At 47.1% G+C, this 56,518-nt stretch carries 55 protein-coding genes and 3 pseudogenes (2 of these 58 only partly in view); 26 read left to right on the forward strand and 32 right to left on the reverse strand.

The window, feature by feature from the left end; all coding sequences use genetic code 11:
- The 3 genes from IQE94_RS02080 to IQE94_RS02090 form a co-directional block, all read left to right on the forward strand.
- Positions 1 to 3,087, forward strand: partial view of a tetratricopeptide repeat protein gene (locus IQE94_RS02080; protein WP_223342617.1) — the 3' portion only. Its footprint begins 117 nt before the window's first position; the window shows 3,087 of its 3,204 coding nt (coding positions 118-3,204); the start codon falls outside the window, past its left edge; its stop codon occupies positions 3,085 to 3,087.
- Positions 3,088 to 3,151: 64 nt separating this feature from the next.
- On the forward strand, positions 3,152 to 3,445 hold the full coding sequence (locus tag IQE94_RS02085) for a DUF433 domain-containing protein (protein WP_212715835.1): 294 nt from the start codon (positions 3,152 to 3,154) through the stop codon (positions 3,443 to 3,445).
- 48 nt (positions 3,446 to 3,493) lie between these two features.
- Complete coding sequence (locus IQE94_RS02090; RefSeq protein WP_212715838.1) at positions 3,494 to 3,859, forward strand: DUF5615 family PIN-like protein; 366 nt, start codon at positions 3,494 to 3,496, stop codon at positions 3,857 to 3,859.
- 339 nt (positions 3,860 to 4,198) lie between these two features.
- Here IQE94_RS02090 and IQE94_RS02095 read toward each other — a convergent pair whose 3' ends face one another.
- The 3 genes from IQE94_RS02095 to IQE94_RS02105 form a co-directional block, all read right to left on the reverse strand.
- Complete coding sequence (locus IQE94_RS02095) at positions 4,199 to 4,648, reverse strand: hypothetical protein (protein WP_212715840.1); 450 nt, start codon at positions 4,646 to 4,648, stop codon at positions 4,199 to 4,201.
- Between the two features lie 113 nt (positions 4,649 to 4,761).
- Positions 4,762 to 5,433, reverse strand: coding sequence for a hypothetical protein (locus tag IQE94_RS02100; RefSeq protein WP_212715842.1), 672 nt, complete (start codon positions 5,431 to 5,433; stop codon positions 4,762 to 4,764).
- Positions 5,434 to 5,494: 61 nt separating this feature from the next.
- Positions 5,495 to 5,845, reverse strand: a complete 351-nt coding sequence (locus IQE94_RS02105; RefSeq protein ID WP_212715844.1) for a hypothetical protein — start codon at positions 5,843 to 5,845, stop codon at positions 5,495 to 5,497.
- A 276-nt stretch (positions 5,846 to 6,121) separates the two neighbouring features.
- On the opposite strand from IQE94_RS02105, the gene IQE94_RS02110 reads away from it, so the two are divergent.
- Positions 6,122 to 7,048, forward strand: a complete 927-nt coding sequence (locus IQE94_RS02110; RefSeq protein WP_223342618.1) for a shikimate dehydrogenase — start codon at positions 6,122 to 6,124, stop codon at positions 7,046 to 7,048.
- A gap of 33 nt (positions 7,049 to 7,081) precedes the next feature.
- Here IQE94_RS02110 and IQE94_RS02115 read toward each other — a convergent pair whose 3' ends face one another.
- From IQE94_RS02115 to IQE94_RS18555, 4 genes are read right to left on the reverse strand one after another with little or no spacing between them, the layout of a single operon-like run.
- On the reverse strand, positions 7,082 to 7,459 hold the full coding sequence (locus IQE94_RS02115) for a hypothetical protein (protein ID WP_212715846.1): 378 nt from the start codon (positions 7,457 to 7,459) through the stop codon (positions 7,082 to 7,084).
- A complete protein-coding gene (locus IQE94_RS02120) occupies positions 7,456 to 7,671 on the reverse strand; it encodes a hypothetical protein (RefSeq protein WP_212715848.1) in 216 nt (71 codons plus the stop codon). Before IQE94_RS02120 ends, IQE94_RS02115 begins: the two co-directional genes overlap by 4 nt.
- 9 nt (positions 7,672 to 7,680) lie before the next feature.
- Positions 7,681 to 8,379 (reverse strand): hypothetical protein, encoded by a 699-nt coding sequence (locus IQE94_RS02125; protein ID WP_223342619.1) that lies wholly within the window; start codon positions 8,377 to 8,379, stop codon positions 7,681 to 7,683.
- A gap of 57 nt (positions 8,380 to 8,436) precedes the next feature.
- A complete protein-coding gene (locus tag IQE94_RS18555) occupies positions 8,437 to 8,562 on the reverse strand; it encodes a hypothetical protein (protein WP_255611343.1) in 126 nt (41 codons plus the stop codon).
- Between the two features lie 27 nt (positions 8,563 to 8,589).
- Here IQE94_RS18555 and IQE94_RS02130 point away from each other — a divergent pair, with 27 nt between their 5' ends.
- Entirely contained in the window at positions 8,590 to 8,922 is a 333-nt protein-coding gene (locus IQE94_RS02130) for a hypothetical protein (protein WP_223342620.1), read from the forward strand.
- A gap of 83 nt (positions 8,923 to 9,005) precedes the next feature.
- Here IQE94_RS02130 and IQE94_RS02135 read toward each other — a convergent pair whose 3' ends face one another.
- From IQE94_RS02135 to ldpA, 3 genes are all read right to left on the reverse strand, one after another.
- Positions 9,006 to 9,782: a D-alanyl-D-alanine carboxypeptidase family protein gene (locus IQE94_RS02135; RefSeq protein ID WP_223342621.1), complete on the reverse strand. Its 777-nt coding sequence runs from the start codon at positions 9,780 to 9,782 to the stop codon at positions 9,006 to 9,008.
- A 94-nt stretch (positions 9,783 to 9,876) separates the two neighbouring features.
- The gene (crtH, locus tag IQE94_RS02140) at positions 9,877 to 11,382 is read right to left on the reverse strand and encodes a carotenoid isomerase (RefSeq protein WP_223342622.1); all 1,506 of its coding nucleotides are present in this window, start codon (positions 11,380 to 11,382) and stop codon (positions 9,877 to 9,879) included.
- Between the two features lie 204 nt (positions 11,383 to 11,586).
- Positions 11,587 to 12,747, reverse strand: a complete 1,161-nt coding sequence (gene ldpA / locus IQE94_RS02145) for a circadian clock protein LdpA (RefSeq protein WP_223342623.1) — start codon at positions 12,745 to 12,747, stop codon at positions 11,587 to 11,589.
- Between the two features lie 458 nt (positions 12,748 to 13,205).
- On the opposite strand from ldpA, the gene ebsA reads away from it, so the two are divergent.
- Positions 13,206 to 13,604: a type IV pilus biogenesis protein EbsA gene (gene ebsA / locus IQE94_RS02150; protein ID WP_194016755.1), complete on the forward strand. Its 399-nt coding sequence runs from the start codon at positions 13,206 to 13,208 to the stop codon at positions 13,602 to 13,604.
- Between the two features lie 187 nt (positions 13,605 to 13,791).
- Complete coding sequence (locus IQE94_RS02155) at positions 13,792 to 14,865, forward strand: phosphotransacetylase family protein (protein WP_212715855.1); 1,074 nt, start codon at positions 13,792 to 13,794, stop codon at positions 14,863 to 14,865.
- Between the two features lie 6 nt (positions 14,866 to 14,871).
- Here the strand turns inward: IQE94_RS02155 and cmpR are convergent, their stop codons facing one another.
- Entirely contained in the window at positions 14,872 to 15,786 is a 915-nt protein-coding gene (gene cmpR / locus IQE94_RS02160; RefSeq protein WP_212715856.1) for an HTH-type transcriptional activator CmpR, read from the reverse strand.
- A gap of 252 nt (positions 15,787 to 16,038) precedes the next feature.
- Here cmpR and IQE94_RS02165 point away from each other — a divergent pair, with 252 nt between their 5' ends.
- The 5 genes from IQE94_RS02165 to IQE94_RS02185 all read left to right on the forward strand — a co-directional run bounded on the left by IQE94_RS02165 (position 16,039) and on the right by IQE94_RS02185 (position 23,123).
- Positions 16,039 to 17,397 (forward strand): CmpA/NrtA family ABC transporter substrate-binding protein, encoded by a 1,359-nt coding sequence (locus IQE94_RS02165; protein ID WP_223342624.1) that lies wholly within the window; start codon positions 16,039 to 16,041, stop codon positions 17,395 to 17,397.
- A 62-nt stretch (positions 17,398 to 17,459) separates the two neighbouring features.
- Positions 17,460 to 18,302, forward strand: a complete 843-nt coding sequence (gene ntrB, locus IQE94_RS02170; RefSeq protein ID WP_190599566.1) for a nitrate ABC transporter permease — start codon at positions 17,460 to 17,462, stop codon at positions 18,300 to 18,302.
- Positions 18,303 to 18,414: 112 nt separating this feature from the next.
- Positions 18,415 to 20,166 carry an iron uptake porin gene (locus tag IQE94_RS02175; RefSeq protein ID WP_223342625.1) on the forward strand — a complete coding sequence of 584 codons (1,752 nt, stop codon included), beginning with the start codon at positions 18,415 to 18,417 and terminating at the stop codon, positions 20,164 to 20,166.
- Positions 20,167 to 20,215: 49 nt separating this feature from the next.
- On the forward strand, positions 20,216 to 22,219 hold the full coding sequence (locus IQE94_RS02180; protein WP_223342626.1) for a nitrate ABC transporter ATP-binding protein: 2,004 nt from the start codon (positions 20,216 to 20,218) through the stop codon (positions 22,217 to 22,219).
- Positions 22,220 to 22,274: 55 nt separating this feature from the next.
- The gene (locus IQE94_RS02185) at positions 22,275 to 23,123 is read left to right on the forward strand and encodes a nitrate ABC transporter ATP-binding protein (protein WP_223342627.1); all 849 of its coding nucleotides are present in this window, start codon (positions 22,275 to 22,277) and stop codon (positions 23,121 to 23,123) included.
- Positions 23,124 to 23,228: 105 nt separating this feature from the next.
- Here the strand turns inward: IQE94_RS02185 and IQE94_RS02190 are convergent, their stop codons facing one another.
- Complete coding sequence (locus IQE94_RS02190) at positions 23,229 to 25,097, reverse strand: amino acid transporter (protein WP_223342628.1); 1,869 nt, start codon at positions 25,095 to 25,097, stop codon at positions 23,229 to 23,231.
- 404 nt (positions 25,098 to 25,501) lie between these two features.
- On the opposite strand from IQE94_RS02190, the gene IQE94_RS02195 reads away from it, so the two are divergent.
- A complete protein-coding gene (locus IQE94_RS02195) occupies positions 25,502 to 26,077 on the forward strand; it encodes a Uma2 family endonuclease (RefSeq protein ID WP_212715867.1) in 576 nt (191 codons plus the stop codon).
- A gap of 8 nt (positions 26,078 to 26,085) precedes the next feature.
- Here the strand turns inward: IQE94_RS02195 and IQE94_RS02200 are convergent, their stop codons facing one another.
- The 5 genes and pseudogenes from IQE94_RS02200 to IQE94_RS18795 form a co-directional block, all read right to left on the reverse strand.
- Positions 26,086 to 27,738, reverse strand: coding sequence for an acetolactate synthase large subunit (locus tag IQE94_RS02200; protein WP_212715869.1), 1,653 nt, complete (start codon positions 27,736 to 27,738; stop codon positions 26,086 to 26,088).
- A 173-nt stretch (positions 27,739 to 27,911) separates the two neighbouring features.
- On the reverse strand, positions 27,912 to 28,379 hold the full coding sequence (locus tag IQE94_RS02205) for an OsmC family protein (protein WP_223342629.1): 468 nt from the start codon (positions 28,377 to 28,379) through the stop codon (positions 27,912 to 27,914).
- A gap of 85 nt (positions 28,380 to 28,464) precedes the next feature.
- Positions 28,465 to 28,992 (reverse strand): hypothetical protein, encoded by a 528-nt coding sequence (locus IQE94_RS02210; protein ID WP_190597890.1) that lies wholly within the window; start codon positions 28,990 to 28,992, stop codon positions 28,465 to 28,467.
- 307 nt (positions 28,993 to 29,299) lie between these two features.
- Positions 29,300 to 29,461 (reverse strand): annotated as a pseudogene (fumC, locus tag IQE94_RS02215) (class II fumarate hydratase); the annotation flags it as partial.
- Between the two features lie 232 nt (positions 29,462 to 29,693).
- Positions 29,694 to 29,831, reverse strand: a pseudogene (locus IQE94_RS18795) (flagellar assembly protein H); the annotation flags it as partial.
- A gap of 60 nt (positions 29,832 to 29,891) precedes the next feature.
- Between IQE94_RS18795 and IQE94_RS02220 the strand changes: the two are divergent.
- Positions 29,892 to 31,202, forward strand: coding sequence for an IS701 family transposase (locus tag IQE94_RS02220; RefSeq protein ID WP_223342630.1), 1,311 nt, complete (start codon positions 29,892 to 29,894; stop codon positions 31,200 to 31,202).
- A 10-nt stretch (positions 31,203 to 31,212) separates the two neighbouring features.
- Here the strand turns inward: IQE94_RS02220 and IQE94_RS02225 are convergent.
- Positions 31,213 to 31,626, reverse strand: a pseudogene (locus IQE94_RS02225) (Rpn family recombination-promoting nuclease/putative transposase); the annotation flags it as partial.
- A gap of 7 nt (positions 31,627 to 31,633) precedes the next feature.
- A complete protein-coding gene (locus IQE94_RS02230) occupies positions 31,634 to 32,419 on the reverse strand; it encodes an ABC transporter permease (protein WP_223342632.1) in 786 nt (261 codons plus the stop codon).
- Between the two features lie 138 nt (positions 32,420 to 32,557).
- On the opposite strand from IQE94_RS02230, the gene IQE94_RS02235 reads away from it, so the two are divergent.
- Both IQE94_RS02235 and hypF read left to right on the forward strand, forming a co-directional pair.
- On the forward strand, positions 32,558 to 34,060 hold the full coding sequence (locus IQE94_RS02235; RefSeq protein WP_223342633.1) for an FAD-dependent oxidoreductase: 1,503 nt from the start codon (positions 32,558 to 32,560) through the stop codon (positions 34,058 to 34,060).
- A 45-nt stretch (positions 34,061 to 34,105) separates the two neighbouring features.
- Positions 34,106 to 36,424: a carbamoyltransferase HypF gene (gene hypF / locus IQE94_RS02240; protein ID WP_223342634.1), complete on the forward strand. Its 2,319-nt coding sequence runs from the start codon at positions 34,106 to 34,108 to the stop codon at positions 36,422 to 36,424.
- Positions 36,425 to 36,429: 5 nt separating this feature from the next.
- Here hypF and rnc read toward each other — a convergent pair whose 3' ends face one another.
- From rnc to petB, 6 genes are all read right to left on the reverse strand, one after another.
- A complete protein-coding gene (gene rnc, locus IQE94_RS02245; protein WP_212715879.1) occupies positions 36,430 to 37,164 on the reverse strand; it encodes a ribonuclease III in 735 nt (244 codons plus the stop codon).
- Between the two features lie 6 nt (positions 37,165 to 37,170).
- The gene (locus IQE94_RS02250) at positions 37,171 to 37,332 is read right to left on the reverse strand and encodes a DUF5989 family protein (RefSeq protein WP_020862183.1); all 162 of its coding nucleotides are present in this window, start codon (positions 37,330 to 37,332) and stop codon (positions 37,171 to 37,173) included.
- Between the two features lie 34 nt (positions 37,333 to 37,366).
- The gene (locus IQE94_RS02255) at positions 37,367 to 37,774 is read right to left on the reverse strand and encodes an SxtJ family membrane protein (protein WP_212715881.1); all 408 of its coding nucleotides are present in this window, start codon (positions 37,772 to 37,774) and stop codon (positions 37,367 to 37,369) included.
- 143 nt (positions 37,775 to 37,917) lie between these two features.
- A complete protein-coding gene (locus tag IQE94_RS02260; RefSeq protein ID WP_212715883.1) occupies positions 37,918 to 39,387 on the reverse strand; it encodes a glycosyltransferase family 1 protein in 1,470 nt (489 codons plus the stop codon).
- 282 nt (positions 39,388 to 39,669) lie between these two features.
- The gene (gene petD, locus IQE94_RS02265) at positions 39,670 to 40,152 is read right to left on the reverse strand and encodes a cytochrome b6-f complex subunit IV (RefSeq protein ID WP_190599474.1); all 483 of its coding nucleotides are present in this window, start codon (positions 40,150 to 40,152) and stop codon (positions 39,670 to 39,672) included.
- Between the two features lie 129 nt (positions 40,153 to 40,281).
- Entirely contained in the window at positions 40,282 to 40,950 is a 669-nt protein-coding gene (petB, locus tag IQE94_RS02270; RefSeq protein WP_010873378.1) for a cytochrome b6, read from the reverse strand.
- Positions 40,951 to 41,173: 223 nt separating this feature from the next.
- Here petB and IQE94_RS02275 point away from each other — a divergent pair, with 223 nt between their 5' ends.
- Entirely contained in the window at positions 41,174 to 42,664 is a 1,491-nt protein-coding gene (locus IQE94_RS02275; protein WP_223342635.1) for an Ig-like domain-containing protein, read from the forward strand.
- Here the strand turns inward: IQE94_RS02275 and IQE94_RS02280 are convergent.
- The 3 genes from IQE94_RS02280 to tpiA are packed head-to-tail and all read right to left on the reverse strand — an operon-like array spanning position 42,618 to position 45,349.
- Complete coding sequence (locus tag IQE94_RS02280; protein ID WP_223342636.1) at positions 42,618 to 43,583, reverse strand: amino acid ABC transporter substrate-binding protein; 966 nt, start codon at positions 43,581 to 43,583, stop codon at positions 42,618 to 42,620. The two genes, IQE94_RS02275 and IQE94_RS02280, sit on opposite strands and share 47 nt — an antisense overlap.
- The gene (locus IQE94_RS02285) at positions 43,580 to 44,599 is read right to left on the reverse strand and encodes an AI-2E family transporter (RefSeq protein ID WP_223342637.1); all 1,020 of its coding nucleotides are present in this window, start codon (positions 44,597 to 44,599) and stop codon (positions 43,580 to 43,582) included. The genes IQE94_RS02280 and IQE94_RS02285 overlap by 4 nt, the downstream gene beginning before the upstream one ends.
- 21 nt (positions 44,600 to 44,620) lie before the next feature.
- A complete protein-coding gene (gene tpiA / locus IQE94_RS02290; RefSeq protein ID WP_212715892.1) occupies positions 44,621 to 45,349 on the reverse strand; it encodes a triose-phosphate isomerase in 729 nt (242 codons plus the stop codon).
- A 200-nt stretch (positions 45,350 to 45,549) separates the two neighbouring features.
- Between tpiA and IQE94_RS02295 the strand changes: the two genes are divergently transcribed.
- Entirely contained in the window at positions 45,550 to 46,137 is a 588-nt protein-coding gene (locus IQE94_RS02295; RefSeq protein ID WP_223342638.1) for a GerMN domain-containing protein, read from the forward strand.
- Positions 46,138 to 46,282: 145 nt separating this feature from the next.
- Complete coding sequence (locus IQE94_RS02300) at positions 46,283 to 47,434, forward strand: histidine kinase (RefSeq protein WP_212715896.1); 1,152 nt, start codon at positions 46,283 to 46,285, stop codon at positions 47,432 to 47,434.
- A gap of 21 nt (positions 47,435 to 47,455) precedes the next feature.
- Here IQE94_RS02300 and IQE94_RS02305 read toward each other — a convergent pair whose 3' ends face one another.
- Positions 47,456 to 48,820, reverse strand: coding sequence for an L-amino acid dehydrogenase (locus IQE94_RS02305; RefSeq protein WP_212715898.1), 1,365 nt, complete (start codon positions 48,818 to 48,820; stop codon positions 47,456 to 47,458).
- Between the two features lie 176 nt (positions 48,821 to 48,996).
- Here IQE94_RS02305 and IQE94_RS02310 point away from each other — a divergent pair, with 176 nt between their 5' ends.
- The 6 genes from IQE94_RS02310 to IQE94_RS02335 all read left to right on the forward strand — a co-directional run bounded on the left by IQE94_RS02310 (position 48,997) and on the right by IQE94_RS02335 (position 53,479).
- Positions 48,997 to 50,355, forward strand: a complete 1,359-nt coding sequence (locus tag IQE94_RS02310) for an MlaD family protein (RefSeq protein WP_223342639.1) — start codon at positions 48,997 to 48,999, stop codon at positions 50,353 to 50,355.
- 85 nt (positions 50,356 to 50,440) lie between these two features.
- Entirely contained in the window at positions 50,441 to 51,325 is an 885-nt protein-coding gene (folD, locus tag IQE94_RS02315) for a bifunctional methylenetetrahydrofolate dehydrogenase/methenyltetrahydrofolate cyclohydrolase FolD (protein WP_212715902.1), read from the forward strand.
- Between the two features lie 84 nt (positions 51,326 to 51,409).
- Positions 51,410 to 51,610 (forward strand): DUF751 family protein, encoded by a 201-nt coding sequence (locus tag IQE94_RS02320; RefSeq protein WP_212715904.1) that lies wholly within the window; start codon positions 51,410 to 51,412, stop codon positions 51,608 to 51,610.
- 58 nt (positions 51,611 to 51,668) lie between these two features.
- A complete protein-coding gene (gene rbfA / locus IQE94_RS02325; protein ID WP_212715906.1) occupies positions 51,669 to 52,070 on the forward strand; it encodes a 30S ribosome-binding factor RbfA in 402 nt (133 codons plus the stop codon).
- 116 nt (positions 52,071 to 52,186) lie between these two features.
- Positions 52,187 to 52,789 (forward strand): peroxiredoxin, encoded by a 603-nt coding sequence (locus tag IQE94_RS02330; protein WP_212715908.1) that lies wholly within the window; start codon positions 52,187 to 52,189, stop codon positions 52,787 to 52,789.
- Positions 52,790 to 52,987: 198 nt separating this feature from the next.
- Positions 52,988 to 53,479, forward strand: coding sequence for a hypothetical protein (locus tag IQE94_RS02335; RefSeq protein ID WP_223342640.1), 492 nt, complete (start codon positions 52,988 to 52,990; stop codon positions 53,477 to 53,479).
- Between the two features lie 65 nt (positions 53,480 to 53,544).
- Here IQE94_RS02335 and nrdR read toward each other — a convergent pair whose 3' ends face one another.
- Both nrdR and IQE94_RS02345 read right to left on the reverse strand, forming a co-directional pair.
- Positions 53,545 to 54,030: a transcriptional regulator NrdR gene (nrdR, locus tag IQE94_RS02340; protein ID WP_212715909.1), complete on the reverse strand. Its 486-nt coding sequence runs from the start codon at positions 54,028 to 54,030 to the stop codon at positions 53,545 to 53,547.
- Positions 54,031 to 54,182: 152 nt separating this feature from the next.
- Positions 54,183 to 54,278, reverse strand: a complete 96-nt coding sequence (locus tag IQE94_RS02345; RefSeq protein ID WP_010873362.1) for a photosystem II reaction center protein T — start codon at positions 54,276 to 54,278, stop codon at positions 54,183 to 54,185.
- Between the two features lie 270 nt (positions 54,279 to 54,548).
- Between IQE94_RS02345 and purF the strand changes: the two genes are divergently transcribed.
- Positions 54,549 to 56,036, forward strand: coding sequence for an amidophosphoribosyltransferase (gene purF, locus IQE94_RS02350; RefSeq protein WP_212715910.1), 1,488 nt, complete (start codon positions 54,549 to 54,551; stop codon positions 56,034 to 56,036).
- A 33-nt stretch (positions 56,037 to 56,069) separates the two neighbouring features.
- Here the strand turns inward: purF and IQE94_RS02355 are convergent, their stop codons facing one another.
- Positions 56,070 to 56,518, reverse strand: partial view of a DUF4126 domain-containing protein gene (locus IQE94_RS02355; protein WP_212715911.1) — the 3' portion only. 160 nt of this gene lie beyond the right edge of the window; only the last 449 of its 609 coding nucleotides appear in the window; its start codon lies beyond the right edge, outside the window; the stop codon is at positions 56,070 to 56,072.

Raw genomic sequence — 56,518 nt, forward strand, 5'->3', positions numbered from 1 at the left:
TCTCCTTTATTTATTTTGGTAGAAAGTAGTGATTATGATGGTTTTTTTATGTTATTTGATCCTGATGCTGGTAACCAGGTTGCAAAAAATAACAATTTTAAGGATACTAATGCTCAAATTTTGCTAGATGAATTGAAGCCTGGTAAGTATCAAATTGGGCTAGCAAATTATAATCCTGAAGAAGCTGGACGGTATAGACTTATTGTTAAGACACCTAATCCTTCTGAATTGATTAGACTAAAAGCTGATCTTTTATTCAATCAGGCAATGTATTTTAAAGAGGAAGGTTCTGCAGAATTTTTTTTAAAAGCAATAGAAAATTTTGAAAACTCTCTCATTTTATATCGTCAATTAGATGATGTACTAAATATTGCGACATCTCTCAATTATATTGGCGTAATATATTTTGATTTAGGGGATAAACAGAAAGCTCTTGATTACTACAACCAAGCTCTTACTATTCGCAAACAAGCAAGAGATATATCTGGTGAAGCTCAAAGTCTCAATAATATTGGCGTGATATATTTTGATTTAGGGAACAAATACAAAGCTCTTGATTATTACAATCAGGCACTTGCAATTAGTAGTCAAATAGAAGATTTAGCTTTGGAAGGTACAATCCTAACTAATATTGGCCGTGTATATTCTCGTTTAGGAGATAAACAGAAAGCTCTTGATTATTACAACCAGGCACTTGCAATTAGTAGCCAGATAGAAGATTTAGCTTTAGAAGGTACAACCCTAACTAATATTGGCCGTGTATATTCTCGTTTAGGAGATAAACAGAAAGCTCTTGATTACCTGAACCAAGTACTTGTTATTGATAAACAAGTAGAAGATTTATCAGGGCAAGGTGCCACTCTCAACAATATTGGTCAAACATATTCCGATTTGGGAGATAAACAAAAAGCTCTTGATTACTACAACCAAGCACTTGTTATTGCTAAACAAGTTGGAAGTTTAGTTGGTGAAGCTATAATCATCAATAATATTGGCAGTTTATACTCTGATTTAGGAGATAAACAAAAAGCTCTTGATTACTATAATCAGGCACTTGTTATTCGTAAAAAAATTGAAGATTTACCTGGTGAAGCTACAACTCTCAATAATATTGGTAGTTTATACTCTGATTTAGGAGATAATCAAAAAGCTCTTGATTATCTTAACCAAGCACTGGTTATTAATAGACAGGTAGAAGATTTAGTTGAAGAAGGTACATTTCTTAATAATATTGGATTAATATATTCTGATTTAGGAGACAAACAGAAAGCTCTTGGTTACTACAAACAAGCACTAGTTATTCGTAAACAGGTAGGAGATTTGCCTGGTGAAGCTACAACTCTTAGTAATATTGGTACTTTATATTCTGATTTAGGAAATAAGCAGAAAGCTCTTGATTATCTTAACCAAGCACTGATTATTAATAGACAAGTAAAAGATTTATCCGGAGAGGCTATAACCCTTAGCAATTTGGGATATTTAGAATTTGAAAATAAGCAATATGAAAGTGTAACTAAATACATAAATCAGTCTCTTGATCTGCTGGAATCAGTAGATATTAAAGAATTAAATGATGAGCTTCAAGTCTCCTATTTTGATACATACAACAATAATTATCAACTTCTGCAAAAAGCGTTAGTTGCCCAAAATCAACCAACAGAAGCTATAGCTGTCGCTGAAAGAGGACGGGCCAGAATATTAGTTGAACTGCTCAATCAACGTTTCTCTAATATTGAAAATGCTTCTTCTTTGCGTCAGCCCACCCTCAGTGAATTGCAAGCTGTAGCCAAAAATAGTAATAGCTCTTTAGTCACTTACTCGTTGATTGAAAATCTACCAGGTACTAGCGGAGAGAAGGAAAATGAACTTTACATTTATGTTATTTCCTCCGATGGCAAGCTGGAATTTCGTTCTGTTAACCTGAGCAACAAAGATATAAACCTTTCCAAACTCGTTGAAACTGCTCGCCAAACCATTGCCCAAGCTCCCCCAGATCGTCCCCAGCAAAATCGGGGTAACAATAGTGGTGCCATCAACAGCCTGGAAAACCTCGCCGTTGGGGATTACGTCAAATTGCAAGGGGAATTTCCCAGCGATGAACCCTGGCAGATTGTTTCTATAGACCGGGATAAACAGACCGTTAACCTCGACCAAACCAGGCGGGAAGAACCCCTCGAAAATGTCAGCATTAGCCGCATTGCTAGTAAAACTGATACCTCCCTCCAGCAATTACATCAAATTCTCATAGAGCCGATCGCCGACCTGTTACCCCAAGACTCAGCAGAGAAAGTAATCTTTATGCCCCAGGGAGCTTTATTTGGCGTTCCCTTTGCGGCTCTCCAGGATGCCCAAGGTCAATACTTGATTGAAAAACATACCATTCTTACGTCTCCCTCCATCCAAGTGTTGGCCCAAACTGCCGCCCAAAATCAACGATTGGCTAAACGGGGACAAAGTAAGAGTAAAGCCCTAGTGGTGGGCAATCCCTATCCCTACCCCGATAACCTCAAATCCCTGGAGAATGCGGGGGCAGAAGCCGAACAAATCGCTAGCCTGTTGGGAGTGCAACCCCTTTTGGGCAAAAAAGCCACTGAAGCGGAAGTGCTGGCCCAAATGCCCCAGGCAGATATCATCCACTTTGCCACCCATGCTAGTTTCAATGACCAACGGGGTCTGAGCAGTGCCATTTACCTCACTGCCGAACCAGGAGCCCCCGATGATGGACTGTTCCAAACCCCCGGCAGAATTACCGCCGAAGATATCTTTAACCAATTTGAGGATAATCCCCTCAACGCCCGCCTAGTGGTGCTCAGTGCCTGCGACACCGGGCAAGGAGAGATTACTGGGGATGGGGTCATTGGTCTGTCCCGTTCCCTCATTGCTGGCGGCGTACCGAGCGTATTGGTATCGCTCTGGAGTGTGGACGATGCTTCCACCAAAACCCTGATGACCGAGTTCTATCGCCAATGGCAACAACAAGGGGTCGATAAAGCCACAGCCTTAAGGAATGCCATGTTGGAAACCAAAACAGAATACCCAGATCCCTACTATTGGAGTGGTTTCACCCTCATTGGGGAGGCAGATTAGAGCCAAACCATTAAGAGCTGAGGGAGGCATTATGATGGGGAAAAGCGTTTTTAGGATTGAAGCCATGGCCACCCTATCGGTTGATATTGGTACCTTAATCACTCGTACACCGGGATTACATGGTGGCGTTCCCCATATTGCAGGCAAGGGAGTTACGGTCAGAAGAATTGTGTTTTGGTCTAAGGAACGGGGCCTAACACCGGAAGAGATTGCCGATGAGGTTGGACATATTTCCCTTGCCGAAGTTCATGCGGCCTTGACCTATTACTATGTGAACCAAGCTGAAATCGATCATGATATCGAGCAACAAGCTCTGGAAGCGGTAACACTCGAACGTCAATATAGTCAGGCTCGGTGATTTTTGAAAGGGCAAGGGATATTAGTTTGACCCTCGAAAAAGCAACCCATGAGTAAAATCCGCTTGTACTTAGACGAAGATGCCATGTCCAACAGCCTACTAAAGGCTTTACGGTCAAAAGAAATTGACGTTATTAGTGTTCAGGAAGCAGGAACAGAAGGTTTTCCAGATAATCAGCAATTGGATTGGGCTACTTCCCAAGAGCGGGTAATCTATAGCCACAATATCAGTGATTTTTGCCGACTACATTCCCAGTATTTGGAGACAGGACGCAATCATGCTGGCATTGCCTTGATTTCGCAGGATACAGCCATTGGCGATCAAGTACGGGCCGTTATTGCGTTTGTCAGTCAAACAACATCGGAAAATATGAAGAACGAGTGTATTTTCTTGAGACAATTTTTGTCAGTCTGATTGTAGCGATAGTTATCAAAAAGTGTATTGGTTTCCGTCTGGAGTGGAGCATAGATGATACCTCCACCAGAACTTTTATAACCGGTTTCTATCGCTAGTAGCAACAACAGGGAAACGAAAAACTAACTACCCTGTCCCCCAAGCTGGAAAAGTTGAAATTTTGGGTGATATTATTAGTCCCATTGTGGATGAGGAAGATTGGGAATGTCTGAGATAATTGTCCTTGATACCCATATCTGGCTATGGTTAATTCAATGTGACGCTGGAACAATTTAGCCTTCAACTATCCACCCCATTAACGGAATAGATAGTTGATTCAAATTGAAAGCAATGGAATAGCTACATCCCCGCTTGGTAGTAAGGAGAATGAGCCTTAGCGGAATCCATCACCTCAAGGTAGAGATATTCCGGCAGCATCTTTTTGGCGGCGACCATGAAATAATGCTCAATGGGTTTGGAAGATGGACGATCTCGTTTCCGTAATGCCCGCTCCACATTGATCTTGCAACGATATGCTGCGTAGATAGATTTAGCGTGACGCATTCGTTCCATTTTCCTGATGGTGTATTGATCAAAGTTGCCAATCTGTTCCATCAAATGAAGGTTGGCGTTAATAGCAGAGGCACTATACTGCGCTAAGCAATCATGGAGGGTCAATTCATCGTCGGTTAATTTAGAAAGGTTGAGTTCAAAGTCACAGTAGAACTTGTCACTAAACTCATCATCATCAATGGCCAGGGGAACAGCGGCGGCTTTGCCCCTGGGGTTCGGTCTGTTTAATGTAAGCATAGAAGGTAACATCCTTGAAACTAGGTTGTAAACGTAACTATTTATCTATCGAGGCGATCGCCAAACTTTATGCAGATTGTCCTAACTAATTAGCTTTTTTAATTAGCATTGACTTAAGCAAAAGCCAGTGAGCTTTCATTACTGAACAAGCTTTTTACCCCAGTCCAACTCCAGTTGAAGAAACTGAGTAAACAATCCTTCACTGCGGTTATTGTTTTACCCACCACGTTGACCGTTCCCTGCCAACCTTGACTGGCCATCGTTTCCACAAACTTCCATAATTGCATTAGAATTTTCTGGATGCGTTGCAGACATTGCTGGATGCCTCCCACCAACCAATGGAATAATTTTGCTAGGCGTTGATGGCGAGCCGCTAAATAAACCACAAATTTTTGGACGTAGGGCAAAGCTAACTTAGTGATGGCTACCAAACCCCGGGCTAAAAGTACGCTGGATAATTCCGGCACAAAGGTTACTGCTAAACCGACCATTAAGCTTATTCCGACCATATTCATGCCATGGCGTTTAAACATTGGCATCAGATAATTGTCCATCAAACGTTTACGGAAAATGGGGGAACTACACAACTGATGGCGGAATTTTAATAGGTAACGCAGAAAGGCTGTAATGCGTTCAATAGCAGTTTTTAACTCGTTTTTATCGAGGGAGATATTTTGATTTTTAGCCATATCCTCCAGAGTGAATTTAATTGTGTCTGCTAGTTCTTGATAATTACTGCCTAAAGCATCATCAACAGTGGCATTGGGGGTGTAATTATTAATCATTTGTTCATACGAAGAGGATGTTCGATAGTTAGCAGAAGGGCTAGTGGAGTAAATCATGGTATTAACCTGCCATCATGGCTAAAATGTGGGCATATTCCGCATCAATATTGGCAACAGACAAGGAATTGAAGGATTGTGTTGGTGACGTAACTTGGGGAGTAGAAATAATTTCAAACCAAAGGATAGATTTTTGGAGAGAACCATAGCGGTTAGTCAAAGGCTTCCAGCCAATCCGGAGTTTGGTACCTGGTGCTAAGTTCAGTAATGTTGCCCCCTTGCCGTTAAAAGCAATATACGTTTCGCCAGTATCAGTGAAAATGTCGTAGCGACAACGGTAGGGGTCTCCGGTAGTCCTGCCAGCGGTGTTGCTGGTTCTAGCAATGGTAATGTCGTCAAAAGTGAGGGATGTCATGGGGCTTACCGAAAATTCAACTGTTATTTACTTATCGGCCTCTCCCGTGGAAGTTATGCAAAATCGTGAAAATATTCTTTCTAGCTGAGTTTTTAGCTCCTGAATTAGAAGGATGTTAATATCCCAATCCCTAATAGGGTAAAGGCTACAGCCTATCAAACTAAACTTTTTTGTCCCCGGCCAGCCAAGAGTCATTCTTTAACGATCCATCTACTGACAACACAGTTGATACCATTTTGTAATATCGCTAAAAAGAAAAAGCCGGTACCTCAATAAATGAATAAAAAACAGGAACGGATTTCGCTTGGCATCCAGCTCGGGCATGATCAACCTGAGACGTCAGCGCAGGCCATGATGATCCCGCCTCAAAAACAGATGACTGGCATGCTCGGTCATCCCGTGGCCGAAAACCCGATCGACCGCATGTTCGATGCAGTCTATGCCCATTACGACCTGCCCTGGCAGTTCTGGAAGAGCGATATCGCTTCCGAAGCAGATCTCGCCCATGCGGTCAGGGCTCTGGTGCCCCTCGGCTACCGGGGCGTCGGCATCACCGTACCCTACAAGGTGGCGGTCATCCCTATGCTGGATGCGATCGACGATGACGTGAAGGCGATCGGTGCGGCCAACTACGTCACGGTAGAGCAGGGTCGCTTGATTGGGCACAACAACGATGGCAAGGGGGTGGTGAAGGCGATTAAGAAGGTAGCCCCCCTCAGAGGCCAGCGTGTGGTGATGCTTGGCGCTGGTGGCGCCGGGAGGGCGATGGCGGCGGAACTGGCCTGGGCCGGTGCCGAGCAGCTCACCCTGATCACCCGGCGGCAGGAGCAAGGTGAGGAAGTGGCTGAGATGGTGACTCGCGTGTCCGGTGTTCCAGCGGTCTGGCAGCCCTGGCAAGGAGAGGTGGTGCTGCCTGAAGACACGACCTTGCTGATGAATGCCACCCATCTCGGTTCCGCCCCTGAACTTGAGCCGGTGCCCTTGAACTGGAACAGCCTCGCTCCAGGAACTGTGGTAGTGGATGTAATCACCAATCCACGGATCACGCCCTTCTTGGCGACGGCCCATGAACGGGGCTGCCTGATCGTGGATGGGGTGGAGATGCTTGTGCAACTAGCGATCCAGATCTTCGAGCAGTGGACAGGTATTACCCCTGATGAGGCGGTGTTTCAGAGGGCCGTGGCGGAAGCACTGGGCGAATAACGCGAACTAACTTCAGGCAAAATCTTGCTAGGTCTAGTAAAAAGCCTCCCATTGATCCAAAATGCCATTGTCATTAAAATCCATGTCCCAGGCATCACTGGCATTGTCTAGCTGGGCATTGAAGATTTCATCGGGACTGGCAATGTCTGCCCCCCGGGACAAGTTAGCCGACGGATCTTCGAGAAAAACGTTATCGAGATTGTCGGCCAGATGGGGATAACTGCTCTGGGGGTAAATATGGGAAATATGCTTGTTCCGCATAAACTCTTCGACAAAATCCGCCCCTTGGAGTTTCACATCGATGGGAATCAGATGGTTATAGGCTAATTCTGGATCCAGCCCATAGTTGTCAAAGCGGGAAGCCAAATATTGTTGTTGTTCTTGGGGTAAATCACCATAATTAAAGCTCATTTTTTTAGGTGCCTCCCATATTTAAGGGCTAACCAAAGAGCAGTTTCCACTGCCAGAAAAATCCACACCGTTTGTAGAAGGTAACCGAGGGCTACCCCTCCTGTAGTGACTCCGATCGCCACTAAACGACGCTTACGGGCATCCGCTTGGAACTGTTGCCAACGGTCGTCTTCAATGGTGTTTAACCGTTGCTGTTTGTAAAGGTTGTCCATGGTTGCTCCTTAGTAGATAAATTGGTGGGGGGTATTGTAGGGAATGGCTACCAAATGTTGATTTTGACCACTCCAAATCTCCACCGGTAAACTATTGCCTAAATCCGTAGGAATAAAGCCCAAATTCTGCTTTTGGCCAACCCAATCAAGGTCAAAGCCATAACCTGCCATGGTAAACATCAACTGATTGGCAATGTCGGCGATCGCCAAACAAGCCACATAGCCATCGGGAAACTGCACAGCAAAAGTAGTGCTAGGAGCAGAGTTTTGGGGATGGGGCATGATCAATAACAGGCGACGGACAGCCTCCCCCCGGTGACGTTTGCGGTGATAGATATAGGAATCAGGACTGTTTACCCATTCCAAATTGAGTTCCCGCAGGGTGGCTTCATCTGCCCTTTGCAGTTCGTTACTGATACCGCCGCCAAGACCAGAACCGACAGCAGCTCCAATTAAATCTCCAACTTGGAAACCATCCCCTAGTCCTAGGCACAGACCCAATAACCCACCACCAATACGCCAGAGGGAATTTTCCTGTGCCTTTTTGGCTTGATGCTCCTGAATAATCCGTTGAATTACTAAATCTTCATTGAGGGTGGGAAAGTTGATGAGGGCGCTGACAATACCTTGGCTGGGGCTAAACACCCCTGGGGTTTCGTAAATAGTCCGCTGGGCAAGAACGGTGGTTACGGGCTGGAGATCACTCATGGCTTTTCATTGGGGTTGTAAGGGTAACTGCTTATCTAGCGCCCCCGCCGCCAAACTTTATGCAAATCTTCCTGAAAAATCTCCACAAAAATAAATTTGCTCTATTTGCATAACTTTCCTGGCCAGTACCGATAACTGACTTGAAGGTGCATTCAATCCCCCACCGGAGGCGATCGCCGTCATCACCAATCCTAATTTTGAGGAAATTGTATGAAAACTATTCTTTTAACTGCGGTACTGGTTCTTGTTGCTGGAACTGCCGCCCAAGCTCAGTATTACAACGGCTATAGCTACGGCAACGATAACTACCGCCAAAACTATGGCACCTACCAGGGTCGTAATGGTTATCGTAGCAACGTCAACTACAACGAATACGGCAATAACGGTTATGGCACTGTACGAGATAACCGTGGTAACCGCATGAATTATGACACCCAACAGATTGGGAATACTACCTACGAAAATTATCGTTTCAATGATGGTACTCGGGTTCGATGTACGACCTCGACCTATGGCAATACAGTTAACCGTAACTGTCGGTAGGGGTTGACCCTCGATAATTTACTTGGGGCAACCTGGAACCATGAGTTCTCCATCCTGAGCCGAATGTTTGATTTTGTTTAGCGTCAAGGATTACTCTGGACTTTCTGCGGCAAATTTCTTGCTTTGTAGAACAGTTCTAAACTTGGGCGATCGCCGACGTAACGCCAATGCCAGGGTTCGTAGGCAATGCCCTGGGGATTATCCGGGGGAAAAGATAATTCAAAGCTGTATTTGGCCGCATTATTTTCTAACCAATCAAAGGCTTTCGTTTGGGCAAAGGTTTCACTTAAATGGGTAGCCTGGGCACTGCCATCACCAATGTCCACCGCATAGCCGGTGTGGTGTTCGCTGTAACCGGGGGGCGCACTGACTTCGGCCCGCTGTCGGGCTTCCTGATTACGCTGTTGTTTGATAGCAAAAAAAAGTTGTTCCTGCTCAGTCACAGTGCGGAAGGCAGAAATGGGCACCAGGGAAATTCCTTGGGTCTTCGCATCCCGCTGCATACGCAAAAACTGGTCAGCGGCAGCCTGGCGTAACTTTAAGCGGCCGTCGGGGGTGATATTTTTTAGTTCTCCCAGGGGAGCTTCTTCGTAGGGCAAATGCCCCAAAAGGTTATCAATGGGGCTCGGGGTGGGGCTGGGGCTGGGTTCTGTCACCACTTCTGGTGCGGGCTGGGGTCGGGGCCACAGGGCCAACAATGCCAGTAAGGCCAAAATGATGATCCCAAAACTAGCAGCGATTAGTTTTAGCGGTATGGAGGACGAGGCTTGGGACTGGGGCGGCCCCACAGGATTGTCCCGAATTACTTCCGGGATGTCATCCTGGTTGACGTTAAAGGAAGATTTTGGTTTGTTACCCATGCAGTTGGCGATCGTTGCGGCTCAATGCTTGGCCCCATTGTGCCAGACAATGTCTGGGTTCTTCCATAGCCCCGTCATTAGTTTTTCTGCTCGACTACTTGGCCCCCAAATCCACTGCTAGGCGATGGGCACAGGCAAAACCAGAAAAGGCAACAGCGTTCAAACCCTGCCCTGGAAAGGTGCTGTCTCCGACGCAGTATAACCCCGGTATGGCAGTGCGGTTAAAGGGCATGGGCAATAAACCCGGTAAGCGACGGCGGGGAATGGGGCCGTAAGTGCCATTTTGTCGGCCCAAAAAGCGGCGGTGACTGCGGGGGGTACCAATTTCCATGTAATCCAAAGCTTTATCTAACCCAGGAAAAATAGCCTCTAGGCGGTCAATTAATTTACCAGCATCAGCTTCTTTTTTTGCTGCATATTCCTGCGGGGAAAGATTTTGCCAAGGTTCGAGCCAACTGGGGGTGAAGGTGTGGATGATGTGATAACCTTCCGGAGCCAAGCTGGGGTCCAGGAGGGTGGGAATGGACACAAAAATGGTTCCTTGTTCCTTTTCTAAATCGTCCCAATTCTCCAACAAAATGTGGTGACATTCTGTGGCGGTGGGTAATAAATCCGCTGCGACTCCCAGGTGCAAACTTAGGAAACTAGGAGACTGTTGGTAATTTTTGCGCCACCTTTTTTCTTTCCCAGGTAGGGGCTGCTCTGCCATCAATGACCCGAACGTGTCCCAGCGGGTAGCATTGGAGACAATGCGGCGGCCATAAATTTTTTCGCCGTTGGCCAGTTCCACCCCGATCGCCTGGTTATTTTCTTGGATGATTTTGGTTACCCTAGCGCCGTAGCGAATTTTGCCACCGAATTTTTCCAGTCCGGTCACTAAACTTTCAGCAATTTTTCCCACGCCCCCCTTGGGATAGTTAATGCCTCCATAATGGCGATCGGAAAAGACCATGCCAGCATTGATCATGGGAGTTAAATCCGCCGGTACCACCGACCAGCAGTAACATTCCATATCAATAAATTTCAGCAAATCCGGGTCTTGGATATGGCGACGGGCAATGTCTCCCACATTTTTAGGTAAATATTTCACTAGACCCAAGCAGGCCCCTGGATGCTGAAAAAATACCCGCATTAGGTAACGGGGTTCCTCCAGGGAAAGTAATTCCATGGCGTTGAGGCAGTTAAATACTTGCCAACATTCATCGTAAAAGTTGCGGATACCCTGGGCTTCCTGGGGAAATTTAGCAATTAACTCCTGTAAAAAAGCTTCGTACTCCCGATGAACTTTGAGGTCTAGTTCCCCTGGCAGATGGTAATGGATTTGCACTGGGTCGGGGAGGGTTTCCAGGGCTTGCCCAACGGCAGCTAAAGCCCTAGTGAGCAAATTGGTGGTGCCCCGATCGCCAAAGCCAAAAATCATCGAGGCCCCCACATCGAAGCGGTAACCCTCCCTCTCAAAGTAGCCCGCACTGCCGCCGGGGATGAGGTAACGTTCCAATACCAACACCTGTAAACCCTTCGATGCCAACTGGGTGGCGGTGACCAATCCCCCAATGCCGGAGCCAATTACTATTGCGTCGTAGGAAGGGGAAACAGTCATAGTTTCTTGGTCGGGTTAGGTTAGGGCAAAAGGTTGAGGATGCACCAACGGAGCAATCCAACTAATCAGTTTAAGGTTTTGCCGCCAAAAAAACAGGGAGCACCCGATCGCCGAGCCACCCCCTACTGAATCCTTGAGAAGAGAACACTGTGAAATCACTATACAGATTAATGAAAATAATTGTCAATACTGTTAAGAAAATTTTTAGTCCACCATGGTTGGCCTTGTTTTCCAGGGTTGCACCAAAGACCGGGCCAAGGCGATCGCCCGCTGGAGTAAATCAGGATAATCTTCCAAGTGAATGGGGGCAAGGGGATCCTTTTGCCTAGCCTCCGCCTCCTGTAATACCGGGGCAATGAGGACGCGGGCTCCACCGCCAAAGGCAACACCGTTAATGAGTCTTTTTTCCCTACCCTGGGCCTGAGGGGAATTTTGGCCCCTGAGCTTGGTGATGGTGTGGCCATTGGTGCCACCGGCCAACTGCACAAACCCCGGCAAATCAGATTTTAAAACCTGGTCAGCATAGTGGAGGCAAAGATGGGTAGTGCCCCGGCCAATGTCCCCGCTCATGGGGCGTCCATCGGTTTGCCAAATCAAGGGGATCGTTAATTGCCCCAGCCCAACCGCAATACTCTGCAGATACTGCACCGCCTGGCCATGGTACGGACAACTAATGGCGATCGCCTGAAGTTGGGGCAGAACCGGTTGCAAATTCCGCCAAAGCTGTTGAAATTGCTCGCCGTGGCCCACCTGGGTATGGATTTCCAAGGCGGCGATTTGTCCCGATTCCAACCAAGGGAGTAGGCTAGTCACCGTCGCTTGATGAGAAAAAGTAGTAATAATTCCCTGGGGACAGATGGGTAAACAGCGACCGCAACCGTAACATTTTTCCGCCCACACCCCCGTTGGAGCAACATCCTCACTATGGTTGGCAATCGCCGAGGCGGGGCAAACTAGGGCACAGGGCCGGAGGCAATCCGGGGGGCATTTTTCGGGGTCAAACTGAGCTTTGCGGAAATGGGGATCCTCCCCATCGTTTAAGCTCACCATTAACCAGGGAGCTTGGGACAAGTGTTCGAATCGCTCAACTTGATGGCCGGGGGAATGGAGCAACGACAAAGCCACCCCAATGCCTTCCTGAGCCACCCGCACCACCGCCGGATCCGCCGCTAAATCAATGCAATCCACCCCCGCCAACGTGTAGACCAGGGCTAAATTTCGGATAGCAGTTAAATCCTGATAACTAGCCCCACAAATCAGTTTTACCCAGCGTCCTTGCTCCAGGGATTGCCTAGGGCCTGGGTGTTGCTGAGCCGGAAAATTGTGTATTTTCCCAGGGATAATTGAAATTTTGCTACTTGTCACAGAACCAAAGCACTCCCTGGTACGTCAACAATGCCTAGAGCAATTCACGGAAACGTTTAGGGTAAACTATATCCTACAACTGAGTTCGAGAACCTTCTGCTGTCGGGCGGATAGTGGAAGCAAAAGCAAAATGCCTGTGGATTCGGTCTGACCTAGGTTTGATCTGTCAGTGATTTAAACCCGGTTAAGAGAAGTAGAAACAGGAATCTCCTTCCCTACCGATGGGTTGGGGTGGGAGAACGTCCACAGTCCCAGGGGCGGCACAGGTAGTTTTCTTGTTCCGACATTGGGTAAAATTGCTTGCGGGAAATCTTTTCCACGCCTCAAATTTGAGTAAGTTTAATTTGATTTGGCCATTGCTGTAATAGCCGGAACCGCCCTAGGAAACTGGGTTATACCCCGGTTTTCCCGTGGGGGCACAGAGAATCCACCCTATCCTTAGTTTTGCCATTTTGCCCATGTCTAGCACTGCCATTAGCCAGCTCCAACCCGCCGATAAAAGGGACGTAATTGTTTACCAACCCTACTACCCAGACAAAAATAAACAGAAGTTATTGCCATTGGCCCTTGCCCTTTATCAATTGGGGCAGGTGGAAGGGGCCCGACGCATTGAGGGGGGGGAAAATCTTTCCTTTGTGGCCACTTGGTTTGTGTCCCGCTTACCGTCGGAATTGACTCGGTGTCGTATGCAATTCGATGGCCAAGCAGATTTGAGTTATGAAATGACTGTGCTCAATTCTGAGTTTATGGATTATTTGATCGATCTAATTGCAGGATACGAGGAGAGTAAAAACATCGACTTTCCGCAAAATTTCTACCGTAAGCTTTTGCGCTTGGATGATGCCTCCGCCCTTTAGATGGTACAGCGACTGGCTATTGCCATTAGTGCTGGGTCATTGGGCTTAAGTTCTTCAGGAGCCATACTGAAACCATTGCCATTGAGTATCGGTCAAGCCAGTTTTTAAACAATGCCGTCGCTAAATTAGTCAAGATAGTCCAGCAAGCAAATTTTTTTACCTAGTCCATCTAGTCAGGAGCGTTCCCGTGGTCAATTCACCCCAATGTTTATTAGTCGGGTCTTTGGAGCCCTACAGCGGTAAATCGGGGATTATTCTCGGTTTAGCTCGACTTTTGCAACAACAGGGAATGGCGATCGCCTACGGCAAACCCATTGGCACGGCCATGACTAAGGCGGCAGTGGCCCTAGAGGAAGCGGACATTGAATTTATTAGCCAGAGTTTGGAATTGGCACCAGCCCAGGTGCGTAAACCCCTAGTATTTTTAGACGAAGAGACCATTACCCGACGCCTCCAGGGGCAAGACCAAACTAACTATGCTGAAGCTCTGCAAGCTTCTATTCAGAATCTAACAGCGGATTTGGTTTTGTTGGAAGGCCCAGGCAATCTTTGGGAGGGTAGTTTATTCGGGCTTTCCTTTTCCGAATTGGCCGCCAAAATTAACGCGGCGGTGCTGTTGGTGGGTCGCTACCACTCCCCCTTAGTGGTGGATGGACTGCTCAAGGCTCGACAAACCTTGGGAGATAGTCTCAAAGGGGTGGTAATAAATGATATTCCCGTAGAAGCCCTGCCAGAGACGAAGGACTTGGTCAAGCCTTTCCTGGAAAGCCATGGCATTGCTGTGCTCGGCCTATTGGCGGAAGACCGTTTACTCAGAAGCGTCAGTGTGCGGGAACTGGCCCATCAACTTAATGCCAAAGTGCTTTGTAGTGAAGAGCATCTGGATTTGATGGTAGAGAGCCTCACCATTGGGGCTATGAACGTCAACTCCGCCCTGGAATATTTCCGTCAAGGGGAAAATAAGGCTGTGGTTACCGGTGGCGATCGTACCGATTTACAATTGGCCGCCCTGGAAACCTCCACCAGTTGCCTAATTTTGACTGGCCACGCCGGGCCCCAACCCCTGATTATCAGCCGGGCCCAGGATTTAGAAATTCCCATTCTCTCTGTGGACCAAGACACCCTGACCACCGTGGAAATTGTGGACCAAGCCTTTGGCAATGTGCGCCTCCAAGAACCGGTTAAGGTGCAATGTATCCAACAATTGATGGCCACCCATTTTGATCTCCAAGCCTTCCAAGAAATCATGGCCAAGGATTAACCTAAATTACAAAATTTGGGCAATGGAAACCGCTTCGTCGTGGGTAAATAAATAATCTAAAAAAGTCTGAGCAACAATGGATAATTGCTTCGATTTTTGATAAACAATATACCAATGTTTTTGTAGGGGAAATCCTTCTACATCTAGCACGGCTAGGGGACCGTTAATTCCCTCCAATGCCAGGGAATACAACGATAAAATAGAGATTCCGAGTCCCCCATAAACCGCTTGCTTTATGGCTTCATTGCTACTAATTTCCATCTCTACATTCATCTGTAGGCGATTTTCGTTGAAAAATTCCTCCACCGCCATCCTAGTTCCTGAACCGGACTCCCGCATGATCAGAGGTTCCTGGATTATTCTTTCCAAAGAAATTCTCTTTTCATCGACTAAAGGATGCTGACGGGAGGCAATGACCACCAGGGGATTTTCTAAAAAGTGACGGATATTAATATCAAGACTAGAAGGCGGTTTTCCCAAAAAGTATAAGTCGTCTAAATTATTCGCCAAACGCTCTAAAATTTGCTGACGATTGCCAATTTGTAGAGAAATGGAAATACCGGGATATTCTTGACGGAATTCTCCTAAAAGTCGTGGGACAAAATATTTGCCAGTGGTAATGGTGGCTAGGCGCAGGTTACCTTTTTTTAATCCCTGGAGATCGGCAATCACTTCCTGCAACTGATCAAGACAAAGGCCAATGTTTTCACTGGCTTGTAAAACCGCCTGCCCCGCTTCGGTCAAATAAATTTTTCGGCCAATTTGTTCATACAGCGGTACCCCGATCGCCTTGGTGAGTTGCTTCATCTGCTGGGAAACGGTGGGCTGGGTCAGAAATAACTCCTCCGCCGCCTTGGTGAAACTGCCTGTTCTGGCGATCGCCGCAAAAACCTCAAATTGGTGGAGGGTGGCATTTTTCATAGTGGCTCACATTTATAGACTACTTCTATAGATTACATAAAAAAATAGGTATTTATCTATTTTCAGGATTCCTTAATAATCTAAACATTCAAGTCCCCTTGGATTAGTCATTGTCCTCGGGCAGGCAGTCTAAAGCGTCCCCTGGTTTACCCAGCCTAGGAGTCCCAGTACTCTTCCGTAAACCGGGGATATCCATGGCGCTTATTCCATTTTTCTGTCTGCCTTTTTTCATAGAAAATATCAATCAAAGTTATGAGATCATTCAATCGACGTAAATTTTTGCTCACCTCAGCGGCCTCTGCCACAGGGGCTTTATTTCTGAAGGGTTGCACGGGCAATCCCCCCGATCCCAACGCCGCCGGCACTGGTACTAGCCCTTCCCCCCAAGCAGCCGGGGATATCAGCCCGGAAATGATGCCCGAAACCCCCAATATTAAACTGGGCTACATTCCCATTGTGGAATCCGCTCCGTTGATCATTGCCCAGGAAAAGGGTTTCTTTGCCAAATATGGCATGACCGGGGTGGAAGTTTCTAAACAAGCGAACTGGGCCTCCGCTAGGGACAACGTCACCATTGGTTCCCAGGGGGGCGGTATTGATGGCGGCCAATGGCAAATGCCCATGCCTCACCTGATTACGGAAGGGATCATCACCAACGGCAACAAGGTGCCCATGTATGTCCTGGCGCAATTGATTACCCAGGGAAATGGTATTGCTGTGGCACCAATGCATGAGGGCAAAGGAGTAAACCTTGATATCTCCAAAGCGGCAGACTATATCAAAGGTTTCAACAAAACCAATGGCCGCAAATTTAAGGCCGCCCACACCTTCCCCAACGTTAACCAAGATTTTTGGATTCGTTACTGGTTTGCAGCCGGGGGTGTTGATCCCGACACTGACATTGACCTTCTGGCTGTGCCTCCCGCGGAAACAGTTCAGGGTATGCGCAACGGCACCATGGACGCTTTTAGTACCGGAGATCCCTGGCCCTATCGCATTGTGACAGAAAATATTGGCTACATGGCGGCTTTAACTGCCCAAATTTGGCCCTATCACCCAGAAGAGTACCTCGCCATTCGAGCGGATTGGGTAGATAAAAATCCCAAGGCAACCAAAGCATTGCTGAAAGGAATTATGGAAGCCCAACAGTGGATTGATGATCCCCAAAATCGTCCTGAAGTTGTCCAGATTGTATCCGGCAGAAACTATTTCAATGTTCCCCCCACCATTTTAGAGTCTCCCTTCAAAGGTCAATACACCATGGGAGATGGTCAGCCGGCCATTGATGATTTCCAAAAAGGTCCCCTCTACTGGAAGGACGGCATTGGCAATGTTTCTTATCCCTATAAGAGCCATGATTTATGGTTCCTAACGGAGAGTATGCGCTGGGGTTTCCACAAAGATGCCATTCCTGATTTCGATACAGCTCAAAAGATTATTGACAAGGTCAACCGGGAAGATATATGGCGAGAAGCGGCAACGGAAGCAGGGTTTACAGCCGACATTCCTAGCAGTACTTCCCGAGGCGTAGAAACCTTCTTTGATGGCATTACCTTTGACCCGACTAATCCATCGGCTTATCTGCAAAGTTTGACAATCAAAAAAGTCTAACTAGCTATCAATTAAGCCATTTCACTGTTGATGATTAATCCATTACTATCAAGGAGACAATAATGACCACTACCATTCCCCAAAGGAAAAATCGGGCTACGGGGACCAATCCCTTACAAAAGTTTTGGCGCAAGCGTCGGGGCGATATTTTGCCCCCCATAGTCGGAATTTTAGGCTTTTTGTTGTTGTGGCAATTAATTTCCACGGCGGGTCTAATTAAACTTCCTCCCCCTAGTAGTTTGTGGACAGATCCCCGTACCCGTACCCTGTTGATGTATCCCTTTTACGACCGAGGGGGGTTGGATAAGGGGTTGTTTTGGCAAACCCTAGCAAGTTTGGGGCGGGTAGCCCAGGGCTATTCCCTAGCAGCCATTGTCGGCATCAGCATGGGAATTTTGGTGGGGACTCAACCCTTGGTAGATAAGGCCCTTGATCCGATTTTTCAATTTCTGCGCATGGTCGCTCCGTTGGCTTGGGTTCCCATTGCCTTGGTAGCTCTGCAGCAGAATCAACCGGCGGCAATTTTTGTTATTTTTATCACTTCAGTGTGGCCGATTTTAATTAATACGACGGAAGGGGTAAAACAGATTCCGCAGGATTATATTAATGTGCGCAAAGTATTGCGTTTGTCTCCCCAAAAGTTTTTCTTTAAAATTCTTATTCCCTCAGCACTACCTTATATTTTTACTGGCTTACGTATTGCCATTGGCTTAGCTTGGTTGGCAATTATTGCAGCGGAAATTGTGATGTCGGGCATTGTCGGTATCGGCTTTTTTATCTGGGATGCCTATCAACAGAATTACATCAGCGAAATCATCTTGGCAGTGTTTTATATCGGTGCGGTGGGTTTACTCCTAGACCGGGGCATTGCCTATCTCCAAAAGTTAATTGCCCCAGGACAGTAACAAACTCGCTGACCCCAGGAGGTTAACAATTTGCCTTGGAGAAAAAAAGAGACCATGAGCTTTTTTATTCACCACTAACCATACACGATCAAAATTATAGGATTTTATTGCAATGACACAGGATCGAATCACTTGGCTAGCAGGATTAGCCGCTGTTGCTGGTCTAACCACATTTCCTGGTTCCGCTGGGGCTCAGATGCTGTACGAGGATGCCGATTCCATGGCAATTACCCCAGTGCAGGAGCTGACTCCCCTTATGGACGAACCCATGGGTCAAGTGACATCGGTGTCAGAATTGCGGGATGTCCAGCCGGCGGATTGGGCCTATGAAGCCTTAAAGAGTTTAGTAGAACGTTACGGTTGCATTGTGGGTTATCCCGATCGCACTTTCCGGGGTGATGCCGAAGGCACACTGCGTGCCCGAGCCCTAAGTCGTTGGGAATTTGCCGCTGGGCTAAATGCCTGTATGAATACCATGGAGCGGTTAATTCAAGAAAATGTAGCCGTTATCAGGGCGGACATTGACAAGCTCCAACGGTTAGCCCAAGAGTTTCGGGCGGAACTGAGTGCTTTGGGGGCTAGGGTGGATAACCTGGAAACCCGCACAGCCTACCTGGAAGACCATCAATTTTCCACCACCACTAAACTGAATGGGGAAGTGATTTTCTCCATCAGTGGTGCCACCGGAGGAGAACCGGACGCCGACTCTGCCCAGATAGTTTTTAACGATCGGGTGCGCCTAAACCTAACCACCAGCTTTACCGGCAAAGATGCCCTGATTACGGGGCTACAGGCCTACAACTTTACCGCTGGCAATCCTATTACCGGGACAGGGAGTGTGGCGGAAACCCTCTTTCCCAATGATGCCTCCATCTTGGGTGAAGGCATGACCAGTTTCAACTATGAACCTCAGTTTGCTGGTTTTAACCCCCAAAATCTCCAACCCAGCTGTGACAACAACAGTGTCTGTCTGTACAAATTGCTCTACATCACCCCGGTAACAGATAATTTCACCGTCTTTGTTGGGCCCAAAGCAGAAGTCACCGATGCATTTCCCACCATTGTCCCCTTTGCCAGTGAAGGGCAGGGCACTCTTTCCCGGGCTTTCGCCATCAACCCCGTACTAAGGGTCTCAGGGGGAACCACAGAAACGGGCTTAGCCTCGGCCGCCGGCTTCATCTACAAACCCAATGATGTGGTAGATTGGCGGGCACTTTATGGCTCTGTCAACGCTGCTATTCCCCAAAATGAAGGTTTTCCCGGTACGCCCCTCGGTGCGGGTCTATTCAACGGCAGTTTTGTGGCGGCAACGCAATTAACCCTTTATCCCACCGAAAATCTGGATCTTGGTTTGAACTATGCCTACAGCTACCACCAGATCAATATTTTAGGTACGGGACTGACAGGGGCGGCGGCAGGAACCCTCGGGGGTTTACCGTTGACAACCCCGGTTAACGTTAATTCCGTAGGTGCGACCCTAACTTGGCGCATTAACCCCAGCATTTACTTCACCACCTATGGTGCTTACTTTATGGTGGATCAAGCTAACAGCGGTTCTGCCTTTACTAATCTTGCTAGTTGGATGGCTGGGCTTTATTTCCCCGATGCCTTTGCGGAGGGCAACACGGCTGGTTTGATGTTTGGTCAACCTCTCACCAGGGTTGGGGCCGGTAATGGAGCAACGTTAACACCTGACAATATCAGCAACCGGGCGATTCCCTACCAAATTGAAGCCTTCTATAACTACAAGATCAACAACAATCTCAGCATTACTCCCGGTGCGTTTGTCATTTTCAATCCCGAAGGCGACTCCAGTAATAGTACAACCGGGGTCTTTGCCCTACGAACGACGTTTACGTTTTAACCGCTGTCGCCCCAGTATTTTGTCCCTTTAATCAATTGTTTGAGTCGCTATGAGCCTTTTTGTTGCTGTTGACAATATCGATAAGGTTTTTTCCCTCACAGATGGGGAGCAATACGTTGCCCTCAAGGGAATTAATTTGGAAATTAAAAAGGGGGAATTTGTCTCCCTGATTGGTCACTCTGGCTGTGGTAAATCAACTCTGCTAAATATGATTGCCGGGTTAGATTTACCCAGTGAAGGGATTGTCACCCTGGAAGGTAAGCGGATCAATCAACCAGGGCCGGACAAGATGGTGATTTTTCAAAACTATTCTTTACTGCCTTGGTTGACGGTTAAACAAAATATTGCCCTCGCTGTCGATGAGGTAATGAAGGGGGCACCGGCGGCGGAACGCAAGGCCATTATTGAGGAACACATTGATTTGGTGGGCCTAAGCCATGCGGTGGATAAACGACCCAGTGAATTGTCCGGGGGCATGAAACAACGGGTGGCGATCGCCAGGGCCTTGGCCATTCGACCAAAATTATTGCTATTGGATGAACCCTTTGGGGCGTTGGATGCCTTGACCAGGGGCAATTTGCAAGAACAATTAATGCGCATTTGTGAACGATATCAAGTCACGGCGGTCATGGTTACCCATGATGTGGATGAAGCGGTGTTGTTATCAGACCGGATTGTGATGTTAACCAATGGCCCTGGATCTAACATTGGCGGCATTTTAGAAGTGGATATTCCCCGGCCCCGCAAACGGATGGAAGTGGTGGAACATCCCAGTTATTACAGTCTCCGCAGTGAAATTATTTACTTCCTCAACCAACAAAAACGGATCAAAAAATTACGGGCTAAAAAAACAACGGCGATCGCCAGACATGGGCTAGAGAAAGTCAATTTGGAATTGGGTTATGTGCCCCTCGTGGCCTGTGCTCCCCTGGTGGTGGCCCAGGAAAAGGGCTTTTTTACCAAACATGGCTTAGATGAAGTTAGCTTAGTACGGGAAACCAGTTGGCGGGGCATTGTGGACGGCATCGCCGGAGGTTACCTAGACGGGGCCCAAATGCCGGCCGGTATGCCCACTTGGCTCACAGCGGGGGGTTATCGGGAACAGTCCATTCCCGTGGTCAGTGCTTTGACCATGACCCGCAACGGCAACGCCATCACCCTCAGTAAAAAACTTTACGACCAAGGCATTTACACCGCTGAGGATTTTCGCCGGTTGTTATTGGCCTCCGACGGCGAACCCCACACCCTGGGCATGGTCCATCCTTCTTCCATGCATAACCTGCTGTTGCGTTATTGGTTGGCGGCCCACAATATCAACCCCGACCGAGATGTGCATCTCAAAACCATTCCCCCGGCCCAGATGGTGGCAGATCTGAAAGCAGGCACCATTGACGGCTATTGCGTTAGTGAACCCTGGAATCTGCGGGCTTCCATGGAAGGGGCAGGGTTTAGCATCGCCACCGATTTGGAAATTTGGCAAAATCACCCCGGTAAAGTTTTGGGAGTGCGGGAAGATTGGGCGATCGCCCATCCCAATACCCACGTTGCCCTGGTGAAAGCCATGTTGGAAGCCTGTGTCTACTGTGCTGACCCCAACCACGAAACAGAAATTCGGGAACTGTTGGCCACCCGTCAATACCTCAGCACCAATATTGACTACATCCACCTAGGTGACCCCGAAGGCCGCACTTGCAGTCTGGGTAACCCTGTGGACTATTCCCACCATCTTTTCTTTGGCGATCAAGTCAATCGTCCTATCCGCACCGAACATCTTTGGATGATGACCCAAATGGCCCGCTGGGGAGAAATTCCCTTTCCCCGCAACTGGGTAGAAATTTTAGAGCGGGTTTGTCGAGTGGGGGTATTTAGCACTGCCGCCCGGGAATTAGGTTACGACGTGAACTATCAAAGGCAACCCGTCACCCTCTTTGATGGGGAAGTGTTCAACGCCGATGACCCCATTGCCTACCTCAATCAAACCGTCATTCATCGCAACTTCACCATCGCCGAAGTGCACCTCGATAACCCAACCTCGGCCCCGGTTTTTGCCTAGGTTCTGTCCCCAGAGCCATGCCCATGACCACTGAATTATTCCCTAACAGTTAACTATGAAAACCTTAAATCCCAACCGACCCATGTCCACTCCTACCCCACTGGATCGTCAAACTGCCCCATTTTTGACCATTGAAAACGTTTCTAAGGTGTATCCCACCCCCAAAGGTCCCTATACAGTTTTAGAAAATGTCAACCTCACCGTTGATGAAGGGGAATTTATTTGCGTTATTGGCCACTCCGGTTGCGGTAAATCCACCCTGCTCAATATGGTGTCCGGCTTTGTCAATCCCACAGAGGGCTCTGTGCAAGTGGGGGGGAAAATCATTACTGAACCCGGCCCTGATCGGATGGTAGTCTTCCAAAACTATGCCCTACTACCTTGGTTAACTGCGTTAGAAAATGTTTACATTGCGGTGGATGCTGTCCATCCTCAAAAAACAGAGGCTGAAAAACGGGCGATCGCCAAGGATCATCTGGCCATGGTGGGGTTAACGGAAGCCATGGACAAAAAACCCGGCCAAATTTCCGGCGGCATGAAGCAACGGGTTTCCATTGCCCGGGCCCTGGCCATTCGCCCAGAGGTGTTAATTCTCGACGAGCCCTTTGGGGCATTGGATGCCATTACCAAAGAAGAGTTACAGGAAGAGTTACTACAAATTTGGAATGATCACCATTGTACAGTTTTGATGATTACCCACGACATTGACGAAGCCCTTTTCCTCGCCGATCGCCTAGTAATGATGACCAACGGCCCCCATGCCAACATTGGCGAAATCATGACCATTCCCTTTGCCCGGCCGAGGGATCGGGAGCGCATCATGGAAGATCCTCAGTATTACCAACTGCGGAACTATGCCCTCGACTTCCTCTATAATCGCTTTGCCCACGATGACGTGGCTTGATCTTGAAATTTCTCAACTCTTCAAAAGGGTTCCTAGTTGTGACTGATTAGCGAACCCCTCTAGGCTCAAATGTTTTCACAAAGATTACAATTCAGTATCAAGAGCCTAACCGCTAACATAAATACGGGGGCGATTTTGGGGATTGGGTTCGGCCTTTCGCAATACTTCGCGGGTCAGAATAGGAATATCTCCTTCCCCAAACAAGAGAAATCTGAGCAAATATTCCAAGGGATTGCCCTCCGTCCAACCAAAATACACAGAGGGTAAATGACCAGTTTGATCCCGCAAATATAGTAATAAAGCGGCGATCGCATTGGGAACTGCCGAACTTTGAACCCGCAGAATTTGATATTTATCCAGATAAACGCCCCGCACATGGATGGCATCCACAAACACGGAAGCGTCTACTACGTCCACTTCCAAGAAAATCAAGGGGTCACTTTTGCTAATGTGGTTATTATGGCGTGCAGATTGTTCCTTTTGCCGATATTCCTGGAATTCCTCTTTAAAAGGACGATGGGCAATGAGGTGAATGCTTTGATGTTGGTATTTAGACAAAATTTCTTGGGCTGAGTCATCTAATTCAATGGATGTGACCCGCAGTTCGGTGGAGCGAAACACCCGAGAAATTAACGAGGTGGTGACAATGGTAGTGATAAAGAAAATGGCGAGACGAATCCCATCTGGTCGTTCGATGATGTTGACAATGGTGGTGTAAATAAATACAAGGGCGATCGCCGCAAAAATTCCCGTGCTCCAATGGGAACGTTGACGATGAAAAAAGAGAGCTACCGCAATTGCGGCCGAACTCATTAGCACCAAAACCCCTGTGGCATAGACGGCCCCCTGGGCATCTACGTCAGCGCGAAAAATTAACGTTATTGTGAAGGCGATCGCCATAAAAATGATTACCAAAGGTCTAACCGCCCGAGTCCATTCCGGGGCCATGCCATACCGAGGTAAATAACGGGGAACTAAATTTAATAATCCTGCCAAGGCTGATGCCCCCGCAAACCATAAAATAGTGATTGTGCTGAGATCATAAACCGTCCCAAAAATTTCCCCTAAATAGCGATGGGCTAAGTAGGCCAACGCTCGACCATTGGCTTGCCCTCCTGGTTGAAAAGCGGCAGTGGGAATTAATAAAGTCGTCACCCAAATGCTGGCCAGCAGAAATAGGCTCATAATGACGGCGGCAGTCACCAATAAATGATGGGTATTACGAATCCTTCCCACAGGGTCACTTTCTTGATCCGTAGGGTCACCCTTTACCAGGGGCATAACCACAACCCCCGTTTCAAACCCCGATAGTCCCAAAGCCAGTTTGGGAAACAATAGGGCGCTAATGCCTAAAACTATCCAAGGATTATGGTGATGGGCACTCAGACCCGCTTGCCATTGGGGAAAGACCATGGGGTTTAGACTGATTTGATAGATCCCCATGGCAATGACGACCAAATTTAAGCCTAAATAAACAACAACAATGACCACCGCAAACCCAATCACCTCCCGAAAGCCCTTCAAAAATAATGCCCCCAGCAAGGCAATTAATATCAGGGTGAGGGGAATTTCTTGGCCGTGCAACCAGCGAACTAATAGGGGATTTTCAATCAAATGAGCCGTGGCATCGGCGGCGGAGAGAGTAATGGTAATAATAAAATCCGTCCCGGCAAACCCCAGCAAAATCAGTACTAAAAATTTGCCATGCCACCAAGATAGAGAATGTTCCAACATGGCGATCGATCCTTCTCCGTGGGGGCTGAGTTTGGCCACATTCCGATAAACGGGTAATGCCCCAAATAAGGTGACCAGCACTAAAATCAGGGTCGCAATGGGAGCCATATCCCCAGCGGCAAGGACAGCAATCCCAGGTTGATAACCCAAAGTCGAAAAATAATCCACTCCGGTTAAACACATCACCCGCCACCAAGGATGTGATGAAACAGGATGTTCATAAGTCGGTGAAGACGGCATAGAACCTAAAAATGGGACAATTTTTGAAGATTTTTCGAGTGTAGGTTGGAACGGCGATCGAGATTGTCCATATATCCATCCGTCAATTTACTGCCCCTGCCTTAGATAGGGTTTTCCCCTGGTTTAATAATGCGGTTAAACTAATTATGGGTTCTCAAAAACGACATGACCCACATTTCTCGCCTATGGAGCTTATAATCCGCACCAATTAAGTCCGAGGCGGTAAAAGTTTGGTCAGTTAACCCAATTCTTTCGTTATCCTTTACTCCCAAATTGTTTAGGCCCATTCCCCTACTTTTTGGGAGGAACGAATATTTCCTCAACAAAAAAAATCGTTCTAGCCAGATTGTCGCTTCCTTTAGAATGGAAACCAAAGCCACATCAATGTCTCTGGGGTAAAGCCAATGTCAGCCGCCCTAACCATTAAACTTGATAGCATATCCCTTTCCGATGAGCAATTTTATCAACTCTGTTTGACCAATCGAGAGCTACGCTTTGAACGTAATTGCCAAGGAGATTTAGTGATTATGTCGCCTACCGAGGGCGAAACCAGTAACCGTAACGGCATTTTTATACTGCGCCTAGGTCTTTGGGCCGAACGAGATGGAACCGGAATTTTTTTCGATTCTTCCGGGGGCTTTAGGTTACCCAATGGGGCCGACCGATCGCCAGATGCGGCCTGGTTGAAACGGGAACGATGGGAAAGTCTAACCCCGGAACAACAACAGAGATTTGTACCTCTCTGCCCGGACTTTGTCGTTGAATTAAGATCGCCTAGTGATGACCTAAAATCCCTGCGGGAAAAAATGCAGGAGTATCAGGAAAATGGTGCTCGATTGGGTTGGTTAATCGATCGCCAAACTCGCACCGTGGAAATTTATCGTCCTGGTCAGGCGGTAGAAGTTTTAGAAAACCCTGAAAGCCTCAGTGGTGAGGCTATATTGCCAGAATTTGTTTTAGAGTTAGCGCCGATTTGGTAGATCTTCATCTACTCCCAAATTTCGCAGGCTAGTTCCCCCGATTTTTGGGAGAAACGAATATTTTCCCGATAGTCCACTGGGCAATCAATGACGGTGGGTACGGGTTGGGCTAAAGCTTCTTTGAGGATAGGAATTAAATCCGCCGCCGCTTCCACCCGATAACCCTTTAGTCCCATACTTTCGGCAAACTTGACAAAATCTGGATTGCCAAACTTAATGAAACTGGATTCGCCAAATTGGTTGATCTGTTTCCATTCAATCAGTCCGTAGCCGTTGTCGTTAAAGATCAACGTGACGAAGGGAGTGCCCACTCGCATGGCCGTTTCTAGCTCCTGGCAGTTCATCATAAAACCACCGTCCCCCGTCACCGCAACAATATTGCGCTCGGGATAGACCAATTTAGCGGCGATCGCCCCTGGGATAGCAATGCCCATGGCAGCAAAACCGTTGGAAATTAAACAGGTATTGGGGCTGTCACAGTGGTAATGGCGGGCCATCCACATTTTGTGGGCCCCCACATCGGAAATCACCACGTCATCGGGGCCCATCACCTGGCGCAGGTCATAAATAATTTTTTGGGGTTTGACCGGAAAACCATCATCATTGGCGTAGCATTCATACTCAGCCCGGATATCCGCCCGCAGGGAAGCGCCGTAGGGAGTGGGTTTTCCTTGGCGATCGCACCGTTTGAGCAAATCCATCAGGGAATCGGTAATGTCCCCCACTACTTCCACCTGGGGAATGTAACTGCTGTCAATTTCCGCTGGGGTGGCCCCAATGTGCACAATGGGTAAATCACCGCTGGGGTTCCATTTTTTCGGGGAGTATTCGATCAGGTCGTAGCCCACCGCAATGACCAAATCACTTTTTTCAAAGGCACAGGTAATGTGGTCCCGTTGTTGTAAACCCACTGTCCAGAGGGAAAGGGGGTGGGTGTAAGGAATGGTGCCTTTGCCCATGAAAGTGTTGGCCACAGGAATATTCAAACTAGTGGCAAATTCCGTCAGGGCTTCACTGGCTTCGGCCCGGATAGTGCCATTACCGACCAAAATAATGGGGTTTTTCGCCTTGGAAATGGCCGTGGCCGCCGTGCCCAACGTCCGAAAAGCAGCATAAACCTTTTCCCGGCTGTCCCGCCGCAGGGGTTTACCATCCACCGGCATGGCAGCAATATTTTCCGGCAAATCAATGTGGGTGGCCCCTGGTTTTTCGCTCTGGGCCAGTTTAAAAGCTTTGCGTACCACTTCTGGGGTAATGCTGGGGCGGACAATTTGCCTAGTCCATTTGGTCACCGGGTCGAACATGGCCACCAAGTCTAGATATTGGTGGGATTCAATATGCATCCGGTCGGTACCCACCTGGCCTGTGATGGCCACCAAGGGCGCTCCGTCCAAATTGGCATCGGCTACCCCAGTCATGAGGTTGGTAGCGCCGGGCCCTAGGGTAGAAAGACAAACTCCTGCTTTGCCAGTCAAGCGGCCGTAAACGTCGGCCATAAAGGCCGCTCCCTGTTCATGGCGGGTGGTAATAAAGCGGATGGGCGAGTTTTTCAGCGCTTCGAGGATGTGGAGATTTTCCTCTCCGGGTACGCCAAAAATGTATTCAACATCTTCATTTTCCAGACATTGAACCAATAGGTCTGCAGTGTTCATTTCCCCCATGGTGGTGCCTAGTTCCCCTAGCTGTGTTAGCTATTTGAAATAAAAGTACTTTCAATACCTCCCCCTAGCCTAACGAATCCGGAGGGGTTTTGGCAGGTGATTTCTAGCTTTGCACCCAGGGTTGCCTCGGTAATGGGTTAATCGGCGAGCAAATTTTCCGTAGCAGCGCCTTGTTAAGCATTTATTTCAGTGGTTACCACTGTTTTTACCGAGTTGGCAATAAAACATTGTTCATGGGAAAGATGATGCATTTTTTCAAGATCTTCTCTTGAAGGAGTTCTGTCACCAGTAAACACAATTTTTGGCCGGAGAGTAACTTTAGTCATGGATATTCTACCTGATTGGTCATTCTCTACGATGCCTATAGCATCATCAATATAGCTTTCAACTACAAACCTTTTTTTTGCAGCGATTGATAAGAAAAAGAGCATATGACAACTTGATAACGAAGCGACAAATGCTTCTTCAGGATCAACATTCGCTTCGACTGAATACGGTAGAGGTACAACATGAGGTGATGACGAAGCCGATATGCTAACTCCTCCATCAAACTCCCAAACATGTCCACGACTATATTTATTATCAATATATGGTTCATTTCTTCCGCGAGTCCATTTGACTGAAGCGTAATATTCAGACACTCTTTGTCTCCTTCGGGCTAGTTGATGCTTAACGTTCCCATTATATAGATTGCAAAAAGCTTTCATCATAAGTATATAATTTAGCTCACATCAGATCTGTCTTGATTTTCTTAGCTCTTCCTGCAACCGATTTCCTGGGATCGCGAGCTAATATCTCCAAATGCGGTAGCAACCACTCTTTTAATATCGAGTCCTTTATTGCCCATTTACTTAGGGTATCCATTGTATTGTTTAAGACGATCCAATCTGTGTAGTTTTCAAGATTATCTTGAAGAATTTTCTTTGCACTGGTTTTCTGCGCCTCCGACATAAAGATCGAAAGAGTCTGAAATAAATTTGCTAAAGTCCATTGTGCCGAGGGCTGATTAATCTTTGATATTTCAGAAATAAATTTATCAATATACGGAACAAGCCATTCAGGATTTTCTAAGGATATTCTCTTGATGGCATTAGATGTGCGAAGTCGAACAATTTCATCGGCACTGAAATAACAATTGTATAAATCCGAAAGTCTTGCGGAATTGGCTAATACTATATCAACCACCTCAATTGTTCTACCAAGAGAGTTGGGATGCCCTCCTGTAAGCATTTTTTCAAAAGATTCACTTGTCATACCCGTTTTCTCTTTAAGCTAAGGCTTATTTCCCTTCAATATTGTAGGCTATCCGGTAGAGGGGCTTTATTTCTGTATAACTATTGATTATGCAGAAAATGTCCGTATAACACCCTCTACAGTCACAATATGTGGAAACATTGGCACATTACACCATTTAGGAGCGATCGCAAGAAAATTTCGGCCTATCATTCCCAAAAGCTTGTTGGTTAGATTAGAGTGCGGCAAAGGGCAATAATAATAGTTGTCTTTCAGTGTCTATAGACAATAAATGCCAACCAACATTCTACATTTTTTTGCAAAATACCTAATCGGCGATCGGGGCAATCATCTGCTCTGGAATTACCCAACTGTCAAACTCGGCTGGGGTGAGCAAACCCAAATCCACCGCCGCTTGTTTGAGGGTAATGCCTTTGGCAAAGGCTGTTTTAGCCACTAGGGCCGCATTGTCGCAACCAATTTGGAGATTGGGGCAGTGACTACCGTCAGGTTGACATTAAATTTTTATTCATCAGATTAAGAAAATTACCTCAAATCTTTATCGCTTCTTCGTATTATTTTAAATAGGTATCGCCTCTAAACCTACAACACAATCATTAATCTTGGGAGTCCGAAATATCTTTGAAAGTATCGGCACCTAATCCAGTTAAGCTTATAACCTCTGCTAAGGATAATCCTCATTCCAGTAGTTTTTGAGCCACTTCTAACTCACCCTCCAGCTTGCCCTTAAGAAGTCCTCGTTGTTCTCCTTCCTGTAGAATTTCCTGATAAACGGAGGATTCCTTCATGATTTCACTCCGTAAAATAGTTTTGATGAAGCCTGGCTTAACTAATATCCCTCTTCCGTCAGACTGAGGGAATTAAAATGGAGATAAAAGGCTGAAAAGCGCGGAGGGAGAATGACAAAGACAAGAGAGGCGAAAAAGACAGTACAGTGTGTAGACACATATAGTGAACTGTATAAAGATATATTTCCAGAAGTGAGGTCTTATGAGTCATTTAAATATATCATTGTGGGAATATTAAGTGATATAAAAAGAAAGAGTTTACCTGCAATAGCATCATCACTAGGATTGAAAAATGAACAGGGATTACTGCATTTCATGACAGATTCTCCTTGGGAATTAAAAGAATTAGAAAAAAGAAGATTAAATATTATCTTAGAAGTTTTAGAAGGAAGAGAAATAATAGTAATAATAGATGAAACAGGAGACCCCAAAAAAGGGAAAACAACAGATTATGTAAAAAGACAATATATTGGAAATTTAGGAAAAATAGAAAGCGGTATAGTGTCAGTAAATGCCTATGGTTACTGCAATGGAGTAACGTTTCCTCTAGAATCAAAAGTATTTAAACCAAAAGAAAGATTAAAAGAGGGAGATAAGTATAAAACAAAGCCGGAATTAGCAGTAGAGATAATAAAAGAACTAGAAGAAAGTGGTTTTAAAATAAAAAGAGTAGTGTCAGATAGCTTATATGGAGAAAGCCATAGCAATTTTATCAGTGCCGTAGAGGAATTAAAAATAGAATATGCAGTGGGAATCCGGAGCAATCATGGGGTCTGGCTTCCAAAGGAAGCTAAAGTAAGGGCAAATAAGTGGAGGAGGTTTGAACATATAAGATGGGATGGAAAACAGGAAGATAGGTATATCAGAGAAATAGTTTATGGCAAAAAAAACGCAATAAGATATTGGGAAATTAAAACAGAAACAGAAAAAGAGGAGGAAAAAGCAGGATGGTTTGTAATGACTCGAATACCAGATATTAAATATAAAGAAGTTGGCAGAATATATGGGGTAAGGTCATGGATAGAATATGGATTTAAGCAATGCAAAAGTGAATTAGGATGGGCAGATTTTAGGGTAACTCATTATGAGCAAATTCAAAAATGGTGGGAATTAGTGATGTGTGCATATTGTATGATTTGTTTTTATGATGAGAATTTTAATCTGACTCTAAATTCAACGTCAAAGTATCATCAAAAGCATGAAAAATGGGATAAAGAAGAAGGGTGGAAAAAATGGCTAAACAACCTACGATTAGTGATCTCTGTATTTAATGCAATAAATCTTATCAAAAAGTGGTTAAAAGTATTTCCATTTGCCCATGTTTTGGATGAGTTAACTAAACTTTACAACAAGGTTGATAAGCTAGATCGATTAAAGTATTTGCTAAATTCATGGAATACATTCTATTCTTCTTCTGCCTAGATTGATGAAAGAGGGATAAGCCCCCAAACACAGTGGCGGCGGTGGTTAGGTTAGCTTTCGTGCTTTTGTCTTCAATTTTATCCAGAGCTAAGGCAACTTTCCGTAATCGTTCTGTAGCACTCTGACTTTGGGTCAGTACCGCTAGGGGTAAGAGTCCGGGATAGGTCAAAAATGGCTCCGGTGCTTGTTCCCATAAACGGATTGCCCGATAACGGTGGCGGGTTTCTCTCAACTGAAACGTATCCTGATAGACCAAAGGTGAGCCGGTTTCTTTTAGGTAAATAACCACTTGGTGCATGGTTTTATGGGGAAATCGCCGATGTACCCTCACCCGGTAATCTAGCATCCGAAAGCCCATGGTTTCATCTGGTTCGGTCTGAAATTCGAGATGCAATACTAGATCCTCGAATTGCTCCAAAATTAAAAACTCTCTAAGAACGTTGAAATCTTAGGGCTTCGATGGACTGGGCGGTGAGGAAAATACCCAGGAAAATGTAGCTGGCAAACAATACACAGCTTTTACTACTAATCACCCCGTTAATCAGATCTTGATAGCTTTGGAAGAGGGAAAGGTAGGTGAAGATATCGGCGATCGCCCCGCCCAGGTTCTGGGCAAACACATCCATAATCCAGAGCATCAAAATTACAACAAAGGTAAGGATGTAGGCAATGATCACATTTTCTGTCAGGGAAGAAATAAACATTCCTAGGGAAAGCACCGCCGCCGCTACCAGAATTACCGCACCGTTGGCCACCAGCACCAAACCACTGGGTAGGGTAGGATTGGCCGTGGAAAAGATAATGATTTGATAAATCCACAGGGGGACCAACAGCACCGAAAAAAATAGTAATGCCCCCATTAACTTGCCCACCGCCACCACCCAATTAGTGACCGGGGAAGTGGCCAATAATTCCAGGGTGCCCCGCTTTCTTTCTTCGGCGTACAGTCCCATGGAAAGGGCTGGCAGTAACACTAAAATTAACGAAATAATTAAACCTAAATAACTAGAAAGGAAATCTCCTGCCACATCCACCGGCTCAGAAAAGCCCGACTGCCGTAAAAATTCAACGTTGGCGATAATTTGGCTGAGCATTAGAGAAAAGAAAATTCCTGACGTTAACCAAAAAATAGCGGCAATGCCATAGGCAAAAGGAGAGCTAAAATAACTCAGTAGTTCTTTACGAAGAATGGCCAGCAGATTATACAGGGTGGTCATAGGAAGAGAAAAGTCGACAGTGACAGAGTTGCCGGTAACCCTAGGCTTTAGTTGCTGTGCCTAGCCATGGCCATGGGTTGCCAGATTAAATCTAGAATAGGGGGGGTCAGGCTCCCATGGATGAGTTCAGCATAGTTTATGGTTCAACTTAGTGCGGCGGCAATTAATCGGGTCGATGTGGCCGTCATTGGGGGAGGCATTGCGGGGGTGGCGATCGCCGAATATGTGGCCCGCCATACTAACCTGTCAGTGCAGTTGTTGGAAAAAAATAGCCATTTGGGGGGGGATTCCTCCGGAAAATTGGAGGGCTGGTTCCACACGGGGGCTTTATATTCAGGCCAGGACGATGGTCAAACTTTTTTTAATTGCGTCAATGGGGTGGAAGATTTACTTAACCACTACAGCGATTATTTTGCAGGTCGCTGTAATCTTACCCTAGGACAATATGGCCACGGCCATCGCCCCATAGTTAGCGGTAGCGGTGGAGGTTGGTTTGACTCCAATCCCGTTTATTTCATCCATCCCCAACGCCATTCCCCAGAAATGCTCCAGTCTGGTCTCAAGGGCGATCAGGTGCAGTTGGAAATGCAGTTAAAGCGGGTGTTGGGCCGTTTGGAAATGGCCTATGGACAACAGTTCAATTGGCGATCGCCAACGGGCCATGGAGCGATGGCACCGGACTATGGTCATTTGGAAAGTTATGAACAGCGGGGCTGTAGCCTATTAAGTCAGTCGAAAAAAATTAGTCACTATTGCCAGCAATTTGACCTCAGCCATGGGGTACAACCCAGTGACTATGCTCTGCTCAAAAGTTTGGACTGTGCTATGGATACCCAGGGCATTTTGCAGGATCTCACCGCCAGTGCCCTGGCCCACGGAACGGCGATCGCCACGGGCATTAACCTAGAACAAGTTAATGTAGATCTTTATGGCCCAGTGAGGGTACAAAGTATCTTTTATCGAGACCGCCAGGGACAGCAACATTACCTGAAAGCTAAAGCGTTTATTTTTGCAGTTGGAGCAGGCTTTGAGCGTATTTTACCCACCCTCCAGGTGCGAGCTAAGTTGAAACGGAGTCGCAGCACCATGGTCGTCGCCTATCCTGCCGTTAGTCCCCATAATTTTGTGCGGATGTCCACTAAGAATTCTTACCATTTCAATCATTTTTTCCAGCGGGCAAATATGCCGGACTCTTCACAATTTTTCAATTATTCCATGCTGGCTAACTCTGGCTATGTTAGCGACGAAAATGACTATTTAGATAGTGGAGAAATTGAATTACTTTTAGACACGGCGGCACGGTACTTTGGCGAAGACAATTTATATCAACGTCAACTCTGGAGCTACGATTGCGTTAAAACTGAATTTATTAGTGACGATGTCCAAAAACGTCGTTATAGTTATTGGATTGAAGTTAATGCCCAGAGCAATTATCTCTGTGTATTGCCGGGTAAATTTTCTTTTTTTCCTACAGTGGCAGTGCAAACTCTCAAGCAGTTAAAAAACATTTTACCAGCCTCAGAAGTGGACCGAAGCCATCAGGATTATCATGCCTATTCCCATCAAGCCCAAGCCCTCGTTGCCTCTCCCTATCCCCACCAACTGTTGGCAACTCATTTAAAAAATAAAGCTAATTTCTAGCTGTGGGATGGTTGGTTATTTAACAATATTAATGGAAGTAGAATAATGTTAACAACCGTTGCCATACAGGTACAGGGCAGGGTGCAAGGAGTGGGTTTTCGTCCTTTTGTTTATGCCCTTGCCCAGGAGATGGGACTAAACGGTTGGGTCAATAATTCTGCTCAAGGGGCCACCATTGTTATTACTGCTGACCAAAGAGCGATCGTCGACTTTACGAATAAATTAACTAAGTCATTGCCTCCCCCTGGCTTAATTGAACACTTAGCCATTGAACAGTTACCTTTGGAAAGTTTTACTAACTTTACCATCCGCCCCAGTAGTGATGGCCCTAAAACTGCTACCATTTTGCCCGATTTATCCACTTGTTCTGCTTGTTTAGCAGAATTATTTGACCCGGGCGATCGCCGTTATCTTTATCCCTTTATTAACTGTACTCATTGCGGTCCCCGTTACACCATTATTGAAGCCCTGCCCTATGATCGCTGTCGTACTACTATGGCTAAATTTTGCCAATGTGCTGACTGCCAAAGGGAATATGAACAACCTGGCAATCGGCGCTTCCATGCCCAACCCAATGCCTGCCCCCGCTGTGGTCCGCAACTTGTCTTTTGGGACTGCCAAGGTAAGATAATTGCCCAGACAAATAATGCTTTAAATCTAGCTATTGATAATTTAAAAGTAGGCAATATTGTTGCCATTAAAGGCTTAGGAGGATTTCATTTATGTTGTGATGCCACTAACTTTAAGGCAGTAAAAAAGCTAAGAGAAAGAAAACAACGACCAGATAAACCATTGGCAGTAATGTATGGTAATCTTGGTCAAATTATGGAATATTACCAGCCCAATTCCAAAGAAATTGAGTTGTTACAAAGTGCCGCCGCTCCCATTGTATTGTTAAGCAAAACGCCTCAGTTAATTTTGACGGAAAATATTGCTCCTAGTAACTACAATGTGGGAGTGATGTTAGCCTATACTCCCCTCCATCATTTATTACTAAAAGAGCTAGATAACCCCATCGTAGCCACCAGTGGTAATTTGGCGGGGGAACCAATTTGCATCGACAATTTTGATGCTTTAAACCGTCTGAAAAATATCGCCGATGGCTTCCTTGTCCACGATCGCCCGATTGTTTGTCCGGTGGATGATTCCGTAGTGCAAATAGTAGCAGGGGAACCATTATTTTTGCGCCGAGCCCGGGGTTATGCTCCCCAGCCCATCACCTTACCCCAATCTGCTAAAAAAAACCTATTGGCGGTGGGAGGTCATTATAAAAACATAGTGGCGATCGCCAAACAAAATCAAGCTTATCTTAGCCAACATTTAGGAGATTTAGATACCATCTCCACCTATCAAGCATTTGAGCAAACCATTGCCCATTTAGCCCAACTATACGATTTTTTTCCCCAGGAAATTATTGCTGATCTACATCCTGACTATCTCAGCCATCAGTATGCCGAAAACCAAGCTTTACCTGTCACTTTTGTTCAGCATCACTATACCCATATTTTAGCGGTCATGGCGGAACATGAAATTAAGGAAGAATCTGTATTAGGCATTGCTTGGGATGGCACCGGCTACGGTATAGATGGCACTATCTGGGGGGGAGAATTCCTCAAAATTACCCATGACACTTGGCACAGAATTGCCTATCTACGACCATTTGCTTTATTGGGTAATCAGCAGGCAATTAAATATCCTCATCGCATTGCCTTAGCGCTGTTATGGTCAACTTTTGATAATGATTTGTCTGCGGATTATTTAAGCAATTGGTTGGGTTTCAACAATGGTTTTAACGATGAAATAACCACCAACTTAAATAAGGATCTAAATAACAAAAATTTACACCATCTTTGGCGACGGGGGGAAGCGCCGTTAACTTCGAGCATGGGCCGCTTGTTTGATGGCATTACCGCTTTAATTGGATTGATTGACCAAGTGACATTTGAAGGTCAGGCTGCCATGGTTCTGGAAGCCCAAGCCAGACCTGATTTAACTAGAGAATATTATCCTTTCACTTTAGTAGATCAGGAAAATAAATTAGTAGTGGATTGGCAGTTCTTAATTAGGGCAATAATTACGGAAGAAAGAATAAAAACTGATCTAATTGCGACTAAATTCCATAACACCCTAGTGGCTTTAATTGTGGCCATAGCTGAACGCCAAGGAATTGAAAAAGTAGTTTTAGGGGGAGGATGTTTCCAAAATCGTTATTTACTTTCCAATGCCATTTCTGCCCTAAAAAAAGCTGGTTTTTCTCCCCTTTGGCCTAGGCAACTCCCCCCCAATGACGGTGCCCTCTGTATAGGTCAATTGTTAGCTAAAATTCAGCTTAGGCAATATGTTGATTATCCTTATCTTTCTTAATTGCCCTAACTGGTTTTGGCAATAGGTAAAATTTCCTTGGCAATAAATTCTTCGTAAGCGTGTTGAGCAGCAGCCTGTTCTGCACTTTTTTTCGATGAACCACTGCCACTGCCTAAATGGCGATCGCCAAGCCAAACCGTTGCCTGAAAACCTGATTGCTGGGGCAAATTTTGATCCAGGGGCTCCACTCGGTATTCCGGCAAACATTTGTAATGAGCTTGGGTCCATGCCTGCAGGGCTTCCTTATAGTTATGGAGGGCAGGATCTTGTCTAATTTCAGCGGCTTTTGCTAGCAAATGCTCACTTAACCAAGGGCGGATCAAAGACAAATCCCCCACACTTAGGTAAAGGGCTCCCAACAAAGCTTCAAAGCTATCTGCCATCAAGGAAACTCGCCCATTTTTATCTGCCAATACCGCCGGGGTAATCCAAAGAAATCGGTCTAGGCCATACAATTCTCCCCAACCGGCAAGGATGCGATCACTAACCAAAATAGCTCTCAGGGCAGACATTTCCCCCACCGAGGTCTGGGGGTATTGTTCCATCAACACTTCCGCTGAAGCTAATCGCACTACCGCATCGCCAACGAATTCCAATTGCTGATAATTTTCTTCCGGGGATTGACTGGCATGGGTCAGGGCCAAATCCAGCAGGTTCCAATTCACCAGGGCGTTATCGGCCAATCCCAACCGTCGTAGTAGGGCTTTCAACTGGGTTTGACGATGGGGAAGCAGGGACATACGGGCTTAAAAGAGGGTGTAAATAAAGGGGGCGATCGCCGATCCTTGGGTGAAAACAATTAACGCTCCCAGGAGAACCAGGGTTAAAATCAGCGGTAATAGCCAATATTTTTTTCTTTGTCGCAAAAATCCCCAAACATCTTGCAATAATTCAATAAATCCTTCCATAAAGTTACTTTTAAGCGTGTATCAACAATTGGAGTTAGTAGGGTTTTTGCAGATGGTTAATGTCCCGGGGACGACAAGGCGATCGATAGGTAACTCGTTGGGGCTCCAGTTGACGGGCCATGGTGTCCCTTTTCAATAATTTCATCACCAGGGCCATGGGGGTAACCACCAACGCAAAAATTAGGGTCAGGATAATGCGGCTATTAATCCACCCTAAAACGTGGCCAATTTTTAGCCATAGTTCGTATACTGGGCCCAAACTGCGGGGAGCCAACAGTCCCAAAAACACAAAGCCAGCGGCGATCGCCCAGGGCAATACGGGTAATCCGTGGCCCTTGAGCAGGGGAATGAGTAGACCAAACAAAAAGGCAATCATCCCTGCCATAATCCAGGCAAATTCCCGCAGTATTTTGACCGTGGGAGCAGTCTTCATATTCGTCATAACACTCGATCAAGATGGTGATCTTTGGACGGATTGATGTTATCAGACTTTTCACTAAACTAGATTAAGTCATTTTGCCGACCGTACAGTTAAAAGTTTAACCTTCCCTAAAACCATCTTGCCCTTACTCAGTCGGAACAATCTTAGTGTATCTTAGTTCTTGTAAATGCAAATAGTTTCTTCAATGCTTTTTTACATAACCTTTTAATCGTCTTTTTGGTGTTTGACAATTCTTGAATTTGTTGTGAGGAAGCCTCAAGTTCAACTTGTAAGACTTGGTTATTAGTTTTTAATTGGGTAATTTGCTGGTTTTGCCGTTCTATTTGCTCGATTAAGGTTTTATTTTCCACTTCTAACTGGGCATTTCTGCCTGCCATATTATGATTATGAGCTTGTAAATGATCAATTACATGATTTGCTTCCGTGTTTTTCCATTCAAGTTCCCCCAATAGAACACGATGTTTAAGCTCTTCCACTTGACATTGCCGAAAGTCCTGCCAAAGGGCAGTGAAATTCTGTTTTTGGGGTCTATTTTTATTATCCTCAATAGTTTTTAGGCATAGCTGACTAATTTTAGTGGCGGTTGTCCACCAAGAAAATTTTTTCGCTTGCTCTTTGCCCCTGGCAATTAATTCATTGCGAATGGTTGGAGTTTGCACTTTTTCTAAGGCTGCAACCATTTCTACTACGTCTTGGCCGCCAACATAGATAACCGCATCTTCCCCCACCTCCGGCAGCGAAGAATTATGGCAAGTAATCACAGGACAATCGCAAGCCATTGCCTCAAGAATGGGTAAACCAAATCCTTCATACAAAGAAGGGTAAACCAAGGCGATCGCCCCGGAATAAAGGCACCTTAATTCCCAATCTGTTGGTCGAACTAAACAAACATTAATGTCACTAGCTAGGGCAGCTAATTCTGGCTCCAAGGCAATTTCTCCCCCAACACAAACAAGAGTAAGTTTTTGGAGATCTTTGCTGGCCTGGAAGGCTTGGAATAGAATAGTTGCGTTCTTATACTGATTAAGACTTAAACGAGACCCGACTAAAAGTAAATAGGGAGAGTTGATGGCAAACTTATACTTGACGGCGGCAATTTCTGCGGCAGAAGCAGGGGAAAAGATACTATCTACACCATTATGAATAATATTTACTTGGGAAGCCTTAACTTCGGGACAAAGTTTGAGCAAGTCCTTAGCGGTATTTCTAGACACCGTAATATACTGACTGGCATAAACTATGGCATAGCGTTTTTCTCGCCACCAGAATTCGCTTAAATCTAAGCCAATTACCTCCGGAATCATGTCATGAATGATTAAAACCGAGGGAGTATATAACGGAGTAGTGTAATAGGTAGAAATAAATAAGTCGGCATTAAATTGATTACAAATATCCTGCAGTTTGCCAGAAAATAACGCCTCTTCTTGATAATTAAATGGGGGGAGATGGTAGTATTGCACCCCTGGTAGTGATGGAGCAGTATGACCTCGATCAATTAGAACAATATTTTCTATGAAACCAGAATCGCACCATTTTTCCAACAGAGTTCGCCAAACCCGAGCGATGCCTGTGTCAGCAATTTGAAAAAAGATGCCATCAATAACAATTTTCATGGACTGTCAAGGTTTGGAGGCCGTTCAAGTTTGCAATCAGGATTTCGCCGTCAAAAAAAATTCCTCTGGAAACATATAACGTTCACAAAGGAATCTATGCAGTAATGATATCTTGGATTTAGGCCGCTGGCTCTGGAAGTTACCTAAAAAATACTCCTGTTTATTCTGTTTTGACAACAGGTAACAGATGAAAACTTTCCTAGATAACCCCCAGAACTTGAGCCACTTTTGCGAACCGGGCCGGAGTAGTAAAACCTACCCCAGGGAGAAACATATTTTTTCCTAGAACAGGCCCAAGGTTAGGGACTTATCAATGGGAAAAGTGGCGCCAGCTCCCAACCATAAAGCCGCCGCAGTGCCGAACAAGAAGATGGTCATGGCAATGGGACGACGGAAGGGGTTTTGGAATTTATTCACACTTTCAATGAAGGGTACCAACATCAAGCCGAGGGGAATGGCAGCCATGCAGGCGATTCCCAGAAGTTTGTTGGGGAGAATGCGCAGAATTTGGAAAGTGGGGTACAAGTACCATTCAGGCAAAATTTCCAGAGGGGTCGCAAAGGGATCCGCTGGTTCACCGATCATGGCGGGGTCAAGGATGGCCAATCCAGCAATTAGTCCCAAAGCACCCAAGATGCAGATGGGAAACATGTAAAGAATGTCATTGGGCCAGGCCGGCTCACCGTAATAATTGTGACCCATGCCTTTGGCCAGTTTGGCCCGTAAATCGGGATCGCTGAGATCCGGTTTTTTGATAATGCTCATGGGGCGGAGGCTCCAAGTTAAGGTTTTTTAGGGATTTTCTAGATTCTCTAATCTGTTTCAATATTCAACAATTTGGCAACGGTTGAAACGAAATTGCCCTATCAAATCAGATTAGTAGGGGGATAGAAATTACAAAGGACCAGAAATGCCTTGTTTGCGGATCATCAGGAAGTGTAATAGCAACAACACGGCGATCGCCCAGGGCAGGACAAAGGTGTGGAGGCTGTAGAAACGGGTCAAGGTAGCCTGACCAACACTTTCACTACCCCGCATGAGGGTCACCAATTGATCCCCAACCACGGGAATGGCGGCCGGTACACCGGACACAATCTTCACTGCCCAGTAGCCCACTTGGTCCCAGGGGAGAGAGTAACCGGTTACACCAAAGGTAACAGTGGTGACGGCTAGCATCACGCCGACAACCCAGGTCAATTCCCGGGGCTTTTTGAAACCACCGGTGAGGTAAACCCGGAAAACGTGGAGAATCATCATCAGCACCATCATGCTGGCGGACCAACGGTGAATGGAGCGGATCAGCCAACCGAAGTTGACTTCATTCATGATGTATTGGACAGAGGCAAAGGCTTCCGTGACCGTGGGTTTATAGTAGAAGGTCATGGCAAACCCAGTGGCAAACTGGATCAGGAAGCAGGTCAGGGTCAGGCCCCCCAGGCAGTAAAAAATGTTTACATGGGGAGGAACATACTTGCTGGCAATGTCGTCGGAGATGGCTTGCACTTCCAGGCGATCATTGAACCATTGAAAAACTTTTGATTCGGTGACTTCTTTTGAAAACATTGAAGCTAGACTTCTCTTAAGGATCAGGGATGGAGGGGGTTGACTCCAGCGGAGCCGTAAAATCGCATATAATCAGCGTACTATGACGGTCTGACCAAGGGTGGAAAAGCTCCCAAACTTGGCAAAAATGAGAACTACTCATCACAAAATGTAACACAGCTTTAAGCCCTGGGGAAAGGGAAGTCCGGCTGTGGTGCTGCTCTAAAATTTTGCTCCTCTATCCATGCTCGCTAAATATTTTTCCGAACCCATTGATCGTGCGGCCCTAAGTTTGATTGGTGTCCTTAGTGCGGCGATCGCCGTGGTGGTGGTTGGTCATTACACCTGCCAAGACAATAATCAGTGCATATTTGCCAACCGTCCCCGGGTACAGGATTTTAGTTGGGACGCGGCCCACTTGGGGGCCAAGGACAGGGCTTTTATCATCACCTTCGACCGTCCCATGGATCAACTGGAGGTGGAAAAGAATTTGGTCATTACCCCAGCCCTACCGGGAAAAATTAGTTGGGCGGGGCGTCGCATGGCCTACACCTTGGAAAATCCCATTCCCTACGGCACCGATTACGATCTGCAAATTACCGATGTGCGGGAACAGTATGCCGGCGAGCACCATGGGCAAATGATGGCGCCCTTCGCCGGTAGTTTTCGCAGTCGAGACCGGGCATTTGCTTACATTGGCACCCAAGGAATCGAGCAGGGGCGAATTGTTTTCTACAACTTGACTAAACAAAGGAAAACTATCCTCACCCCGCCAGGGCTCACGGTGGTGGACTTCAAATTCTACGATGGGGGCAAAGCAATTTTGTTAGCCGCCGCCGAAAGTCAGTTGGGCTTTGAGGGGCTCCGGCAATTGCAGTTATACCAGGTGCCCGTGCTGGAAAGTGACAACCCCCAGGAATTGCCTAAACCGACTTTGGTGCTGGATAACCAGGAGTTTCAGAATAATCAATTCGATGTGAGTGAGGACGGCAAGTCCATTGTGGTGCAGAGGGTCAATCGTCAAAATCCCGCTGACTTCGACCTCTGGATGCTAAAAAATCAGCAAAAGCCGGAACGTTTGAAGGTACAGGGTGGAGACTTTCAAATTGCCCCGGATAACCAGTCTCTGGCGGTGGCCCGGGGGGAAGGCATTGGCATTTTGCCCTTGCAACCGGAAGCCAAGCCGTTGGATTTTCTGCCCAAATTCGGCCAACTGTTAACTTTTTCCAGCGATGGTAGCGCCGCCGCCCTGGTGAATTTCAATACGGAGGATGCCCAAAAACGCTTCCAAAGAACCCTTTTCTTTGTCAACACCCTCGGGGTGCAAAAGGAATTGATAGATACGGATGGCTCCATTGTCAGTTGCGAATTTGGCCGCAATAACCAAACCCTATACTGCTTGCTGACCAAGCTTTTGCCAGGGGATGAATATATTGAACAGCCCTATTTTGTCCAAATTAATGTCAACAGTGGTGAAGTTTTTCCCCTGCTTAAGCTCCAGGATTACCGGGACACCCAAATGAGTCTTTCCCCCGACGGTTTGGCCCTCTTATTTGACCAGGTGATTATCGACCCCGAAACCCCAGCCAATAGTCGCCTGAACACCGACACCGGGGAGGCGATCGCCGATAGTCAATTGTGGCTCTTGATCCCCCCCCTAAGGCCAGAGTTGGGGCAACAGGCAGAACTTAAGGCTCTATCCCTGATGGGTTTTCGTCCCCTGTGGGCTCCTTAGTGGATGGTGGGTTTGATGGGCTTTGCCTAGCTTGACAATGCTGTTCAACCCTCTCCAAAGCGGGAAAGAGGGGCCCCAGCCAGCGGCGGTAAATATCCCGGGAATTGGCGGAAGTCACAACCCGGTTAATCAAATTTTCCCATTCCGGCTGATCGGCGGGCAAAATTAGCCCATAGCCCTGGCAATCTAGGGGATAGGGAGGATAAAGGCGGTAACTGCGCCCTAGGGGAAGGTCTAGCACTAGGGCTTCCCCAAATAGCAAAATGCCATCACTGGCAAAGGCATCGATGCGCCCCTGCATTAAGGCTTCCACCCCCAAACGCCGGGCGGTAAAACCCTGAAAATTAATCAGTTCTGCTTCGGGATAACGGGCCGCCAAAAATTCACTGTTACTGGTGCCGCCCAAAACCCCAATTCTTTCCCCCCGCAAATCGCCATCGCTGTCGAACTCCCCTAGGCGATCGGTGGCCACCAAAAATTGGGTTCCCGTGACAAAAAAGGGTCGGGAAAAGGTAATGGGCAACTGTAGGTCACGGCGGATGGTATTGGGGCCACATTCCACCACCACTACTTTTTCCGCCACGAGATTGTAACGATTGAACAGACTGGACTGGTAAAATTTCACCAGCAAAGGCTGACCCCCCAGGGTGGCGGATATTTCTGTTTGTAAAGCCTCGATAAAGTCAACACAAATGCCTGTCCATTGATTGGCAGGGCCATCTCGAAAACCAAAGGGCACCGAGTCGTCCCGAATGGCCACCCGCAGTAGGCCGCTTGCCCGAATGGATTCCAACACCGTTTCAGCCTGGGCTACGGGCATTACAAAACTCTGTAAAGCCCAAGCCAATAGGGGCAGTAGGGGGCGGAGCATGGGGAAAGATTTTGAGTGGGAGAGACGGGCACCATTGCGATTGCTCATTGCCAATTGTCCAAAAGATCTTTAAACAGAGCTTCTTCAATCCAGATTTTTAAAACCACCGTCAGGGGTAGGGCCAGGATCAACCCTAAAAGTCCGAATATACTGGCAAAAAATAGTTGGGCGATGAGGGTAACGGCGGGCAGAAGGGAAACTTGCTTGGCCATGACAATGGGGGTTAGCCAGTAGCTCTCCACATTTTGAATGAGGAAATAGAGAATCAGCACGGCAATAATTTTCCAGGGGGCATCCAGCACCGCAATCATCAGGGGGAAGACCACACTGGCGGCGGGACCGATGTTAGGAATGAAGTTTAAAATTCCCGCCATCAAAGCATGGACTAGGACTAATTTAATTTGCAGTATCCATAGACCAATGCCGCTGAGACTAGCGATAAAAAAAGAATTAATTACAATGCCCGTCAGCCAATTCCCCAGGGAAGATTCCGATTGGGTGAGGATTTCGTCAGCTCGGCGGCGGTAAAAGGAAGGAAATAATTTGAGGGTTCCCTGTCGATAGGCTTGGGGGGAAAACAACATCATCACGGCGATCGCCAGGATGAAAAGTATTTGCAGGACAGCGGTGACAGAATTGGAAAAAAAGCTAATCAGGGAACTAAAGGCATTGGCCCCCAGGGCGGAAAGGGAAGCCGGCAGGTCATCAACGGAAAAAGCCTGACTAAAAAATTGCACCTCCGCCCGGTCATGCCAGTCTTCGAACAGCCCCTCAAGGCGATCGCCAACTTTAGGCAGAGAACCAATGAGAATCTGCAGTTGTTCCCAAAAAGGAGGAATGACCAAGAGAAAAAATAGGGCCACCGCCACCGTGACGGTAATCAAGGTAATGGCCAAGGCCAGAGGTCGTTTGATTCCCCAGGCCTGTAATTGTTTGACCAAACGATTGAGGGCAGTGCTCAGCACAATGGCCAGAAGAAGCAGTAACAGCAGTTGGCGGATTTCCCAAGCCACATAGGCCGCCATTGCCAAACAAGCTAAACCTAACCACTGACTAAGTTTCATTGCACCCGTCAATCAATCTACTCAGGGCTGGAAATTAACAATGCGGGCAAAGCTCTGGGGCTCCAGACTAGCTCCCCCCACCAAGGCTCCGTCAATTTCCGGTTGGGCCATAATCTCATCCACATTGTTGGCATTGACCGAACCGCCATATTGGATGGTGACCAGGGAATTAGTTAACTGTTCCCGAATTAACCCGATAACTCGATTGGCCTCCGTGGCCGCACAGGTGTCCCCTGTACCAATGGCCCAAATCGGCTCGTAGGCAATGACCAAGTTGGATTGATCCACATTCACCAAACCTTTTTTCACCTGGTTAACAATCACCTGTTCCGCTTCCCCGGCATCCCGTTGGGCCTTACTTTCTCCCACACAAAGAATGGGAATTAAGCCTGCCTTTTGGGCCGCCAATACCCTTAAGTTGGCGGTTTCGTCCGTTTCGCCAAAATATTGTCGTCGTTCACTATGGCCAATAACCACATAATGAATGCCAATTTCCGCCAACATGGCTGCTGAAATCTCCCCTGTGTAGGCACCACTGGACTCCCAATGGACATTTTGTGCCCCCAAACGAACCCTGCCGCCATGGAGTTGTTGGGACATGCCGCTCAAATCAGTGAAAGGAACACACAACACCACTTCACGACTTTCCGCCGCATCTTCGATTAAAGGCTTAAACTCTTGCAAAAACGCCTGGGCTTCTGCCTGCGTCTTATGCATTTTCCAATTGCCCGCAATAATGATTTTTCGCACGATTCCAATCTTTAACGATGAAGGTCACAATAAAATTTGCCAACCACCAGTTTACGTTGTCCGGGGTCGCCACCATTAATCAACCAATAACCCACCCTCAAAATAAGCCCGTTAAACCCCGATTAATGCTGTTCTTGCTTTCAATCTAGTTCAATCGAGAAGATAAACTGGAATTGGTTCCGGCCCTGATGGAGAGAATTATGAGCGAACAAAAACCATTTTCGTCCCTAACCGGCTTTGCCCTGGCCGCTTTAGCAGTGGCCCTAGTTGGCACCGGCTTTGCCCTCTGGACTGGATTTAATGTTTCCCAACGCACTCCTACGATCACGGTGGACCCCGATAATCCCGACATGGCTGTCCCTGGACAGGCACAAATTTACTGGCTTAACAACAACGACACGGCGATCGCCTTTGTGCCCCAAAACATTCCCCCCAACAGTGATCCACCAGAAGTACAGACGGAACGAGCCCTGAAAACCCTATTAGCCGCTCCTGACAGCGACATTTCCGCCATTCCCCCCAATACCAGCCTTCTGAGCCTCACCAAAACCGCCACCGGCATCAACGTTGACCTATCAGCCCAATTCACCGCAGGGGGAGGGAGTCAAAGTATGATTGCCAGACTGGGACAAATTATTTACACCGCTACCAGTACAGACCCCAATCTTCCTGTCCGTTTACTAGTGGAGGGAGAACCTCTAACAGTACTAGGAGGAGAAGGGTTAATGATTGCCCAGCCCATCACCCGCAAGCAATTTGAAACGGATTTTATGCCCCCTGATCGTTGACAATTATGGTCATGGTCTGCTCATCTATGGTGAGGACAGTCGGAATTATCACGGTTTTAGCCGGTAAAAATTAACCCATTCAACCAGATTCAGACTGGACCTTATCAGTCTGGACACCCTGTCTTTAAAAGCCGAACGCTCTGCAATGTCCTCCCCCTCCGAACTTGGTAATGCGTCCTCTGTCCCGTTGCAGTTCTTACTGTTCATCGACGATCGCCCCAACTCCCAAGACAGTGTGCAGGAGATTAATCAATGCCTGACCACCCTGTTGGAGAGACACAGCCATGACCTACAGATTCTCCAAATCAGTAAACATCCTCACCTGGTAGAACATTTTCGTCTGGTCGCCACCCCATCTCTGATCAAACTACAACCAGAGCCACGACAGGTTTTAGCTGGCAGTAATATCATCCAGCAGTTGCAGAAATGGTTGCCCCGCTGGAAACAGGAATTAGAAACGGACTCTGGCCAAGAAGATACGGTTCAATCCCTCAGTTGTCCTCGGGAAATTTCCTCCGTGGGCTATTCCGGGGAACTGATGAAAATGTCCGACGAACTTTTTTTGCTTAAAAAAGATAAGGAAGAATTGATCCAACAAATACAATTCAAAGACCAGATTTTGGCTATGTTGGCCCACGATTTACGCAGCCCCCTCACCGCCGCTTCCATTGCCGTTGATACTTTGGAATTGTTGGAACACAAACCCATCGAAGAGCAGAAACCCGCCCTCAGAAGCCAGCTACTGCATCAAGCCCGCAAGCAGTTCAAAATTATGGATCGCTTGATTGAAGACATTCTACAAGCATCAAAGAATCTTAATTCCCAGTTTCAAGTTCAAGGAAGCGCCCTTGCCATTGCTGATCTTTGCCAGGAAATTCTGGAATTGTATCAGGTAAAATTTAGCAAAAAAAATCTCAGTATCACCTACGACATTCCCAAAGATTTACCTAATGTTTTTGCTGATGAGGAATTAATCCGCCAAGTCATTGCCAATCTTTTGGACAACGCCATCAAGTACACCCCTCCCCATGGTTCCATAACAGTGGGGGCTCTCCATCGCACTACTCAAAAAGTTCAGGTCAGCATCACTGACAACGGCCCCGGCATTCCCAATTCCAAACAAGAAACCATTTTTGAGGGACACTTTCGACTACAACGGGATGAACAGACTGATGGCTATGGTTTAGGTTTGTCCCTCTGTCGCAAAATTATTCAGGCCCACTACGGCCAAATTTGGGTAGATAGCCGCCCCAAACAAGGTAGTTCTTTCCACTTTACATTGCCTGTCTATCGTTGATTGCCGAACCATTAACCAGGGCTAAAGTAGATCAATAACGGCTTTGGCCGCCGCTTCCCCCGTGCGAATTGCGCCATCAAAAAAACCGGCCCAACGGGGGGCAATTTCTGTCCCAGCCCAATGAATCCGACCCACCGGAGCACTCAAGGCTTGCCCAAAACTTGTCCAGACTCCGGGCGGCATAAAAGCAGCATATCCTCCCCCCACCCATTGTTCGCTAGGCCAATCAACTTCATCATAGGTGACAGGGGATAAGGCTTCTTCCCCAAAATACAGGGCCAAATCTGACAACACTCCTTGGCGACGTTCCTCTGTACCCATGGCAATCCATTTTGCATAACGATCGCCGACTACGAAGGAAGCAATTACCCCAACCCCCGTGGTGGGGTCAGAACTATCGGCACATAATTCGATCCAGGTGGTGTTGCCCAAGCCAATGCCCGCTAACCCTTTCTCCCGCCAAAAAGGGCGATCGTAGGAAATTAAAAGCTTACAACAGGTGCCCATGGGTACTCTTTGGGTAAGTTGCTGGCGGAGGGGAGGCATGGGGGGACTATAGGTAATTCTTCCGGCCAAATGGGGTGGGGTTGCCACAATGGCGAATTTTCCTTGGTATTTCCCTTTTGTAGTAGTTATCTCCACTCCCCTATCGTCCTGGGCAATGTGTATAACCGGTTCTCCCAAGATGACAGAATCCCCCAATTCAGCGGCAATTGTTTGGGGAATTTGTCCTGCCCCACCGTGTAATAGTTCAGCTTCAGGATTTTCCCCTTGGGACGCCGATTTATGGCCCCATAAAATGTGTAAAAGAGATACCTGGGAAGGCTCGGCAGGGCCTAAAAACCCCACAGCACGACACATATAAGAAAAATACCAATGGCCGAATGCTGTATGGGTATTTTCCTTAATCCAATCGGCAAAGGTTTGACTGTCTAACTTTTTATTTTCTGGCGTAGCTTCGGGATGTTGCTCGTCCAAACCTTGGGCAAGGGTGTCGAATTTTTCCCAGGCCGCCATGGCATCATTCCATTCATCAGAACTTATTTTCGGGACTTCCCCTTGGAACACCCCTTGAAAAAAACCATCAAACTCATAACGCTTCCCATTAAATAACAGTACCTTCAAGCCGTCGGAGGGACTGGGAAAACGTCCCACATTATATTCATCAAGCAACGCCAGAAAACGATCCTGGGTGGGGCCTACCCATTGGCCTCCCCGGTCAATCCATTGTCCCGATGGCAAATATTCTCCATACATTCTCCCCCCCAATTTCTCCTGGGCTTCAATAACCAAGACAGAATGGTTAGCCCGAGATAAATTACGGGCAGCTATCAACCCCGACAATCCTGAACCGACAATTATGCAATCCCAAGATAATGAAGACATTACAGCGCCGATTTAAATTTCCCTCGCATGATCGTAACACCGTAAATCATATATTCGTATACTCGTAAATATTTTTAGTTTTACGCGAAATATCCAGCCTGTATGGAACATTGGTTGGGGGAATGCAGTTTAATAGTCTTGTGAGCGCCCCGAGCAAAATTTTCTGAATTACCCCAATGACAGCAGGACGAAACCAGCGCCTATCGCCCGTATTGTTACAGAGTAGTATCGGCCTGTTGATCCTGACTGCTCTGATCCTTTTGGCATTCAGCACCCTGTGGCTAAAAAATATCCGTTTTGGTTCCCGTTCCTACCGAGCCACAGTGCTTTTTAGTGATGCGGCGGGCATGTTAGTGGGCACCAGGGTTGACTATCGCGGGGTTAGGGTTGGTCAGGTGGTCAGCGTTACCCCCCAACCGGAAGGGGTAGCAGTCGAAGTGGAAATTAGTCCCACCGATCGCCTAATTTCTAGTAATGCGGAAATCCAAGCGCGCCAATCTGGGTTAATTGGGGAAACTTCCATCAATATCGTTCCCACTGCTAGGGCTTTGCCCCAGGAAGTAGACTATAATCCCCTGGATAAGGACTGTAATCCGGAAGTGATTATTTGCAACGGTTCAATTTTAATGGGGCAGGATGCGCTGGACGTTAATGCCCTAATTCGGGCCATGATGCGTATTTCTGACTTTTTCAGTGAACCGCAAATCAATGAAGCCATTCGGGCCCTGGCGACCCAAACTCCGGAAGCGTTGAAGGATATTAGCCAGTTTAGTAATGAAGCGGCTACCCTATTGCGGGAAATTAACCAGGATGGGGGAGTAAAAAATATTCGTCGCACCCTGGCTTCTGTGGATCAAACTGCCCAGGACTTATCGGTTTTGAGCCGGGAAGCCACTGGCACCGTCCGTGCCCTCAACCAAGGGGGAACTATTCCGGAAATTAACCGCAGCTTGCGGTCTGTGGGATCAGCGACGGAGCAAATCCAAGCTTTTTTAGAAATTAATAATCAACGGTTGGGGGCCACCCTCACCAGTCTCCAGGGCACCAGCGACCAGTTACAGATCAGTGTTAAAAACCTTGAACCCCCTTTGGTGCAACTATTAACCCAGGTTAACGACCAAGATACGGTGGGCAACCTCAATCAAGCTTTAGCAGATCTAAAGGCAGTGGCAGACAATGCTAATCAGTTGACTGTTAATCTGAATCAATTTGCCGATCACCTCAATGATCCCCAAACAATTATTTTGTTACAGCAGTTGTTGGAATCGGCCCGGGCCGCCACCCAGAACCTGGAAAAAATCACTTCCGATGTGGATCAAATCACCGGCAACCCAGCTTTGCGGGAACAGTTAATTCGCCTCATTCAAGGACTAAGTAATTTGGTTTCCACCACAGAACATCTGACCAAACAGGTGCAATATGCCCAGCAATTAAACCAACTTTCCGATGATTTGGCCATGGTGGCCCGAGCCCAGGAATTGCAAACTCCCACAGTGATTCCCCCCGAACCAAAAAAAGCCGTTACAAAACCCTAGGAAACTCCTAAAATTAGCTTTCGAGATGTGCGTCATTAATCGCCTGAAAGTTACTACGAATTATTACTTTTAATTACCTTTTCCCATGACTGCTGTACCCCCATCCTGCCAAATCCTTGACGGTAAAGCCCTCGCCCAGAAAATACAGGGGGAATTACAACGGGACATTGCCCAACTGGTGGCCCAGGGGCATCGATCGCCGGGGTTGGCGGTGTTGATGGTGGGGGACAATCCGGCCAGCGCAGTGTACGTCCGCAATAAGGAAAGAGTCTGTGAAAAATTGGGCATGGTTTCCTTTGGTAAACATTTCCCCGCTGATACGGACCAGGAAACATTGACAGCGGCGATCGCCAGCTTGAATGAAGACGAACGGGTGGACGGCATTTTGGTACAATTGCCCCTGCCGGATCACCTTGATGCGGTCAAACTATTGCACACCATTGATCCCGGTAAAGATGCAGACGGGTTACACCCCGTTAATTTGGGACATTTGGTGCGGGGGGAAGAGGGCCTGAGGAGTTGTACCCCAGCGGGGGTGATGGCATTGTTAGCAGAATATGACCTTGAGCTAACCGGCAAAAATGCGGTGGTTTTGGGGCGCAGTATTCTAGTGGGCAAACCCCTGGCCCTGATGTTGCTAGAGAAAAATTGCACCGTCACCATTGCCCATTCCCGTACCCAAAACCTGGCCGAGATTACCCGTCAGGCAGACATTCTCGTAGCGGCGATCGGTAAGCCGGAATTTGTCACCGCCGATATGGTCAAACCAGGGGCGATCGTGGTGGATGTGGGCATTAATCGTCTGGATTTGGGAGAAGGAAAATCCAAACTGGTGGGGGATGTGGATTTTAGCGGGGTTGCGCCTATGGCCAGTTACCTCACCCCCGTACCCGGTGGCATTGGCCCCATGACGGTGACTCTGTTGTTGGCTAACACTGTGGCTAGTTATCGACAACGGTTGGGTATTTAACTTTGCTACACTGGGGAGCGCACTTGAAAACCCCTAACCCTTGGGGGAATCGAGTTAGCGAACCATTCCAGCAAAACAATAACCATGGGTGATTTTTTAGCCAACGTTTCCCGCTACCCCCGGTATCTGATCACTTTTACCCTAGGCATATTTTTCTCCGTTTTTACCTGGCTCCAACCCCTGTTGAAAAATCGCGTGGGGGCGATCGCCCTGATGGGACTACTGGTCAGTGGATTCATTTTTCTCTATTTCACTCTGCGCGCCATGTTAGGATTGACCGTGTAGAGGGAGTTTGGGTTAATCTGCCCAGGCTCAAACTTTTTTGTTGCCGAGGAGTAGGTCTATGGCCACCAGTCGTCGAGTTTCCCGGGTGTCGTCCCTAATTAAGCGGGAAGTTAGTCAAATGCTTCTCCACGAAATTAAAGATGACCGGGTGGGCACAGGCATAGTTAGTGTTACGGAAGTGGAAGTTTCCGGTGACCTACAGCACGCTAAGATTTTTGTCAGCATTTACGGCTCCCCCGAAGCCAAAGCCTCCACCATGGCTGGATTGCACTCCGCTGCTCCCTTTGTCCGCCGAGAACTGGGGCAACGGATGCGTTTACGGCGTACCCCGGAAGTTTCCTTTTTAGAAGACCGCTCTTTGGAACGGGGAGACCAAATTCTCAATCTCCTGAACAATTTGCCCCCGGCGATCCCCAGCGAAGACTTGGAAGACCCGGATTCTGACCCCGCCCTGGATTAACTTTCTCTACGGGTAGACTGGCTCGGTACAGGGTGCGATAAACTACCAACGATCCCACCACACAAGTTTCTCCGGTTATATTCCACAACACTTAATCAAGTTTTAAGCAAACAGCAATGACAGAGGTATTACGGGTAGGACGGCCAGCACCGGATTTCACCGCCACGGCGATCGTTGATCAAAGCTTCCAGACCGTCAAACTGAGCACCTACCGTGGTAAGTACCTGGTGCTGTTTTTTTACCCCCTAGATTTCACTTTTGTCTGCCCCACGGAAATCATTGCCTTTAGCGATCGCCATGGCGAATTTACCGCCCTAGATGCAGAAGTTTTAGGCGTCTCCGTAGACAGTGAGTTTTCCCACCTTGCCTGGATTCAGACCGAACGAAAAATGGGGGGCATCGGTGACATCAACTATCCCCTGGTATCGGATCTCAAAAAAGAAATTAGCCAAGCCTATAACGTCCTCGAACCCGATGCGGGCATTGCCCTGCGGGGACTATTCATCATTGACCGGGAAGGAATTTTACAATACTTCACCGTCAATAATCTCTCCTTTGGCCGGAGTGTGGACGAAACTCTACGGGTACTAAAAGCCATTCGCCATGTGCAGTCCCATCCCAATGAAGTTTGCCCAGTGGATTGGCAGGAAGGAGACAAAACCATGATCCCCGACCCAGAAAAAGCTAAAACCTATTTTGAGGCAGCGGCGGAATCTTAGACTTCCCCAGGCCAAAAAATACAGATCCCTAGTGAAAAATTTTTACTGCTAAACCGACTGGCTAGAGAGAAAACATAGGCGAGCTAATAGTTTTGATGTTTTGCTAACATCGCTAATGTTGCCCATATCCACCAACATCCACTAATTTTCGGACCCATTTTTCTGATGATTAACTCCCCTTTCTCCCGGCTGACCCCCATGTCTTCTATAACTAATTCCCTAACCCTGGCTATGGCCGGTATTTCTCTAGCAGTGGGCCTAGCAAGCCCCGGCCATGCCGAAACCTGTGTGCCTATTCCCCTCGTCGGAGGCCAGGGTAATAGTGTGACTAAAACCGTTGCTGTTCCGACTATTCCCGCCGGGCCACTAGGCATGTTGGGAATTAACATAACTCGTAATAATTGGAATACTGATTGGGCGGTGCCGGGGAGAACGGTTTTCAAAAAATTTGTGATGACGATAACCTCTGCTGAATCCAACCCCTTTGATATTCGGATGTTTTTAAAATATAGCGATCAAACCGCTACGGAGCTTTTCAATCAACAAGGTTTTGTCTTTAAACCCAATACTCCCTTGGAAATTGTTGGCAATGCCACCGCCGAAGATCAGCCCTATCAGGTAAATCTTTTTGTTAATGGGTTAGACTCATTGGGCAAAACCTACACGGCCACCCTAGTGGGTTGTCGCTAAATCTATGACTAGTTAACTCGCTAGATTTACTAGATTTATCAGTATTAAAGTCCTGCAAACAAATTCTAAGACATGGTCAAATATTGCCGTTCAGGATGTTGTTCCCGTTGTAGTTGCTCCAGGGTATCAACGAAGTCTGCAATGCCTTGAAATCTCCCATACACGGAAGCAAAACGGATGTAGGCCACTTCGCTTTCCTGGCGTAAATATTGCAACACCATCTGCCCGATCGCCTCGCTGTGAATTTCGCGTTTCGGTTGTTGTTGTAAATTAGCTTCAATTTCTTCAACAATGTGCTCTAGACGCTGGAAATTAATATCGGTTTTTTCACAAGCCCGCACCATGCCCTGCAACAGTTTAGATCGGTCAAAGGCTTGCCGTTCTCCGTCCTGTTTAATGACGGTAACAGGTAACAACTCCAGCCGTTCGTAGGTGGTGAAACGGTGTTTACATTCCAAACATTCCCGTCGCCGCCGGATACTTTGGCCACCTTCGCTGGAACGGGATTCAAGGACACGACTATTGTGGTGCTGACAGTGAGGACATTGCATAATGGCTACAAAAAATGAGCTTAGCCCAACCTAACGCATACAAGAATGTTGCGTCAAAGTCAAGCCAGCCCACGGTGAAGACAGAGGTAAAAACTGGGGTTTTAAGGGAGTATCCCGGCAAGAAACACCTGGGGAGAGACCCTTTGATAAGGCTATTTTTCGATGCGGGGGGGTTCCCGGAAGGCGATCGCAAAGAAAAGGACCGCAAGGGCCATGGTCAGCACCAGAATGTAAGCAACACTTTCCATAATCTAAAAAATTCCTAAAAGTTTATCCTTACACACTAATCTATACATTCCCCTGCCCCCTGACAACTAGACCAATTTAACCGGGAACTAAACACTGCGGTGGGGGCACTGCTTCTTTGCTAGTATGAGTTAACGATTAACAATTGATTAAGGATTTTAGACCCGTTCCCTATTGCCTTCCCTGTCTGGCGGGAATCCACCAATTCCCATAGTCTAGGATTTAGTTTTCGTCCCCGTTTTTCTCTACCCTGATCCAGGAAGATTGCCGCCATGTTTCCCTCCTCCAGTGAGTTGACTGAGTTGACCGATAGTCAGCCTTTGTCTGGCAACCATGCCGATAAACCAGAAGAAGCCTGTGGGGTATTTGGTATCTACGCACCCGAAGAAGCGGTGGCCAAATTGACCTATTTTGGACTTTATGCCCTCCAACATCGGGGGCAGGAGTCGGCGGGTATTGCCACTTTTGCTGGCACAACGGTTCATTGTCACAAGGATATGGGGCTGGTGTCCCAGGTTTTCCAAGAATCCAAACTCAATGAAATGGTAGGCAGTCTGGCGGTGGGCCACACCCGTTATTCCACCACGGGCTCCAGTCATCGGGTCAATGCTCAACCGGCGGTGCTCCCCACCCGTTTGGGCCCCCTGGCCCTGGCCCACAATGGCAATTTGGTTAACACTAATCAATTGCGGGAAGCTTTAGCAGAAAGGGGTTGTGAAGATTTTGTCACCACCACTGATTCAGAAATGATTGCAGTGGCGATCGCCAATGAGGTGGATAGGGGCAAAGACTGGGTGGAAGGCACCATTGCGGCCCTGACTCTTTGTGCCGGAGCCTATAGCTTAGTGGTCGGCACGCCGGAGGGAATTATTGGAGTTCGGGATCCCCATGGCATTCGCCCTCTAGTGATCGGCGTCTTAGAAGAAGAAATTCCCCGCTATGTATTGGCATCGGAAACCTGTGCCCTGGATATCATTGGTGCCACCTATGTCCGCACAGTGGAAGCTGGAGAATTGGTCTATATCACCGAATCTGGCTTAGTTTCCCATCGACTGGCCGAAAGCGCCGAGCGCAAACTCTGTGTGTTCGAGATGATTTATTTTTCTCGCCCGGATAGCGTGGTTAATGATGAAAGTCTTTACACCTACCGCATGCGCATTGGTAAACGTTTAGCCAAAGAATCCGCCGTCGATGCTGATCTGGTGATGGGGGTGCCCGATTCCGGCATTCCAGCGGCGATCGGTTTTTCCCAAGCTTCCGGTATTCCCTATGCCGAGGGTTTAATCAAAAATCGTTACGTGGGGCGCACCTTTATCCAACCCACCCAACATATGCGGGAACACGGCATCCGCATGAAACTCAATCCCCTCAAGGATGTATTGGCCGGCAAACGGGTCATTATTGTCGATGACTCCATTGTGCGAGGCACTACTAGCCGCAAAATTGTCCGAGCTTTACGGGAAGCCGGAGCCACGGAAGTACACATGCGGATTTCTTCTCCCCCAGTAACCCATCCTTGTTTCTACGGCATTGACACCGATAGTCAAGATCAGTTAATTGCGGCCCGACTAACAGTGGTAGAAATAGCTGAACAAATTGAGGTGGACTCCCTCGCTTATCTTTCCCAGGAAGGCATGCTGTTATGTACTGGGGAAGAAATCTCCCATTTTTGTTCCGCCTGTTTCAACGGACAGTACCCCATCACCGTACCTGATGTTGTCAAGCGCTCCAAACTAATGCTGGAAAATATTACGGCTTGAAAAATTAGTTTAAAGTCGAAAAGTCTAAACGGGTCATCGGTGATTTTTAGAGTGAGATGGCTGGTCGGGACTACGGTTGGCCAAAAACCAGGTTCTCCAGGCGGTGGAACTGCGGACAACAATCCACAACAGCAAGATCGCAATTAAGCCACCATTTTGGGGAGCTTTGAAAGCGAATAGCACCAGTCCCACTGAGAATAAATCCTCTAAAATCGTTACCCAAAAGGGCAGACCCCGCAGACGAAAAAACCAGCCGATCGCCACTAGCCTTATAACCAAAGCAAAGAGGGAACCGATCGCCCCCACCACCCAAAGGGGAGGAAAACGGAAATCCATTTCCAGTTCCGAAGTCAACAGCTTGGCCACGGTAATGGCCATCATTCCCCCCACCAGGGGAGTGAAAAATAATTGCACGATTTGTAAAACCCTCTGACCCAGCAATTTTTTTGAGCCAAACAATTCAAACAAAGACCAACTGGTTA

This window comes from Synechocystis sp. PCC 7339, assembly GCF_019924095.1.
Classification (GTDB): domain Bacteria; phylum Cyanobacteriota; class Cyanobacteriia; order Cyanobacteriales; family Microcystaceae; genus Synechocystis.

Excerpts from the sequence above, each read along its gene's own strand:
- hypF (WP_223342634.1), top strand. The coding sequence starts at position 34,106 with ATGTTAACAACCGTTGCCATACAGGTACAGGGCAGGGTGCAAGGAGTG.
- IQE94_RS02200 (WP_212715869.1), bottom strand. The coding sequence starts at position 27,738 with ATGGGGGAAATGAACACTGCAGACCTATTGGTTCAATGTCTGGAAAAT.
- IQE94_RS02275 (WP_223342635.1), top strand. The coding sequence starts at position 41,174 with ATGCTCGCTAAATATTTTTCCGAACCCATTGATCGTGCGGCCCTAAGT.
- IQE94_RS18555 (WP_255611343.1), bottom strand. The coding sequence starts at position 8,562 with ATGACGGCGATCGCCTCCGGTGGGGGATTGAATGCACCTTCAAGTCAG.
- IQE94_RS02120 (WP_212715848.1), bottom strand. The coding sequence starts at position 7,671 with ATGGACAACCTTTACAAACAGCAACGGTTAAACACCATTGAAGACGAC.
- IQE94_RS02085 (WP_212715835.1), top strand. The coding sequence starts at position 3,152 with ATGGCCACCCTATCGGTTGATATTGGTACCTTAATCACTCGTACACCG.
- IQE94_RS02190 (WP_223342628.1), bottom strand. The coding sequence starts at position 25,097 with ATGCCGTCTTCACCGACTTATGAACATCCTGTTTCATCACATCCTTGG.
- IQE94_RS02280 (WP_223342636.1), bottom strand. The coding sequence starts at position 43,583 with ATGAGCAATCGCAATGGTGCCCGTCTCTCCCACTCAAAATCTTTCCCC.
- rbfA (WP_212715906.1), top strand. The coding sequence starts at position 51,669 with ATGGCCACCAGTCGTCGAGTTTCCCGGGTGTCGTCCCTAATTAAGCGG.
- ntrB (WP_190599566.1), top strand. The coding sequence starts at position 17,460 with ATGACCACTACCATTCCCCAAAGGAAAAATCGGGCTACGGGGACCAAT.
- ebsA (WP_194016755.1), top strand. The coding sequence starts at position 13,206 with ATGTCTAGCACTGCCATTAGCCAGCTCCAACCCGCCGATAAAAGGGAC.
- IQE94_RS02260 (WP_212715883.1), bottom strand. The coding sequence starts at position 39,387 with ATGAAAATTGTTATTGATGGCATCTTTTTTCAAATTGCTGACACAGGC.
- petB (WP_010873378.1), bottom strand. The coding sequence starts at position 40,950 with ATGTTTTCAAAAGAAGTCACCGAATCAAAAGTTTTTCAATGGTTCAAT.
- rnc (WP_212715879.1), bottom strand. The coding sequence starts at position 37,164 with ATGTCCCTGCTTCCCCATCGTCAAACCCAGTTGAAAGCCCTACTACGA.
- IQE94_RS02335 (WP_223342640.1), top strand. The coding sequence starts at position 52,988 with ATGTCTTCTATAACTAATTCCCTAACCCTGGCTATGGCCGGTATTTCT.
- cmpR (WP_212715856.1), bottom strand. The coding sequence starts at position 15,786 with ATGAAAAATGCCACCCTCCACCAATTTGAGGTTTTTGCGGCGATCGCC.
- IQE94_RS02345 (WP_010873362.1), bottom strand. The coding sequence starts at position 54,278 with ATGGAAAGTGTTGCTTACATTCTGGTGCTGACCATGGCCCTTGCGGTC.
- IQE94_RS02095 (WP_212715840.1), bottom strand. The coding sequence starts at position 4,648 with ATGCTTACATTAAACAGACCGAACCCCAGGGGCAAAGCCGCCGCTGTT.
- crtH (WP_223342622.1), bottom strand. The coding sequence starts at position 11,382 with ATGACTGTTTCCCCTTCCTACGACGCAATAGTAATTGGCTCCGGCATT.
- IQE94_RS02125 (WP_223342619.1), bottom strand. The coding sequence starts at position 8,379 with ATGAGTGATCTCCAGCCCGTAACCACCGTTCTTGCCCAGCGGACTATT.
- IQE94_RS02210 (WP_190597890.1), bottom strand. The coding sequence starts at position 28,992 with ATGACAAGTGAATCTTTTGAAAAAATGCTTACAGGAGGGCATCCCAAC.
- IQE94_RS02165 (WP_223342624.1), top strand. The coding sequence starts at position 16,039 with ATGAGATCATTCAATCGACGTAAATTTTTGCTCACCTCAGCGGCCTCT.
- IQE94_RS02330 (WP_212715908.1), top strand. The coding sequence starts at position 52,187 with ATGACAGAGGTATTACGGGTAGGACGGCCAGCACCGGATTTCACCGCC.
- IQE94_RS02185 (WP_223342627.1), top strand. The coding sequence starts at position 22,275 with ATGAAAACCTTAAATCCCAACCGACCCATGTCCACTCCTACCCCACTG.
- folD (WP_212715902.1), top strand. The coding sequence starts at position 50,441 with ATGACTGCTGTACCCCCATCCTGCCAAATCCTTGACGGTAAAGCCCTC.
- IQE94_RS02310 (WP_223342639.1), top strand. The coding sequence starts at position 48,997 with ATGACAGCAGGACGAAACCAGCGCCTATCGCCCGTATTGTTACAGAGT.
- IQE94_RS02130 (WP_223342620.1), top strand. The coding sequence starts at position 8,590 with ATGAAAACTATTCTTTTAACTGCGGTACTGGTTCTTGTTGCTGGAACT.
- IQE94_RS02255 (WP_212715881.1), bottom strand. The coding sequence starts at position 37,774 with ATGACGAATATGAAGACTGCTCCCACGGTCAAAATACTGCGGGAATTT.
- IQE94_RS02235 (WP_223342633.1), top strand. The coding sequence starts at position 32,558 with ATGGTTCAACTTAGTGCGGCGGCAATTAATCGGGTCGATGTGGCCGTC.
- IQE94_RS02195 (WP_212715867.1), top strand. The coding sequence starts at position 25,502 with ATGTCAGCCGCCCTAACCATTAAACTTGATAGCATATCCCTTTCCGAT.
- IQE94_RS02135 (WP_223342621.1), bottom strand. The coding sequence starts at position 9,782 with ATGGGTAACAAACCAAAATCTTCCTTTAACGTCAACCAGGATGACATC.
- IQE94_RS02090 (WP_212715838.1), top strand. The coding sequence starts at position 3,494 with ATGAGTAAAATCCGCTTGTACTTAGACGAAGATGCCATGTCCAACAGC.
- IQE94_RS02180 (WP_223342626.1), top strand. The coding sequence starts at position 20,216 with ATGAGCCTTTTTGTTGCTGTTGACAATATCGATAAGGTTTTTTCCCTC.
- IQE94_RS02110 (WP_223342618.1), top strand. The coding sequence starts at position 6,122 with ATGAATAAAAAACAGGAACGGATTTCGCTTGGCATCCAGCTCGGGCAT.
- IQE94_RS02115 (WP_212715846.1), bottom strand. The coding sequence starts at position 7,459 with ATGAGCTTTAATTATGGTGATTTACCCCAAGAACAACAACAATATTTG.
- nrdR (WP_212715909.1), bottom strand. The coding sequence starts at position 54,030 with ATGCAATGTCCTCACTGTCAGCACCACAATAGTCGTGTCCTTGAATCC.
- IQE94_RS02250 (WP_020862183.1), bottom strand. The coding sequence starts at position 37,332 with ATGGAAGGATTTATTGAATTATTGCAAGATGTTTGGGGATTTTTGCGA.
- IQE94_RS02100 (WP_212715842.1), bottom strand. The coding sequence starts at position 5,433 with ATGATTAATAATTACACCCCCAATGCCACTGTTGATGATGCTTTAGGC.
- IQE94_RS02105 (WP_212715844.1), bottom strand. The coding sequence starts at position 5,845 with ATGACATCCCTCACTTTTGACGACATTACCATTGCTAGAACCAGCAAC.
- IQE94_RS02175 (WP_223342625.1), top strand. The coding sequence starts at position 18,415 with ATGACACAGGATCGAATCACTTGGCTAGCAGGATTAGCCGCTGTTGCT.
- IQE94_RS02220 (WP_223342630.1), top strand. The coding sequence starts at position 29,892 with ATGACAAAGACAAGAGAGGCGAAAAAGACAGTACAGTGTGTAGACACA.
- IQE94_RS02295 (WP_223342638.1), top strand. The coding sequence starts at position 45,550 with ATGAGCGAACAAAAACCATTTTCGTCCCTAACCGGCTTTGCCCTGGCC.
- IQE94_RS02320 (WP_212715904.1), top strand. The coding sequence starts at position 51,410 with ATGGGTGATTTTTTAGCCAACGTTTCCCGCTACCCCCGGTATCTGATC.
- IQE94_RS02305 (WP_212715898.1), bottom strand. The coding sequence starts at position 48,820 with ATGTCTTCATTATCTTGGGATTGCATAATTGTCGGTTCAGGATTGTCG.
- IQE94_RS02285 (WP_223342637.1), bottom strand. The coding sequence starts at position 44,599 with ATGAAACTTAGTCAGTGGTTAGGTTTAGCTTGTTTGGCAATGGCGGCC.
- IQE94_RS02230 (WP_223342632.1), bottom strand. The coding sequence starts at position 32,419 with ATGACCACCCTGTATAATCTGCTGGCCATTCTTCGTAAAGAACTACTG.
- petD (WP_190599474.1), bottom strand. The coding sequence starts at position 40,152 with ATGAGCATTATCAAAAAACCGGATCTCAGCGATCCCGATTTACGGGCC.
- purF (WP_212715910.1), top strand. The coding sequence starts at position 54,549 with ATGTTTCCCTCCTCCAGTGAGTTGACTGAGTTGACCGATAGTCAGCCT.
- IQE94_RS02300 (WP_212715896.1), top strand. The coding sequence starts at position 46,283 with ATGTCCTCCCCCTCCGAACTTGGTAATGCGTCCTCTGTCCCGTTGCAG.